The organism is Streptomyces sp. NPDC107528, assembly GCF_055639295.1.
The window spans coordinates 424,708-481,011 of sequence record NZ_JBVKAV010000007.1 but is presented as its reverse complement, the minus strand read 5'-3'; the positions used below and the strand labels follow the sequence as shown (position 1 = coordinate 481,011).

Here is a 56,304-nt window from a genome sequence, read left to right as displayed (position 1 = left end):
GCGACCGGCAGGCTGCGCATTCGCGCGGCCACCGCGACCGCGACCACCTCCATGACCAGCAGCGGCATGCCGTACGGGTCCAGGCGCACGTACGGGGCCAGCAGCACGCCCGTCAGGCCCGCCGTGAACGAGCCGAACGCCCAGCCCGCCGCCGCCACCCGGTCCGCGTCGATACCGCCGAGGACCGCCAGTTGACGGTCGTCGACCACGGCACGCAGTTCCCGGCCGAAGCGCGTCCAGCGGATCACCGCGCCGACCCCGGTCGCCAGCAGCAGCGCCACCGCCAGCTGGCCCCAGGGCTCCGCCGACATCAGCTCCGGCGCGTCGTTCCGCGCACCCTGGCCCCACAGCAGTACCGCGCCGCCCACCAGCAGCACGAAGACGCCGATGGAGGCGACCAGGGTCTGGGCCGGGTCGCTGCCCAGGACCGCCAGCGGACGGAAGACGAACCGTTCCAGCGCCATCCCGATGCCGGGCGCGAGCACCAGCAGGGTCACCGCCGCGCCCGCCCACAGTGGCCAGCCCCACTCCACCACGCACTGCCGCAGCGCATACGCGCACACCATCGCGATCGCCCCGTGCGCGAAGTTCAGCACGCCGGTCGCCCGGTACGTCACGACCAGGCCGATCCCGCTGAGCGCGGCGGCGCTGCCGACCGCCAGACCGGCCAGCGTGAGGTCGTACGTCAGGGAGGACACCGGGGCGGACCTCAGTCGTCCGCTTCGGCTGGCTCACAGATCGGGCACGGGCCCAGTTCGCCGCCGCGCACCAGCTTCGCGTCGACCGGTACGGCCTCCACCTTGCCGGCGACCAGCGGGCAGTCCGCGCGGTGCCAGAGGGTGCCGCCCGGCACCATCAGCAGGTCCCCGCTGACCGCCGTGGGCGCCGTGGCCGTCTGGCCGGACTCATCGGCGTCGGCCGGCTCCACGGCCACCAGAAGGCCGTACAGCTCCTCCACGCGCGCGGCGGCGAGCGCGCCCCGGCCGTGCGTCAGCAGCAGCGACCCTGCGATGATCAGCGCCGCGCCGGGGACCGTGCAGGACGCGAGATACGGCAGCTGCCGCTCGGCGAAGCGCTCGCCGGAGACGCCGTACCAGCCGATGACGCACAGCACCGCGCCGGCCGCCAGCGCGGCCCAGCCGGCCCACAGGGCGGGGTGCACGGTCCGCAGTCGGGCTGTCCGCATCGCTGGCTCCCACGCGTCGGTTCGGGGGCACGCACATCGGGATTCGGCGCATGTGCCTGTCCATGTCAGCCAATGGCTTGCACTATGCCTCCTGCAAGCTGACCCTGAAAGCACCGGGCGCACACGGCCCGGATCGACACCCGGCGGTGAGCCAGATGGTTCTCGGGAGCGACCTCAGGCGGAGCAACGCGGACAGGCGGCACGGCCCACGGGCGACAGGACAGGGCACCGCGGTGGCGGCGGCCCTGCTCCTCTTCCTCGCCCCGGCCCTGGCGGCCTGCAGCGACGACGAGGGAGGCGGCGGCAACGAGACGCCGCCGACACCCACCGTCGAGCAGACCGAGCCGGGCGGGCAGCAGTCGCCGGCCGCGACGGCGCCCGCCGACGCAGGGGCGGCCGAGACCGAGATCAAGCAGAACTGGCAGAAGTTCTTCGACCCGGCGACGCCCACGAAGGAGAAGCAGACCGTCCTGGAGAACGGCGACCGGATGGGCCCGGTCCTGGAGGCGTTCAGCGGTGACGAGCGCGGCGGGCAGGTCGAGGCGAAGGTCTCCAAGGTCGAGTTCACCTCGCCGACCGGCGCGAACGTGACGTACGACCTGACGCTGAAGGGCGCGACGGCCCTGCCCGATGCCTCAGGCACCGCCGTCGAACAGAACGGCACCTGGAAGGTGTCCGCGAAGACACTGTGCGCGCTGGTCCAGTTGAGCGGCAATGGGTCGCCGATCCCGGGGTGCTGAGGCGGCGATCGCCGTGATGGTGCTGGCTCTGAGTACGGCGTGCGGCAGCCGGCTGCCGGAGAGCGACTTCGAGCACCGCGACCGGGGCGGCCCCACGACACCCGCGGGCGACCGTACCCCGATCCGGGTCGGCATCATCGCCGGCGTCACCAGCCCGGTCGGCGGCAGCGCCTTCACCGGCCCCCGCGACGGCGCCAAGGCGTACTTCGACCGCCTCAACGCACGCGGCGGCGTCGACGGCCGCCCCGTCGAGGTGCGCGAGTGCGACGACGGCGGCAGCGGTGTCGGCAACAACGAGTGCGTGCACAAGCTCGTCGACGAGGAGAAGGTCGTCGCCCTGGTCGCCACCACCGCCCTGGACTACGCGGGCGCGTCCCGCGTCTCACGCGCACGCGTGCCCGACATCGGCGGCCAGCCCATCGGAACCGCCTACGACACCTACCCGCACCTGTACGGCATCTACGGCAGCCTCGCGCCCCGCGACGGCACCACCGGCTGGGACGGCAAGCAGTACGGCGGCACCGAGGTCTACCGCTACTTCAAGCGCGAGCACGGCGCCCGTACGGCCGCCGTCGTCTCGTACAACCAGTCCGCGTCCGCCGCCTACGCCCGGCTCGTCGAGCGGGGGCTGAAGGCCGAGGGCTACAAGGTCGTCACCGAGCAGGTCGACTTCGCGCTGCCCAACTTCCGCGCGGTGGCGGCTGATCTGAAAGAGCAGGGCGCCGACCTCGTCTTCGACGCCATCGACACCCACGGCAACGCCCAGCTGTGCAAGGCGATGGACGACGTCGGCGCCGAGGTCACCGCCAAGGTGACGAACGTCCAGAACTGGACGTCCACCGTCGCCGAGGACCACAAGGACTCCCCGCGCTGCCGCAACGCCCTGTGGGCGACCGGATCGTCCCGCAACCACGAGGACACCGGCCAGGCCGCCGTACGGGAGTTCCGGGACGCCACCAAGGGGCTCAGGACACACTCCCAGTGGCAGCTGGAGGGCTGGGCGGCGGCCATGTGGTTCACGGACGCCGCCAAGTCGTGCGCCGGGCAGGGCGTCACGCGTGCGTGCGTCGACGACTTCATGAACCGCAGCCAGGGATACACCGCCGACGGCCTGCTGATCCCGGTCCGGTTCGAGCGGCTGGCCGAGCCGCCGAAGACCCGCCGGAGCTGTCTGTCGGTGGCCCGCTGGAAGGACGGCCGGGGCTGGGTCGCCCAAGGAGACATGAACCACACGTGCTTCGACGTCCCGCAGCTGTCGTACCGGCCGTGACGGGCAACCAAAAGGCGGTGTCGCCGGTCCAACCGACCAAGCCGAGAGCCGAGGGAGGAACCGCAGCGCATGACGCCCGTGTCGCAGGCAGTACCACTGCGCGCCGACTGCATCGCGGATTCGGCGGGCGGGCTGACGTTTGACGTCACCGCGGTCGTGGCCACCGAGGCGGCCCACCTCGTGCTGCGCCACCGCGAGGGCGACGAGGAGGTCACCCTGCCACTGACCCCGGCGACGACGGGCCGACTGCGGGCCGCGCTCCCCAGCAGCGTGGCCCTGCCGGAGGGCCACTGGGACGCGTACGCCAGCGTGACGGAGGAGGAGTCGGACCATCGTCTGGCGCCGGGTGACATGGACGTCCACCCCGCCGCCTCCCGGGTGCCGTACGAGACCCGGCAAGGCAACCTGAGCGTCGAATCCCGGGTGCCGGCAACGCTGTTAGGGGCACTCCCGAGCCCCTGAACGAGGCAAAATCGGATCATGTTGGAGACCTCGGCAAGACTCCTGCGGCTGCTCTCCCTGCTCCAGGCCCACCGCGAGTGGTCCGGCGCCGACCTGGCCGACCGCCTCGGCGTCACCCCGCGCACCATCCGCCGGGACGTCGACCGGCTGCGCGAGCTGGGCTACCCGGTCAACGCCAGCCCCGGCACCGGCGGCGGCTACCAGCTCGGCGCCGGTGCCGAGCTGCCACCCCTGCTGCTGGACGACGACGAGGCGGTCGCCGTGGCCGTAGGGCTGCGCACGGCCGCGGGCCAGGGCATCGAGGGCATCGGCGAGACCTCGGTGCGGGCCCTCGCCAAGCTGGAGCAGGTCCTGCCGAACCGGCTGCGCCGCCGCGTGGGCGCCCTGAACGCCTTCACCGTGCCGATGCTGCGCGGCCCCCAGCCCTCCGCCGTCGACCCGGCCGTACTGACGGAACTCGCCAACCTCTGCCGGGACGCCGAGCGACTGCGCTTCGAGTACCGCGACCACGGCGGCGCCCCCACCCGCCGTACCGTCGAGCCGCACCGCCTGGTGTGCAGCGAACGGCGCTGGTACCTGGTCGCCTGGGATCTCGACCGCGAGGACTGGCGTACGTTCCGCGTCGACCGCATCGCCCCCAGGCCGCCGCACGGCCCGCGCTTCACCCCGCGCACCCCGCCCGCCGAGGACCTCGCCGCGTACGTCTCGCAGGGCGTCTCCACGCGCGCGTACGCCTCGCACGCCGTCGTCCGGCTGCTGGTGCCCCTGGAGGAGGCCGCCGCGAGCATCTCGCCCACCACGGGTCAGCTGGAGGCGGACGGTCCCGACAGCTGCCTCCTGCGCACCGGCGCCGGGAGCCTCGACGTGATGGTGATCCATGTGATGCTGCTGGGCTTCGAGTTCGAGGTCGTGGAGCCGGACGAGCTCGTCGAGGCGATCAGGACGGCTCACGGCCGGCTTGCTCGCTCTTTGGCTCGGGCTGCGGAGCCTCCAACGCGTGCTCAGGGTGGTGCAGGTCGAACGCCGGGGACTCGGAGCGGATCTTCGGCAGCGCGTTGAAGTTGTGCCGCGGGGGCGGGCAGGAGGTCGCCCACTCCAGGGAGCGGCCGTAGCCCCAGGGGTCGTCGACCTCGACCTTCTTGCCGTACTTCGCGGTCTTCCAGACGTTGTAGAGGAACGGCAGCGTCGACATGCCGAGCAGGAACGCGCCGATCGACGAGACCGTGTTCAGCGCCGTGAAGCCGTCGGCGGCGAGATAGTCGGCGTAGCGGCGCGGCATGCCCTCGGCGCCCAGCCAGTGCTGCACCAGGAACGTGGTGTGGAAGCCGACGAACAGCGTCCAGAAGTGGATCTTGCCCAGCCGTTCGTCGAGCATCTTCCCGGTGAACTTGGGCCACCAGAAGTGGAACCCGGCGAAGATCGCGAAGACGACGGTGCCGAAGACGACGTAGTGGAAGTGGGCGACGACGAAGTACGAGTCGGAGACGTGGAAGTCCATCGGCGGCGACGCCAGGATCACCCCGGTCAGCCCGCCGAACAGGAACGTCACCAGGAAGCCCACCGCCCACAGCATCGGCGTCTCGAAGGACAACGAGCCCTTGATCATGGTCCCGGTCCAGTTGAAGAACTTCACGCCCGTCGGCACCGCGATCAGGAAGCTCATGAACGAGAAGTAGGGCAGCAGCACCGCACCGGTGACGAACATGTGGTGCGCCCACACCACGATCGACAGACCGGTGATCGCCATCGTCGCCCCGACCAGCGTCAGGTAGCCGAACATCGGCTTGCGGCTGAAGACCGGGATGATCTCCGTGATGATGCCGAAGAACGGCAGCGCGATGATGTAGACCTCGGGATGCCCGAAGAACCAGAACAGGTGCTGCCACAGCAGCGCCCCGCCGTTGCCCGCGTCGAACACCACCGAGCCGAACCGGCGGTCCGCCTCCAGCACCAGAAGCGCGGCCGCGAGCACCGGGAACGCCATCAGGATCAGGATCGACGTGAACAGCGTGTTCCACACGAAGATCGGCATCCGGAACATCGTCATGCCGGGCGCGCGCATCCCGATGATCGTGGTGATGAAGTTGACCGCGCCGAGAATCGTGCCGAAGCCCGCCAGCGCGAGGCCCATGATCCACAGGTCGGGTCCGATACCGGGGGAGCGCTCCAGGCTGTTGAGCGGCGCGTAGGCGAACCAGCCGAAGGAGGCGGGCCCGTCCGGCACGATCAGTGAGCCCATCACGATCAGCCCGCCGAACAGGAACAGCCAGTACGAGAACATGTTCAGCCGGGGGAACGCCACGTCCGGGGCGCCGATCTGCAGCGGCATCAGCTCGTTGGCGAAGCCCGCGAAGGTCGGGGTCGCGAACAGCAGCAGCATGATCGTGCCGTGCATGGTGAACAGCTGGTTGAACTGCTCGTTGCTCAGGATCTGCATCCCCGGCCGGGCCAGTTCGGCCCGCATCAGCAGGGCCATGACACCGCCGGCCAGGAAGAACCCGAACGACGTGATCAGGTAGAGGTGCCCGATCTTCTTGTGGTCCGTGGTGGTCAGCCAGTCGACGACCACCCGGCCGCCCGGCTGTTTGCCCCGCATGGGCCGTGCCGCCGCCTCTGCGGTGTGCGTCCCCATCGCTCGCTCGCCCCTTCGCTCGTCGCGCCCCGGGCCCGCTGAAGCCCGCGCCGCACGCGCCGACGCGAGCTCACGCCATGATGCTCGCGTGACCGGCGCTCCGACAGAGGGCGTACGGCGATTCTGTGGTGGAACCATGTACTTTCTGTGCGGCACAGACTCTCGCCGGCCCGCGCACCCGCTGCGGCAGCAGCCAATGTCGCTGTGGCGGGAAAAGGAGTCCACGGCAGTTCTCCGGGAACTTTTCCTCCGTCCTATTCGCCATGGCTTCGCGACACGCAGGAATTACGATCTAATGCCTGCGGAAGGCCTACGGAACCGCTCATCCGTGTGACGCGGAGTGTCCGAAACGCGTGTCGTGGTTCTGTGACAAAAGCGTGACCGGAGGGGGACGTGTGGCCTGGATGGCCGCTACAAAGGCCCCCGGTCCGCTCTGGCCCGATCCCGCGCGAAGGCCCTAGCGTGGCGGCATGGCACCCATTCCGAAACCCCCTGCCGAACCACAGGACAGCCCGGACACTTATGTCGGCCTCGACGCCGACCGGGCCGAGCGACTGGCCCGTGACCGAGGGTGGTCGACGGTGCGTTCGCTGCCGCCGGGGGCGATCATCACCATGGAGTACCGGAGTGGCCGGATGAACTTCGAGGTGAAGGACGGCCAGGTGGCTCGGGCCTGGAAGGGCTGACGAACGGCGACGGCCTCGGTTCCTGAATCAGGAACCGAGGCCGTCGCCGTGCAGGGGGGGCTGTGTGTACCGAACCCCGCAGGCAGGGGCCGTCAGCCGCCCGTGAGGGGGCGGGCCGGATGGGCGGGGCGGGGGGTGCTGCGCTCCGTGTGCGGCGGGCGGCGGCTGCCGGCCGGGGTGACCGGTGTGCGCTCTCCGCGGGCCGTGTGCGGGCCGGGGGCCAGGTAGGCGGGCGGGTGCACGGTCGTGCGGGGCGAGCGGGCGGGGGAGGCGGCCTCGCGTGCCGCGGCCTCGTCGTCGACGGTCACGGGGTGTGTCTTGAGCAGCACCGGAGCCTCGACCGGGGCGGTCGGCACCGACACCGTGCCGGCCCGGCGCTCGCGCCAGCGGTCACGCAGGTCGAAGATCCAGGACTCGGACCGGGCGATCAGCGGCTCGAACCACGGCAGGGCGAGCAGGATCAGCAGGCCGGCGGCCCAGCCGAGCAGCACATCGCTCAGCCAGTGCGTACCGAGATACACGGTGGACAGTCCGACGCCCAGTGAGGTCACCGCCGACAGGGCCGACAGCCAGCGGCGCGCTCTCGGGGTCGAGGCCAGATAGGCCAGGATTCCCCAGGTCACCACGGCGTTGGCGGTGTGGCCGCTGGGAAATATATCGCCGCCGAGCCACATCTCGTTGGAGCCGACGGTCGTCGCGTAGTGCGGTCCGAGGCGGCCCATGCCGAGCTTGGCGGCACCCACCGTGACGTTCAGCAGCAGCAGGGAGACGCCGAGCGCGAGCAGCGGGCGCAGCGTGTGCTGCCGCCAGGAACGCCAGCCCAGCCACGCCGCGACCATCACGGCGGTCGGGCCGCGCTGACCGAGCACCACGTAGTAGTCGACGAAGGCGTGGATCTCGGCCCACTGCTGGTACGGGCGGAAGAACATGACCTGCCAGTCGAGCCGGACCAGCCACGAGGTGATGATGATGGCCCACACGATGGCCACGTAGAAGGCCAGGGTCGAGGTGAACAGCACGACCCTGTGCCGCGTCATCCGCGGCACATCGATGTGGGCCGGGCGTTCGGGCTCCCGGTCCAGCCTGGCGAAGACCCGGTCCAGACGGGTCAGCTTTCGTTCGGTACACACCCAATCGACGTTACAGCGAGTGAGCGCAGTTCAACGGCGATTCCACGGCTTTGTGATGACGATGTGATGTGGGATTCCTCTCAGGCGCGGGCTTATTTCCAAGGAATCCGCAATCGACGGACGCTACATCCTTCAATTCCTTTGATCATTCTGTTGGTTCGTTTTTTACTGCTTATGAATTCGTTCACCGAATCATGGTGCGGAATTCCCCCGAAGCTCACCGGTCAGGGGTGGTGGATGTGGCGTACGCCACACGCGTTCGTGTGGAGTCTGAGAGGTCCGCCACTCGGCACCGACGCGGACTCGCGTACTCTGACGAGTCACTCGCCCTTCGTTGCGCGGGCCGGAGACCACCGCTCCTCTCCGGCCGAGTCCACGGGGAGTCCCCACCCCGTGTGCCCCGCCGAGGGCGAGGGAACATCTGGGAGGTACGTACATGTCCGGGACGACCACGGCTGCCGCTGCGCTGCGCCGTCGGGCGGCCGGGGCCGGTGCCAACCGCTGGGTCGTCCTCGTCGTCCTCTGTGTCAGCCTGCTGCTCGTCGCGGTCGACGCGACCGTGCTGCACGTGGCGGTGCCCGCTGTCACCGAGGACCTACGGCCCGGCGCGATAGAGCTGCTCTGGATCGTCGACATCTATCCGCTGGTCTGCGCCTCGCTGCTGATCCTCTTCGGCACACTCGGTGACCGGGTGGGCCGCAGACGGGTCCTGCTGCTGGGGTACACCCTCTTCGGCCTGGCCTCCGGCCTCGCGGCCCTCGCGCACGACCCACAGGTACTGATCCTGGCCCGCGCCCTGCTCGGCGTCGGCGGCGCGATGATCATGCCCGCGACCCTTTCGATCCTGCGCCAGGTCTTCCCCGACCGGCGTGAGCGGGCCCTCGCCATCGGCATCTGGAGCGCCGTCGCCGCCGTCGGCGCGGCGGTCGGACCGCTGCTCGGCGGCTTCCTCCTGGAGCACTTCTGGTGGGGCTCGGTCTTCCTCGTCAACATCCCGCTGATGCTGATCAGCCTTCCGGTGGGACGCCTGCTGCTGCCCGAGTCCAAGGGCGACCACAAGGGTCCCTGGGACGTGGTCGGCGCGCTGCTCGCGGCAGCCGGCCTTTTCGGCATGGTGCTGGGCGTCAAGCGGCTCGGCGGCGGAGAACCGGTGGGCAGCCTGTTCACCGTGGTGCCGCTGGTGGTCGGTGTCGTCCTGATGGTCCTCTTCGTACGACGGCAGCGACGGCGGGCGTATCCCCTGGTCGACCTCGCGATGTTCACGCGGCCCGCCTTCAGTACGTCGGTCGGGTGCATCGTGCTGGCCATGCTCGCCCTCGTGGGGCTAGAGCTGATCGCGGCGCAGTATCTGCAGCTGGTGCTGGGCCTGTCACCACTGGAGACAGGGCTACGACTGCTGCCGCTGACCTTCGCCGCCATGGCGGCCGGGCTGGCCGGCGCGCGGATGCTGCGGCGGTTCGGGCCACGGCGCATGGTGTGCGCCGGATTCTGTGTCACGGCCGTCGCGGTCCTGCTGCTCACGGCGATGGGCGGCGAGGACAACCCGGGCCTGCTGCTGTTCGGCTTCGTGCTGCTGGGCTTCGGGTTGGAGACGACGCTCTTCGGGGCGTACGAGTCGATGCTGAGCGAGGCTCCGCAGGAGCAGGCCGGCGGGGCGGCGGCGATCGGCGAGACGTCGTACCAGCTGGGCGCCGGCATCGGTATCGCGCTGCTCGGCAGCGTGATGAACGCGGCGTACGCCCCCGGACTGACGGCCGTGCCGGGTGTTCCGGCGTCGGCCTCCACCGCCGCTTCGCACTCGCTGGGTGAGGCGTACGAGGTCGCTGCTCAGCTGGGCGGGTCCGCGGGGGTTGCCCTGCGTCATGCCGCACAGAACGCCTTCGTGCACGGGCTGCATGTGACCCTGCTCGTGAGTGCGGGGCTGTTGCTGCTGGGTGCGGTGATGGCGTTGCGGTTGCCGCGGGTCATGCAGTGCGATGCGCCGGCCGTGGAGCTGCCCAAGCCGCGGGAAGTCGCGGAGTCCCGCGTCTCCGCCTGACGAGCCTGCTCCCCTCTGGACCTGCCGCTCCACCCGGGAGTCGTACTGGACGTGCACCGCGCCGCGTCGTAGCGTCAGGCCCGAGCCGTGACTAGCGGCGCTAGTTTTAGTCGTTGCCGGAGGGTGTCCCATGTCCGCGTCCTCGAAGTTGCCCCCGTTCGACCCTGCCGACCCCCTCGGCATCGACGACCTCCTGGAGCCCGAGGATCTGGCGATTCGCGGCACCGTGCGGCAGTGGGCCGCGGACCGGGTGCTGCCGTACGTCGCCGACTGGTACGAGAAGGGCGAGCTGCCGGAGATTCGTGAGCTCGCCCGGGAGCTCGGGGAGATCGGCGCGCTCGGGATGTCCCTGAGCGGCTACGGGTGCGCCGGGGCCTCCGCCGTGCAGTACGGGCTCGCCTGTCTGGAGCTGGAGGCCGCCGACTCCGGGATCCGGTCCCTGGTCTCCGTGCAGGGCTCCCTCGCCATGTACGCCATCCACCGGTTCGGCAGCGAGGAGCAGAAGCAGCAGTGGCTGCCTCGCATGGCCTCCGGCGAGGTCATCGGGTGCTTCGGGCTGACCGAGCCGGACCACGGGTCCGACCCGGCGTCCATGCGGACCTACGCCAAGCGTGACGGGTCCGACTGGGTGCTCACCGGGCGGAAGATGTGGATCACCAACGGGTCCGTCTCCGGCGTCGCCGTCGTGTGGGCGCAGACCGACGAGGGGATCCGCGGGTTCGTCGTGCCGACCGACAGCGCCGGGTTCTCCGCTCCGGAGATCAAGCACAAGTTGTCGCTGCGCGCCTCGGTCACCAGTGAGCTGGTCATGGACGACGTACGGCTGCCCGCCGATGCCGTGCTGCCCGAGGTCGTCGGGCTGAAGGGGCCGCTCAGCTGTCTCTCGCACGCCCGGTACGGGATCGTGTGGGGGGCCATGGGTGCGGCGCGGTCCTGTTTCGAGGCCGCTGTCGACTACTCGAAGTCGCGGGAGCAGTTCGGCCGGCCGATCGGGGGCTTCCAGCTCACCCAGGCCAAGCTCGCCGACATGGCGCTCGAACTGCACAAGGGGATTCTGCTCGCCCATCATCTGGGGCGACGCATGGACACCGGCCGCCTGCGTCCCGAACAGGTCAGCTTCGGCAAACTCAACAACGTCCGCGAGGCCATCGACATCTGCCGTACGTCACGGACCATCCTCGGTGCCAACGGGATCTCGCTCGAGTACCCCGTGATGCGGCACGCGACCAACCTCGAATCGGTGCTCACCTACGAGGGCACCGTCGAGATGCACCAGCTCGTGCTGGGCAAGGCTCTCACCGGGCTCGACGCCTTCCACTGAACCCCACCAGGGGGCAGGGCCGATGAGCGGCCCTGCCTCAGCTCTGGTTGTAGAAGCCGTCCGAACGGTGAGCCGACGCCTCCCCGCTGATGATCTCCGTGTCGGCCGGAGTCAGCAGGAACACGCGGTTGGACACGCGGTCGATCGAACCGCGCAGACCGAAGATGAGCCCCGCCGCGAAGTCGACGACACGCTTGGCGTCGGCCGGCTCCATGGCCGTGAGGTTCATGATGACCGGGACCCCGTCCCGGAACAGCTCGCCGATGGCGCGGGCGTCCCGGAAGCTGTCCGGGGTGACCGTGCCGATCCGGCGGCCCTTCTCCTCGGCGACGTCCGTGGCCACCTTGACCCTCGGGTCGGTGACCCAGGCATCCCCGGACTCGGTCCCTTCGGAGTAGTCGTCGTCGTAGTAACGCTCGTCATCGTTGTCGTCAACGAGGCCCAGCCAGGCACTCGCCTTGCGCACCGATCCCATGGACGCCTCCTCTCACAGCGGTCTTCTTACATTCCGCATCCCTATGGTCATCCATGATGCGGACGTCGCGCCAAGTGGATAGACGCCGCGCGGGGGGTTTGTGACGGTACTGGTGCACAGCGAATACGTCGAGAGCCCGTGTCCCCCAAGGGGCATGCCACGTACGGCTGCTGACTGTGAGTGAAATATGATTCTTCACGGCGTATGGGTGATGCGGGGTGCGTACGGGTGAACGAGTCGGCCATGGCGATCTGTGCCACGGTCGGTACGATGCGGCAGCTCAGCGTCGTTGTGGCGTCGTAAGAACCACGGGGGGACATCGTGTTCGGAATCGTCAGGCCCTGTCGTCATCGGCTCGGAGACCAGCTCACCGGTCAATGGATGGCGCATTTGTGCGGGTTGTGCCTCTCGCTGCGTGGGGACCACGGTCAGTTCGCGCGGATCGTGACGAACTACGACGGTCTCCTTATCTCCGTTCTGACGGAGGCTCAAGCCGAAATGGACAGCGGAATGCGGCGTACGGCCGGACCGTGCCCGCTGCGTGGCATGCGCACCGCGTCCGTGGCGCAGGGTGAGGGTGCCCGGCTCGCCGCCGCCGTCTCGCTGGTGCTCGCCTCGGCCAAGGTGCGTGACCATGTGGCCGACGGGGACGGGCTGCTGGCCCGCCGGCCCCTGGCGCGCGCCGCTCGCCGGGTGGCCACCGGGTGGGGTGCGGCGGGCGCGCGCAGCGGCTCGGCCGTCGGGTTCGACACCGCCGTACTGGTCGACGCCGTGGACCGGCAGGTCGGCATCGAGGCGCTCGCCGGGCCCGGGACGCCGATCCTCGCGGTCACCGAACCGACCGAGACGGCGACCGCCGCCGCCTTCGCCCACACCGCGATCCTGGCCGGACGGCCCGGCAACGCCGAACCGCTCGCCGAGGCCGGACGCCTCTTCGGACGGCTCGCGCATCTCCTGGACGCCGTGGAGGACCAGGCGGCCGACGCCGCGGCCGGTGCGTGGAACCCGCTGACGGCCACGGGGACCTCGCTCGCCGAGGCGCGGCGGCTCGCCGACGACGCCGTGCACGGGGTGCGGCTGGCGCTGCGTGAGGCCGAGTTCTCCGACGCCAAGCTCGCGCACCTGCTGCTCGTGCACGAGCTGCGGCGCTCGGTGGACCGGGCGTTCGGCACGGTGCCGACCTGCGCGTCCCATCAACCCGGGCCGTACGGCCAGCCGCATCAGCATGGGCATGGGCATGGACAGGGGCAGGGGTACGGGCAGGGGCCCGGGCCGTACGGGGCGCCGCAGAACCCGTACGGCGGCCAGAACCCGTACGCGGGCGGGACTCCGTACGCCGGCGGCGGGGGAGTGCCCGGCGGCGGTGGTGGCGGTGGTGGTGACTTCGGTGGGTTCGGGGGCGGGCCGGCGCCTCAGCCCCGTGGGCGGCGTGGGTTCTGGGCCGGCTGCGGGATGTTCTGGCTGCTGTGCTGCACCTGCAAGCTGTGCTGTGCGAAGGAGTACGAGGGCCCGTGGTCCCGTAAGAAGCGTGAGGGCTGCTGCCGTGACTGTGACTGCGGCGACTGCTGCCCTTGCGATGGCTGCTAGGTGACGAGGGCTGCTGGGTCGACTGGGGTCACCCGGGGTCTCCTGGGGTCTCCCGGGGTCTCCTGGGGTCTCCTGGGTCCGATATCGGAAACTTCAGCCCGGTATGGAAGGGTTGACGGCATGACCCCGGACTCGGTTGACGCCTGGCAGCGGTGGCACGAGCAGCGCGCCGCGTCGGTTTCGGCGCCCTACGGGCCGCTCGCGCTGACCGGGACGCACTGGCTGGAGGACTATCCGGAGAGGCGACTTCCGGACATCCCCGGGGCGTGGGCCGCCGACGGTGACGAGGTCGTCCTCACGGCGGCCGAGGCGGACGGGCTGACCTTGGACGGGCGGCCATTCGAGGGTGCGGTCAGGCTGGTGGCCGATCCGGAGCCTGCGAGCGGGGCGCGCGTGGCGTACGGGGAGCGCAGGCTGGTCGTGTTGAGGCGCGACGGGGCGTGGGGCCTACGCGACTTCGACCCCGCTTCCGAGGCGCGCCGGGCGTTCCGGGGCATCGAGGCCACGCCGTACGATCCGCGCTGGTCGGCGCAGGGGCACTTCACGCAGTACGGCGAGGGCCGGACCGTGCGGGTCGACAACGTCGACGGGCGCAGGCGCGGGCTCGGACTAGGCGGGGAACTGGCGTTCGCCCTGGACGGGCAGGAGTTCACGCTGCAGGTCACCGTCGAGGGCGACGGTTCGCTGTGGGCCGTCTTCGCCGACGCGACCAGCGGCGACAGCAGTTATCGCTTCCGGTTCCTGCGGCCCGCCGCGCCCGACGCCGACGGCCGGACGACGGTCGACTTCAACCGTGCCCTGCTGCCGCCGTGCGCCTTCGCCGACCATTTCGTGTGCCCCTTCCCGCCACCGGGGAACACCCTCGCAGTCGCGATCCCGGCGGGGGAGCGCACCCTGCGCTGAGGTGCCGAGAGGCGGGCTGACCGGGACAGGGACGGTCAACTCGCACAGATCGTTCAAAGATTGACGGCCGAAAGGCGCTCTTGCGGCTACCCACCGTTCGGCCGAATACTCCCCCTCAGCGCTTGTCAGGGGCACGGCATGTTCGGAATCCGGACATCCTGGCTTTTTTGACTGCGCCTCACGGGCCCCGACCCCACGCGGGCCCCCGACTTCCCTTGGAGGGAACGAAACGTGAGGATCGAGCGCACCACCCCCCGCAGTGGCATTGCGAGACGGACCCGGCTGATCGCCGTATCCACCGGCCTCGTGGCTGCAGCCGCGATCGCGATCCCCAACGCGACCGCCGCGGAGACCCCCGACACCTTCAGCGCCGCCCAGCTCAAGAGCGCCAGTGGCTCCGTGCTGAAGGCCGACATCCCGGGCACCGCCTGGGCCGTCGACAGCAAGACCAACCGCGTCACGGTGACCGTGGACTCCACGGTCTCCCAGGCGGAGATCGCGAAGATCAAGGAGCAGGCCGGCACCAACGCCGACGCGCTCACGATCAAGCGCACCGCCGGCAAGTTCAGCAAGTTCATCCAGGGCGGCGACGCCATCTATGCGAGTAGCTGGCGCTGCTCGCTCGGCTTCAACGTCCAGGACAGCAGCGGCAACCAGTACTTCCTGACCGCCGGCCACTGCACCGACGGTGCGGGCACCTGGTACTCCAACTCCGGCCGCACCACGGTCATCGGCTCGACCGCCGGCTCCAGCTTCCCGGGCAACGACTACGGCATCGTGCGCTACTCCGGTTCCGTCAGCAGGCCCGGCACCGCGAACGGCGTGGACATCACCCGCGCGGCCACGCCCAGCGTGGGCACCACCGTCATCCGTGACGGCTCCACCACCGGTACGCACAGCGGCCGGGTCACCGCCCTGAACGCGACCGTCAACTACGGCGGCGGCGACATCGTCTCCGGTCTCATCCAGACCACCGTCTGCGCCGAGCCCGGCGACTCCGGCGGTTCGCTCTACGGCAGCAACGGCACCGCGTACGGTCTGACCTCCGGCGGCAGCGGCAACTGCAGCTCCGGCGGCACGACCTTCTTCCAGCCGGTGACCGAGGCCCTCAGCGCGTACGGCGTCAGCGTCTACTGACACCTCGGTTCTGCCTGAGCAGCAGCCGGCAGCATGTGAGCCCCCGCACGCAACTGTCGTGCGGGGGCTCGCCCTTGTTCTCATGCCGGGGTTACCGTCGATGTGCAGGCAGTACTCCCCTGTAGTGCGCCCACGTCGGACCCTGGGGGTCGGTGATGGTCGAGGAGCTGGTGGCGGCGGGAGTGACGCTCGCGTCCGCCGGTGTGGTCTATGTGGCGGCGGCCGCGCGGGTCGTCAAGCAGTACGAACGGGGCGTGGTCTTCCGCCTCGGGAAGCTCCGGCCCCAAGTGCGCGGTCCCGGCTTCACGTTGATCGTTCCGGGCGTCGACAAGCTGCGCAAAGTGAACATGCAGATCGTGACCATGCCCGTGCCCGCGCAGGAGGGCATCACGCGGGACAACGTCACCGTGCGGGTCGACGCCGTCGTCTACTTCAAGGTGACCGCGCCGGCCGAGGCGGTCGTACGGGTGGAGGACTACCGGTTCGCGGTCTCGCAGATGGCGCAGACGTCGCTGCGGTCGATCATCGGCAAGAGCGAGCTGGACGATCTGCTGTCCAACCGCGAAAAGCTCAACCAGGGGCTGGAGTTGATGATCGACAGCCCGGCGGTGGAGTGGGGCGTGACGATCGACCGGGTGGACATCAAGGATGTCTCGCTGCCCGAGACCATGAAGCGGTCGATGGCCCGGCAGGCGGAGGCCGACCGGGAGCGGCGGGCGCGGGTGATCAACGCCGACGCGGAGCTCCAGGCCTCCAAGAAGCTGGCGGAGGCAGCACATCAGATGTCCGACGCGCCCGCGGCTCTTCAGCTGCGCCTGCTCCAGACGGTGATGGCGGTGGCGGCCGAGAAGAACTCCACGCTGGTTCTTCCGATTCCGGTGGAGTTGTTGCGGTTTCTGGAGAAGGGGACGCAGGTGTCTGCGGAGGCCGCCGGTGCGCAGCGGGCGCCGTCCGTCGGGCCGCGGGCCGTGCAGGAGGAACTTCCGCCTCTCGAACCACGCTTGGAGTCGGGCCTCGAAGGGTCGATTTCGAGACAGGAGTAGACCTTACGCGCTGCGTATGGTTCCCTCGCTTGCAGTGTTTGCTGTGCGAATAGGCCCCGCGTGACTGTGCACGGTCAAGGTGGCGGGGGCGTGCAACCGTGTTCTACGCGCGTCCTGAAGTCGACCTTGTGCGCTCCCTGTGGGCCTAGGAATAGTGAGCGTTGTTCAACCGGCACGGGTGTGGCTTTTGTTGTGAGTCGCCTTCGTAGCCGTACGCCTTCCGGTTCGTGAGGTCCCCACAACCTCTCGGTCCGACCCCCCACAGGAGGACGTAAGTTGAAGCACCGACGCATACCCAAGCGGCGTGCAGCCGTGGCAGGTGCGGGCATCGCCGCACTGGTTGCCGCGGGAGTGACCTTGCAGAGTGCGAACGCGAGTGAGTCGCCTGACGCGTCCGCGCCGAAGACCCTTTCGGTCGGCGCGGCCGGAAAGCTCGCATCGACGCTCGCCAAGGACCTCGGCGCCGACGCCGCCGGTACCTACTACGATGCGCAGACCAAGAGCCTTGTCGTGAACGTCCTCGACGAGGTCGCCGCCGACGCCGTCGAGGCCGCCGGCGCCAAGGCCAGAGTCGTCGAGAACTCGCTCGCCGAGCTGAAGAGCGCCCGTACGACGCTCAAGCAGGACGCGACCATCCCCGGCACCGCCTGGGTGACGGACCCGGCCACCAACAAGGTCGTCGTCACCGCCGACCGCACGGTCTCCAAGGCCGAGTGGACCAAGCTCGGCAAGGTCGTCGACGGGCTGGGTGCCACGGTCGAACTCAAGCGGTCGAAGGGGGAGTTCAAGCCCTTCATCGCCGGTGGTGACGCCATCACCGGTGGCAGTGGCCGTTGCTCGCTCGGCTTCAACGTCGTCAAGGGCGGCGAGCCGTTCTTCCTGACCGCCGGGCACTGCACCGAGGGCATCACGGACTGGTCGGACGCGGACGGCAACGCGATCGGCAGCAACGAGACGTCCAGCTTCCCGGACAACGACTACGGCCTGGTGAAGTACACCGCCGAGGTCGACCACCCGAGCGAGGTCAACCTCTACAACGGCTCCACGCAGGCCATCAGCGGTGCCGCCGAGGCCACCGTCGGCATGGAGGTCACCCGCAGCGGGTCGACCACCCAGGTGCACGACGGCAAGGTCACCGGGCTGGACGCCACCGTGAACTACGGCAACGGTGACATCGTCAACGGGCTGATCCAGACCGACGTCTGCGCCGAGCCCGGCGACAGTGGTGGGTCGCTGTTCTCCGGTGACAAGGCGATCGGGCTCACCTCCGGGGGCAGCGGTGACTGCACCTCCGGTGGGGAGACGTTCTTCCAGCCGGTGACTGAGGCGCTGTCGGCCACGGGTACTGAGATCGGCTGACGGTTCGTCGCTTTTGTGGAGTCCCGTCCCTCTTGTGAGGGGCGGGACTCTTCGTCGTGTCAGCGTGACGGGTGAGCGCCGGGATGCCTGCGGCGGCCCGTTGCTCTCCGGCGGGGGTTCGCGTAGCGCCTGCGGGTGTGGTGTGGGTCGGGGCCGTGCCGGGGGGTGTGTCTCGAGAGGTGCTATTTGTTGACGCCCGCCGCTGCGGGCGGACACCCCCTGGCACGGCCCCCGGCACGTCCCCTTTCCGCCGTACGCGGGTGCGGGTGCGTTCGCCCCTATGTCTCTACGGCCTTCTGGTGCCGCCTGTTCGCAGTTTCGCCGCCAGGAGTGTGATCGCGGTTCCTGCTGCTGCCCATGCCGAGAGGACCAGTAGGGACGCGGTGGTGTCGTTGCCCTTGAAGTAGGCGATCGAGCGGGTGGCCCAGGTGCCTGCGCCGGGGGGCAGGGCCGGGCCGATGTCTTTCCAGAACGGTGGGAGCAGGGGGAGGGGGAGGGCGCCGCCTGCGCTCGGGTTGCCCAGGATCACCACGATCAGGATGACCAGGCCGATGCCGGCCATGCCGAAGATGGCCTGGAAGGCGAGGGTGGCCGCGCCCACGGCGAAGGTGATCAGGGCGCCCACGCCCCAGAGGGCGGCCAGGCTGCCCGGCAGTGCGCCCAGGATGGGGCCGATGATCAGGGCGCCGCCCAGGCCGGCGGCGATCGCCACGAGGGCCATGACGATGAGGCGGATCACCGAGCGTCTCGGGGTGGGGCGGCCGGCGCCCGAGCTGATCGTCATGATCGACGCGCACAGGTAGCCGCCCACGCACCAGCCCACGGTCGCGTAGAAGGACGTGAGCCCGTTGGCGTCGTGCCGGTCGGCCGGGGCCACGTCGATGGTGCGCAGGGTGCGTGCCTCGGATCTCTCCAGGGTGGCGACCAGGGACTCCAGGGTGGCGGCCAGCACCCTGCCGCCTCCGGTGGCGACCAGGAGGGTGTCGGTGGTGCTGTTCGGGTCGACCAGTAGGGCGCCGTCGATTTCGCGGTTCAGGATCTGCTTCCTGGCCGTCGCCGCGTCGGCCACCGTGCGCGGGTCCAGGGGGTCGTCGGGCAGGTTCTCCAGCCGGTCCACCGTCTGCTGGGCGGCGACCCCGGGTGCCACGACTCCCAGTGGGACGTTCTTGGGTCTCGGGTCGTGCAGCGCCCCCACGTAGGAGGCGATGAAGAGCAGAGCGAGGCCGACGGCGCCGGTCACGAGCATCGTGGCCCGCGGGGTGACGGCGTCCTTCACTTCGGCGAGGAAGGGGCTGCGGGGAGTGTCGGCGCCCGGGGTCTGCGTCATGCCCCCCACAGTCCTGCTGGTCAGGCGTTTGTGCAGGTGGGAGGCGGCCGAACGGATGTCGCACGAGTGTTCGAGAAACGGTCCGGAAATGGTCTATGGTGGGGGTGGGAGAGTTGGGAACTGATGTTCGAGCGGCTCATGAGTGCGGGAGGTGCGTGTGCCAGGGTTCACGCATCTGCACACCGTCTCCGGGTTCTCCCTGAGGTACGGGGCCTCGCACCCGGAGCGGCTGGCCGAGCGTGCCTCCGAGCGGGGGATGGACGCCCTGGCTCTCACCGATCGCGACACGCTCGGGGGCGCTGTTCGATTCGCCAAGGCCTGTGCGAAGGCCGGCGTGCGTCCGCTGTTCGGCGTGGAGCTGGCCGTGGAGGACTTCGGGCTCTCGGAGGCGGGCGAGTCCGCGGGGCGGCGGCGCCGGGTTCCGGTGCGGGGCGGTGCCTTTGTCGACGACTCGACGCCTCGTGTCACCTTTCTCGCCCGGGACGGGGCCCGTGGGTGGGGTGATCTGTGCCGGATCGTTTCGGCTGCGCATGGTGGGGAGGGGCCGCCGATGCTGCCCCGCGAGGACAACCGGGGGGACGGTCTGATCGTTCTGCTCGGGCCCGACTCCGATGTCGGGCGCGCGCTCGCCGCCGGTCGTCCCGATCGGGCGGCCAGGCTGCTCGGGCCCTGGCGGGAGGTCTACGGCGACTCCCTGCGGCTGGAGGCCGTATGGCACGGGCGCAAGGGCACCGGCCCGGGGTCGTTGCGGCTGGCCGCCCGGACCGTCGGCTTCGCCGCCGAGCAGCGGGTGCGGCCTGTGTTGAGCAATGCCGTCCGGTACGCGGATTCCGGTTTGGGGCCGGTCGCCGATGTGCTGGACGCCGCGCGGCGGCTCGTGCCCATCGACTCCACCAAGGAGCTGGACTCCGGCGAAGCCTGGCTCAAGGGTGCGGGGGAGATGGCGCAGGTTGCCGAGCGGGTCGTCGAGGCCGCGGGCTTCCGGCGCGATACCGCGCACCGGCTGCTGGAGCAGACCCGGGCGACCGCTTCCGAGTGTCTCGTCGATCCCGAGGACGACCTCGGGATCGGTAGCGTCCACTTTCCCGAGCCGTATCTCGTCGGCGCCGGGCAGCGTACCGCCCAGCGGGCGCTTGCCTCGCGGGCGGTGGCGGGCATGGTGCAGCGCGGCCATGACGGGCGGCGGGCGTACTGGGAGCGGATGCACCAGGAGCTGGACATCATCGCCCACCACGGGTTCGCTTCTTATTTTCTGACGGTCGCCCAAGTCGTCGATGACGTACGGAGGATGGGGATCCGGGTGGCCGCGCGTGGCTCCGGTGCGGGGTCACTCGTCAATCATCTGCTCGGCATCGCGCACGCCGACCCCGTGGAGCACGGGCTGTTGATGGAGCGCTTCCTGTCCAAGCGCCGGCTGGTGCTCCCCGACATCGACATCGACGTGGAGTCCGCGCGCCGGCTGGATGTCTACCGCGCGATCATCGACCGGTTCGGGACCGAGCGGGTCGCCACCGTGTCGATGCCGGAGACCTATCGGGTGCGGCATGCGATCCGGGATGTGGGTGCCGCCCTGTCCATGGACCCCGCCGACATCGACCGAATCGCCAAGTCCTTCCCGCACATCCGGGCGCGCGATGCCCGGGCGGCGCTGGAGGAACTGCCCGAGCTGCGGCAACTGGCCGGGGAGCGGGACAGGTACGGCAGGTTGTGGGAACTGGTGGAGGGACTGGACGCCCTTCCGCGTGGCATCGCCATGCATCCGTGCGGGGTGCTTCTGTCCGACGCTTCCTTGCTCTCCCGTACGCCCGTCATGCCGACCAGCGGCGAGGGCTTCCCCATGTCGCAGTTCGACAAGGAGGACGTCGAGGACCTGGGGCTGCTCAAGCTCGACGTGCTGGGCGTGCGGATGCAGTCGGCGATGGCGCACGCGGTCGCGGAGGTGAAGCGGGTCACGGGGGAGCGGGTCGATCTGGACGCGCTCGACTTCGAGCGGGGGGACGGCGATCCGGCGACGTATCAGCTGATCCGGTCCGCCGAGACGCTGGGCTGCTTCCAGATCGAGTCGCCGGGGCAGCGGGACCTGGTCGGACGGCTTCAGCCGGCCACCTTCCACGATCTTGTCGTCGACATCTCGCTCTTCCGGCCCGGGCCGGTCGCCGCCGACATGGTGCGGCCGTTCATCGAGGCGCGGCACGGGCGGGCGCCGGTGCGATATCCGCATCCGGATCTGGAGGAGCCGCTGCGGGAGACGTACGGGGTCGTCGTCTTCCATGAGCAGATCATCGACATCGTGCACATCATGACCGGGTGCGGGCGGGACGAGGCGGACCGGGTGCGGCGCGGGCTGTCCGATCCGGAGTCGCAGGGGCGGATCCGGGTGTGGTTCGCACAGCATGCGGCGGCCAAGGGGTATGACACGGAGACCATCCGGCGGACCTGGGAGATCGTCGAGGCCTTCGGGTCGTACGGCTTCTGCAAGGCGCACGCCGTCGCCTTCGCCGTACCGACCTATCAGTCGGCCTGGCTGAAGGCCCATCACCCCGCCGCTTTCTATGCGGGGCTGCTCACCCACGACCCCGGGATGTATCCGAAGCGGCTGCTGCTGGCGGACGCGCGGCGGCGTGGGGTGCCGATCCTGCCGTTGGACGTGAATGTGTCGGGGGTCGCACACGGGATCGAACTGGTGTCTGAATCCGAGAAAGGTGGGGGGACTTGGGGACTGCGGCTCGCGCTCTCCGACGTGCATGGCATCAGCGAGGCCGAGGCGGCACGGATCGCGCAGGGGCAGCCGTATGCCTCGCTGCTCGACTTCTGGGAGCGGGGGCGGCCGAGCCGACCGCTCGCTCAACGGCTCGCGCAGGTGGGCGCGTTGGACGCCTTCGGGGCCAACCGGCGTGATCTGCAACTGCATCTGACCGAGCTGCACCGGGGCGCCCGGGGTGGCGGCGGGGGACAGCTCCCGCTGGCCGGCGGGCGGAACACGGCCGCGGCGGGGCTGCCCGACCTCAGCTCGTCGGAGCGGCTCAGCGCCGAACTGGGTGTGCTGTCGATGGACGCCTCGCGCAATCTGATGGACGACCACCGGGCGTTCCTCGACGAGCTGGGTGTCGTCTCGGCGCGGCGGCTGCGCGATGCCCGGCACGGCGAGACGGTGCTGGTCGCGGGTGCCAAGGCGGCCACCCAGACGCCGCCGATCCGGTCCGGCAAGCGGGTCATCTTCAGCACGCTGGACGACGGGACGGGGCTGGTGGACCTCGCCTTCTTCGACGACTCGCACGACGCGTGTGCCCACACCGTCTTCCACTCCTGGCTGCTGCTGGTGCGCGGGGTGGTGCAGCGGCGCGGGCCGCGCAGTCTGAGCGTGGTGGGTTCCGCCGCCTGGAACCTCGCCGAGCTGGTCGAGCTGCGCGCCGAGGGAGGCCTGGACGTGGTGGCGGCGCGGCTGGCGGAGCCCATGGCGGAGGGGGACGGAGACGATCCGACGCACGGCCGGCGCATCCAGATGCCGACCGGATACGAAATGCACCCGTGGGCCGATCTGCGACCGGCGGGTCAAGAGCCCTCACAGGTAAGGAAGTTGTGGCACCAGAGTCCGGGGAGTGCGGGATGACCATCCTCTGCGTACGTTTCCAGCTGCCGCCGGCGGGCGAGGCGGCCCTGCCCGGGCTGCTCGGACTGCTGGAGGACTTCACGCCGGTCGTTCAGGCGCTGCCACCGGACGGAGCACTGGCCGATCTGCGGGGCGCCGAGCGGTACTTCGGGCGCGACGCCGTCGAGCTGGCGTCGGTGATCCGGGTGCGCGCCCTCGCCCACCACGGGGTCGACTGCGTGATCGGCGCAGGGCCGGGCCCGATGCTGGCCCGCATGGCACTGGGGGACGCCCGGCCCGGGGTGACGTGCGCCGTTCCCGAGGAGCCGGACGCCATCGCGCAGTTCCTCGCCGGCAAGCCCGTCGCCGCGCTGCCCGGCGTCGGCGCCGCGAGCGCCCGCACCCTGGGCGAGTACGGCCTCGACACCCTCGGCCTGGTCGCCGCCGCACCCCTGTCCACGCTCCAGCGCCTGATCGGCGCGAAGGCCGGCCGCGAGCTGCGCGAGAAGGCGCGCGGAATCGACCGGGGCCGGGTGGTGCCGAACTCCGTGTCGCGCTCGCTGGCCACCGAACGCCCCTTCACCCGCGACGAGCTGGACCCCGACCGGCACCGCCGCGCCCTGCTCTCGGCCGCCGAGGAACTGGGCTCCCGACTGCGCGCCCTGGACAAGGTCTGCCGCACCCTGACCCTCACCGTCCGCTACGCCGACCGCTCCTCGACGACCCGCAGCCGTACCTTGAAGGAGCCGACGGCCCACTCGCCGGCGCTGACCAGGGCGGCGTACGACATGTACGAGGTTCTGGGCCTCCAGCGCGCCCGCGTCCGCGCCCTCGCCCTGCGTGCCGAGGGCCTCGACCCCGCCGAGCAGGCCTCCTACCAGCTCACCTTCGACCCGCTCGACGAGAAGGCCCGCCGCATCGAGGAGGTCGCGGACCGCGCGCGGGCGAAGTTCGGGCCGCATGCGGTGATGCCGGGGTCGCTGGCCGCCTGACTCCCCTCATGCGGAGGTCAGTTGGCCCAGGGCGGCGTGATGCGCGTGCCGTCGGCCAGCTCCGCCGTCAGGCCGATGGAGGTGGTGACCCAGGTGACGGCGGTCCGCTCGGTCGGGTTCTCGACGGTCAGCGTCGCGCCCGGGTTGATGATCAGGGTGTCGCCCGCCGCGATCCGGTCCGTGCGGTCGTCGAGCGTGATCAGCAGCTCTCCGTCGAGCAGGTGGAGGATCTCCTCCCGGTTGACGGTGTGCGCGGGCGCCTTGGTCCCGGCCGGGATCTCCCCGCGCCAGGCGCACAGTTCTTTGCTGCCGCGGGCGGGCGTGGCGTACGAGACGAAACGGGCGCCGTGGATTTCGTGGGTGACGGCTTCGGACGCGCGGATCACGGGCATGGGTGTCTCCTGGGCGTAGATGGTCAAGAAACTTGACTATATGTGTCTATGGTCAAGCGGCTTGACCAACACGTCAAGGGTGTTTCAATGCCTGCGTGCAGAACTCCGAAGCCATGGCCCTGTCCGCCGCCCTGCTCGCCGTCGCCGGTGAGCTCACGCAACGCATCAACGACGGCGTGGTGGCCCGGGGCTTCGAGGGGGTGCGGCCCGCGCACGGATTCGCGTTCGCGCGGCTCGCCCCGGACGGTGCGACGGCCACCGATCTCGCCGCCCACCTCGGCGTGACCAAGCAGGCGGCGAGTCAGCTCGTCGACGAGATCGTGCGCAAGGGGTACGCCGAGCGTCGACCGCATCCCGATGACGCGCGCGCCCGGCTGGTCGTGTTGACCGAGCGGGGGTGGGCCTGCACCCGTGCGGCCGAGGAGGCGGCCGCGGAGGCCGTCCGGGCGTGGGTGGGTGTGCTCGGTGAGAGCGAAGTGCAAGCGCTGTCGCGCCAGTTGGGACGCATCGCACCCCATGGCCCCATCAGGCCCACTTGGTGATGGTTCATCAGTGGATGCAACCGGCCACTGGTTATCACTGGAAGTTTTTACTGACGCGTAACTTCACACGTCTACTACTCGCCCGTAACTTGACGGGTGAACAGCATCCTCGTGATCCGGATCACAGGGCGTAAGGCCGTCGCAACTCCCTTGAGCCGCAAGGAGATCACACGATGCTGCCCTGGAAACGAGCGCTCAGACCCCTGGCCGCGCTGCTGCTTACCGCCGCGGTCGCCGTCGTCCCCGCCACCACGGCCCAGGCGGCCGAAGCGGCGGCGACCACGCACAGTGGCTGGAACGACTACTCCTGCAAGCCCTCCGCCGCCCATCCCCGCCCCGTCGTCCTCGTGCACGGCACCTTCGCGAACTCCGTGGACAACTGGCTGGGCCTGGCGCCCTACCTGAAGAACCGCGATTACTGCGTCTTCTCCCTCGACTACGGCCAGCTGCCCGGCGTGCCGTTCTTCCACGCCCTCGGCCCCATCGACAAGTCGGCGGAGCAACTGTCCGCCCATGTCGACAAGGTGCTCGCCGCCACCGGCGCCGCCGAGGCCGACCTCGTCGGCCACTCGCAGGGCGGCATGATGCCCCGCTACTACGTCAAGTTCCTCGGCGGGGCCGCCAAGGTGAACGCCCTCGTCGGCATCGCGCCCAACAACCACGGCACCACCCTCGGAGGCCTCGCCAACCTGCTGCCGTACTTCCCCGGCGCGGAGGACCTGCTCAGCGCCGCCACTCCCGCCCTGGCCCAGCAGATGGCCGGATCCGCCTTCATGACCAAACTCAACGAGGGCGGCGACACCGTCCCCGGCGTCCGCTACACGGTCATCGCCACCAAGTACGACGAGGTGGTCACGCCGTACCGGACTCAGTTCCTCAACGGCCCCGACGTGAAGAACGTCCTGATCCAGGACCGATGCGCGCTCGACCTGTCCGAGCACGCGCTCCTCGGGCTGACCGACCGGATCGCCTTCCACGAGGTGGTCAACGCGCTCGACCCGGCCCGTGCCACGCCCACCACCTGTGCGTCCGTGATCGGCTGAGCACTCCGCCGGAGCCTGACCGGCCTGAGCCGCCGGTCAGGCCCCGGAGTTGTGGGGCGGTGTGAGCCGCGGGTCAGCGCCTGTGGCGAGCGCCGGCCGCGCGGCGGCGCACCGACGCGAACAGGACCGCCGAGCCGAGCGCGAGGGTCGCCGCGCCGCCCATCGCGAGATACGCCGTGCTGCTGTCCCCGCCGGTCTCGGCGAGGTTCTCGGTCGCGCCGGCGGCCTTCGGCTGGTTGGCCGGGGCTGACTCCTCCCGCGCGGCAGCGGCGGCCGGCTCCGCCGACGTACTGGCGTCCTGGTCGCCGTGGCCGTTGTGCTCGATCGTCGACTCGTCGGCACCGTCCTCGATCTGCTCCTCGGAGGGCGCGGAGGCGCTCGGCGCGGGCGCGGCCCCGCCGCCGGTGCTGTCACTGCCGCCGCCGCCCGAGTTGTCGGTGCTGCCTCCGCCGCTGCCGCTGCCCGAACCGCCCCCGCTGGCCCCGCCGAAGCTGACGTCCGAGCAGGAGTAGAACGCCTCCGGGCTGTCCGAGCGCTGCCAGACCGCGTACAGCAGCTGGTTGCCGGAGCGCTGCGGCAGGGTGCCGGAGAAGGTGTAGAAGCCGCCCGAGGCCGCCGGGTCGGTGGACGTCGCCACCGGGTTCGCCAGGTCCAGGTCGTCCCAGGCCAACGGCTTCGACGGGTCGTACCCCTGCTTCGTGATGTAGACCTTGAAGGTGCCCTTGTGCGGCGCGGTCACGCGGTACTTGAACGTGTACGACCCGCTGCTCACGCTCGTCGCCGGCCAGTCAACGCGGGCCAGGTCGAGGCCCTTGAACGCCTCGCTGTTCGCGCTGCACAGCTTGCCGTCCGGGATCAGCTCCCGGTGCCGGCCGTCCGCGTTGCCGATGCGTATGCCGTTCCAGTCGTAGAGGGCCTGCGTACCGCCTGCCGCGACCGCGGCCTTGCACGCGTCGGACTTCGGGCTCTCCGGGCCTTCCGCGTAACACTGCGAGACCCGGCTGACCGGGTCGCCCATCGAGCCGTGCGCCGAGGCGGGCGCGGTGGCGAGAGCGGTGAGGGCGAGCGGGGTCAGGCCCAGGGCGGCGACGGTGGCGGCCCTGCGGTGTGCGGGCATGGGGGGTCTCCTCGGAAACGGAACTGATGGGTGCCGGATCCAAGAAACCGCGAAAACGCCTGTCGCAGGGGGTTCGCGGCGATCTTTAGGGTCGCCTTAAGGTGCGGCTAACCAGGGGCTCAGGATGGGTGGTTGAAGCGCCCTGTCCCACCTGTGAGCGAGCTTCGGAGCTGTTCGCGGTCGTTCGCGTCCGTCCGCCCTGAGACGCTTCGGTTGGCTCCCCGAATGGCTCCGGCTCCCGCCGTTGCTTACCGTCTGGTCTCGTCACGCAGTACGGGCAGCTCTGGGCGCCGTGGCTCGGCTTCTGCCGGCAGGGAAGGCGCGCGTCGGATCTGCCTGGTGCACGCTGGCGCATGTCGACGCCATCGGCTTGGGAAGCTGCGGACACGTGAACGGGGCTGAATGGGACGGAAACTGAGACGGGCGTCGGCCGGGTCGTCCGGCGAAGCCGGAGCTGATGATGACCTGGCGTATGCCGTCTCCGGCCGAGTCCGGACTCACTCACGCCTCCTGCGTGGCGTCGATCTCGGCGATCAGGGCCTCGATGCGCTTGTGGATCTCGTCGCGGATGGGGCGGACAGCTTGGACGCCCTTGCCCGCCGGGTCTTCCAGGGTCCAGTCGAGGTACTTCTTGCCGGGGAAGATCGGGCAGGCGTCGCCGCAGCCCATGGTGATGACGTAGTCGGACGCCTGGACGGCCTCGGTGGTGAGGACCTTCGGCTCGGCCGCGGAGATGTCGATGCCGACCTCGTGCATGGCCTCGACGGCGGCCGGGTTGACCTGGTCGCCGGGGATGGAGCCGGCGGAGCGGACCTCGATCCGGTCGCCCGCGAGGTGGCTGAGGAATCCGGCGGCCATCTGGGAGCGCCCGGCGTTGTGGACGCAGACGAACAGCACGGAGGCGAGCGGGCTGGAGGACATCGGTTCTTCCTTCGTGAATGGGTCAAGCGGGTTGTGCAGAGGGTGGGTTCAGGTGCTCGGCAGGGAGACGAGGAGTTCGGTGATGCGGGCGTCGATCTCGTCGCGGATGCCGCGGACGACGGCGATCGGGGCGCCCTCGGGGTCGGTGACCGGCCAGTCCAGGTAGCGACGGCCCGGCAGTACTGGGCAGGCGTCCCCGCATCCCATCGTGATGACGATGTCGGCCGCCTGCACGACCTCGTCGGTCAGCGGCTTGGGGAACACGTCCGCAAGGTCCACACCGGCCTCGGTGAGCGCCTGGGCGACAACCGGTTCGACCTCGGCCGCAGGGTCTGTGCCCGCGGAGGAGACGACCACGTGTCCGCCCGCGCGGTGGGCGAGGAGGGCGGCGGCCATCTGGGAGCGGCCGGCGTTGTGGCTGCACACGAACAGCACCCGTGGCAGGCCGCACCCCGGGGCCCCCTCGATGTGAGCGAGGGCGTTCAGACGCTCGGTTGCCAGGTGCTCGGCCAGCACCACCAGGTGAGTACGGACCCGCGCGTGCTCGGCCAGCCGCTCGTAGGAGTCGATGACCAGGCGCTGGATCGTCTCGGCGGAGAAGCGTCCGCGGTAGTGCAGGGCCAGGCGGGCTGTGCCGGACGCAAGGCGGTCGTCGGGCAGGACGGGGGGCGGGGATGCGGTCACGGGAACCCCCTTCGGGGCATGGGCCCCCACGGGTGCGGGGATACGGGTCCCAAAGATCAGCTCAGGCTGGTATCAGCCTGGAGTGATGTGAGATTATCAGTCCATGCTGACGTCAGTCGACACTGATCTGTTGCGGGTTCTCGCAGACCCGCTCCGCCTCCGGATCGTCACCCTGCTCGCCAAGGAGACGCTCTGCACCACGCACCTGATCGAGGAGACGGGAGCCAGACAGACCAATCTCTCCAACCACCTGAAGGTGCTGCGCGAGGCCGGGGTCGTGGAGACCGAGCCGTGCGGCCGGTTCACCTACTACCGGCTCAAGCCCGACGTCATCACCTCTCTCGCGGGCCAGTTCGCCGACCTGGCGGAGACCGCGCGCACCACCGCCGAGAACAACGTCAAGCGGTCCTGCCCCTGATCCCCGCCCCTGCGGCGACCTGCACCGAGGAGTCCAGTTGACCGCCACCGAGGCTGCCGAGCACGACAGAGCCGAGGAATCCCCGACAGCCCCGGACGTGGTCGTGGCCGACCCGCAGCCCGCCCCGGGCGCCACCCCGCCCCGGACGCCGCCGCTGCTCGCCAGGGCCGCGGCCGAACTGGTCGGCACCGCGGGACTCGTGGCGGTGGTGGTCGGCTCCGGCATCCAGGCCACCGAACTCACCGAGGACGTGGGCCTGCAACTCCTCGCGAACTCCACGGCCACGGTCTTCGGCCTGGGGGTGCTGATCCTGCTGTTCGGCCCGGTGTCCGGCGCGCACTTCAACCCCGCCGTCACCCTCGCCGAGTGGTGGACCGCTCGCCGCGGCGGCCCCGGCGTGACGTTGCAGGAGGCTGCTGTCTACGTCCCCGCCCAGATCGTCGGCGCCATCGCGGGCGCGATCCTGGCCGATGCGATGTTCGGCGAACCGCTGGTGAAGTGGTCCACTCACGATCGCTCAGCCGGGCACCTGCTGCTGGGCGAGGTAGTCGCGACGGCCGGGCTGATCCTGCTGATCTTCGGCCTGGCCCACACCGACCGCCTCCGCTACGCCCCGGTCGCGGTCGCCTCCTACATCGGCGCCGCGTACTGGTTCACCTCGTCCACGTCCTTCGCCAACCCGGCCGTGACGATCGGCCGTGCCTTCACCGACACCTTCGCCGGCATTGCTCCGGGCTCGGTCGTGGGCTTCATCGGCATGCAACTCGTCGGCGCCGTGGTCGGCTTGGCGCTCGTGGCCCTGATCTTCCTTCCCGACCGGACAACCGCCGAGTGACGCGTACGTCGCAGCGGCAACTGGCGGCGCATCCTTCATGATCGCGAGGAGATGACGACATGGACTCGGCACTGATCGCACCAGTCGTCTTCGCCGCCGCCCTGGCGATCGGCACCGCGGTTACCGAACTCCGGTCTCCTGGCTCAGCCCGCGTCACATGGGGCCTCATCCGCGACCGGACGGCGGTCGCCGCGGGTGCCGTAGTGATGATGGTCGTCACGGTGAAGGGCGCAGGTTGGTCGGGCCTGGCCTGGGGCGTGCTGGCCGGGGTGCTGACCGGGCACCTCGTTCATCGGGCACACCCCCGCGACCAGTAGCGCCGGGCTGCGGTCGCCTTCGGGCGGCTGAACGCTGTGGGGCCGCTGTCCCGTACCGCAACCACCGGCATGGCGGTACCGATATACGCGCCGCGCGGCAATTGAGTAACCCCGACACGGCGAGCGTGGCGGCCCACGGCTATGGCGATCAGGCTGCGGTCGGCCCGGCCTTGATCAGCAGCTGCCCCATCGCCGCGAGGACCGTCGGCTCGACTCGGTAGTAGACCCAGGTGCCGCGCCGCTCGGACGTAAGCAGCCCGGCTTCCTTGAGCTTCTTCAGGTGGTGGGAGACGGTCGGCTGGGAAACGCCCACGTCGGAGATGTCGCACACACAAGCCTCGCCGCCCTCGTGCGAGGCCACAGCCGAGAACAGCCGAAGCCGCACCGGGTCGCCGAGCGCCTTGAACATCCGCGCGGCCGTCTCGGCCTCCTCCGCCGTGAAAGGGCGCTCGGTGACCGGTGGGCAGCACGGCGCCGCAGCCTCGCCGGGGGCGGGTTCCAGCAGCGGTAGCACCTTCGTATTCGACATGCATCTATGTTGACACATGTCGAACCAGCGATGCGAGGGTCGGACGGTCTCAGGTCTTGGAGGGGTGGCGTGTCCCGGGCGCCGCTACACCTGTCCGCCCCATGTTGATCTTTATATTCGATGATTGTCTATGTTGACGCTCGTCGATACAGGTGTGATGCTTGGCAGCGCAAGAGATCGACGGATGTCGAAACAAAGGGGAATCCCGTGAACGCGCTCACCACTGACCAGCTGCCCGTCGTGGTCGTCGGCGCCGGTCCTATCGGCCTGGCTGCCGCTGCACATCTCGTCGAGCGCGGCATTGAACCCCTGGTCCTGGAGGCCGGCCCGACGGCTGGCAGCGCTGTGCGCGAGTGGTCGCACGTTCGGTTGTTCTCGACCTGGGGCGAACTCATCGACCCGGCCGCGGAGAAGCTCTTGGCCCCGACCGGCTGGGTCCGCCCCGACGCCTCCACCTACCCGACCGGCGGCGACTGGGCCGAGCGCTACCTCCAGCCGCTCGCCGAAATCCTCGGCGACAAGGTCCGATACGGCGCCACAGTGACCGGCGTCGCCCGCGCCGGCCGCGACCGCATCGTCGACTCCGGCCGCGACGAGCAGCCGTTCACCGTGCACATCCAGTCCACCGACGGCGCCGAGGAACGGCTCACCGCACGCGCAGTCATCGACGCCTCCGGCACCTGGTCCGTCCCGAGCCCGATGGGCGCCGACGGACTGCCCGCCCTCGGCGAGAAGAAGGCCGCCGACCGCATCACCTACCGCGTCCCCAACCTGAGCGACCCTGCCGTTCGCGCCCGATACACGGGCAAGCGCACCGCCGTCGTCGGCTCCGGCGCCTCCGCCTTCACCGCCCTCGCCCCCCTCGCCGACCTCGCCAAGGAGAACGACGGCACACACGCGGTGTGGATCCTGCGCCGCGGAATCAGCGACAACACCTACGGCGGCGGCGAGGCCGACCAGCTCCCCGCCCGCGGCGCACTCGGCCTGCGCGCCAAAGCCGCTGTTGAGGCCGGCCAGGCGAGCGCCGTCACCGGCTTCCGTGCACAGGCCCTGGAACGCGACGGCGATCAGCTTGTCCTTGTCGCGGAGGACGGCCGCCGCCTCGACCCGGTCGACGAGGTCATCGTCCTGACCGGCTTCCGCCCCGACCTGTCCTTCCTCTCAGAGCTCCGACTCGGCCTCGACGAGCGCCTCCAGGCCCCGACCGCGCTCGCCCCGCTCATCGATCCCAACGTCCACTCCTGCGGCACGGTCTACCCGCACGGCGTCAACGAGCTCTCCCACCCGGAACAGGGCGTCTACCTGGTCGGCATGAAGTCCTACGGCCGCGCGCCGACGTTCCTCGCCATGACCGGCTACGAGCAGGTCCGCTCCATCACCGCCTCGCTCGCAGGCGACCAGGAGGCCGCCGAGCGCGTCGAACTCACCCTCCCGGAAACGGGCGTATGCGGCGGCGCGGGCCTGTTCGACGAGCCGGAGAACGCCGAGGAGTCCGGCGGTGGATGCTGCGCCGCCCCCACCACCCTCCAGATCGGAGTCGGCGCCCCGGCACCCACGTCCGGCCGCTGCTGACCCCACACCTGCACAAGGAGGATCAACATGTCCCGCGTACAGCTGGCCCTGTGAGTCCCGGACCTAGACGCGTCCATCGCCTTCTACAGCCGACTCTTCGGCGCCGAGCCCGCCAAACTCCGCGATGGTCACGCCAACTTCGCCATCACCGAGCTCCCGCGCAAGCTCGTCCTGATCGAAGGCACCCGGACGAGGACACCCGCCTGGAGAGCTCCAGCAGGTACCACGGCCTCGACCGTGACGGCAGCCGAGTACTCCCCGGCCCGGTGACCATCGAATACATGCCCACCGTCCACACTCCCCGAGAAGAATTCCCCTGCTGATCACCCGCATACCACCCGACGCGCAGCAGGTGCAGGGCTGCACCCAGACCAGGCCGCAGCTCTGCGGGTCTGAGCCGGGCGACCTGAGCCCGGGCTGGATGCGCGTATGCGGGGCGCCCACGGCGCTCATAAGCTGTTGTTGCTCGGGGTCTCCACGGAGGACAGTCATGCCCCGATCGATCTGGTCCGGAGCCATCTCGTTCGGCCTGGTCACGGTGCCGGTCAACGTGGCCGGCGCCACGGAGAACCACAGCATCAGCTTCCACCAGTACCACCTGGAGGATCAGGGCCGGATCCGCTACCGGAAGATCTGCGAGATCGAGGACCGCCAGGTCGAAGAGAGCGAGATCGGCAAGGGCTACGAGCTGGCCAGGGGCCACATCATCCCGATCAGCGACGCCGACCTCGAAAATCTGCCGCTGCCCACCGCGAAGGCCGTGGAGATCGAGGCGTTCGTGCCGCTGGAGTCCATCGACCCGATTCGCATCAGCGCCGGCTACTACCTCACCCCCAAGGGGCAGGTCGCGGCGAAACCGTACAAGTTGCTGCGTGAGGCCCTCGGCAGATCGTCCCGGGTTGCCATCGCCAAGTGGGCGTGGCACGGGCGCGAGCGCCTGGGCATGCTGCGCGTGCGGGACGAAGCGCTCGTGCTGCACGTCATGTACTGGCCCGACGAGATCCGTGACCCCAGCGAGCTGCTGCCGCCGCCCGTGGAACTGACCGAGAGCGAGATCGACGGTGCGCTCGCACTCATCGACAGCATGACCCGCGAAGCCCTGGAGGGCCCGGAGTTCCACGACGCGTACACCGATGCCCTGGCGCAGATCATCGAAGCCAAGCGCGAGGACAAGCCCCTGCCCGAGGCGCCCGAGCCCGCGGACACAGACGGCAAGGTGTTCGACCTGATGGCCGCCCTCAACGAGTCCGTGGCCAAGGCGAAAGCCTCCCGCGGCGAAGGCACCGCCGAGGTACACGAGCTACCGAAGAAGGCGGCCACGGCCAAGAAGACACCGTCGAAGAAGCAGCCCGCCAAGAAGACGGCCGCAAAGAAGAGCACTGCGAAGAAGACCGCCGGGCGCCGGCCCCGCAGCGCCTAGGCGAGGCCCAGCATGGACATCGAGCTGACGTACAGCAAGGGGCTGCTTCGGAGCATCGGCGACGTGGAGATCTCCTACGGGCGACGGGAGTGGCTGGACAGCACACCGCGCGCCCTGGGTTCATGGCCGCTTCCGCGTTCGCGGCATCGGCCCGCTCGAAGTCTTCTACGACCGACTCGGCTCTCGTCCCATTCGCGTGCGGCTGCACGACGGCAGCGAGCGGCTGTCCGAGGACCATGTCCTGGCGCTCTTTCTTGTGCTGTTCTGGCAGGAGCAGGCCTGGGAGGCATCCCGGCGGCGAGCCAGGAGCTGACAGCCCACCGGCCGGGTGCGAACAGTGCCGCACGCAATCCTGCACATCGCAGTCCACAAAGCCGAGCGCGGTGTCCCGACGGCAGTGCGGACACGGATCCACCCGACCCGCCAGCGCCCGCAACGCCTGCTCCCGCTTGACACCCCACGAGATGAGAAGCCGCACATGGACGTGCGGCCCTGAGGGACTGCTCAGGCGGAGATCAGGTAGGTACCGTTCCCGGCATGACCGATGAGGGGATCCGGCCCGCCGTCACCGCCGACGTGCCCGCCGTCAGAGCCGTGACCGACGCCGCCTACCACCACTACATCGAGCGGATCGGCAGGGTCCCGCAGCCCATGGAGCGTGACCACGCGGCCAACGTGGCCGAGGGGAAGGTGTTCGTCGCGGAGCAGCCCGGCACGGGGCGCGTGGTCGGGCTCGTCGTGGTCGAGGCGTACGAAGACCACCTGTACCTCGACAACATCGCCGTCCACCCCGACGCCCAAGGGCAGGGCGTGGGGCGACGGCTGCTTCACTTCGTGGACGCACACGCGCGTGCGCTGGGTCTGCCCGAGGTCAGGCTCTACACGCACGCGTTGATGTGGGAGAACCAGAAGATCTACCCGAAGTACGGCTACGAGATCGTCGAGCGTCGCGTGGACGGGCCGTACGACCGCATCCACTACCGCAAGCGGCTCGACTGACGTGTCTGAGAGGGCCGTCGGGGCGTTTCAGCCGTCCGGCCACCAGGTGCGCGCGATGTCCTTGCGGACCTCGGGTCGTCCCGAGGGGCGCTCGTCGGCCTCCTCACGGATCCGGCGGGCGTCCGTCGTCCTCTTCAGGGGCTTCTGCACGGTCACACGGCGCATGGCTGCCTCCTTCAGGGTCCACCGAGTTCCTCGTTCTCAAGGGGGTAGACCCGTGCGGGGAGAGTTCCTCATCGCCGCTGGTCCTGTCAGTGGCCGCTGTCACGATTCGACTGTCAGTGGCGGGTGTCACTCTTGGCCGTATGACCGACATGACGAACGGTGAACAGGCCATCACAGGGGCGGACCCGGACAGGGACACGGACTGGGACGCAGCAGCCGCCTCCTTCGACGACGAGCCGGACCACGGCCTGCGCGACCCCGAGGTGCGCCGGGCCTGGGCCTTCCGGCTGGGATCCTGGCTGCCCGAGCGGGCGTCCGACGTCCTCGACCTCGGCTGCGGCACCGGCAGCCTGTCGCTCCTCGCCGCCGAACAGGGACACCGGGTCACTGGGGTGGACCGGTCACCGGTGATGGTGGACCTGGCCCGCGCCAAGCTGGCCGGGCGTGACGCGGTGTTCCTCGTCGGTGACGCCGCGGCGCCGCCGGTGGGTGAGGAGCGGTTCGACGTCGTGCTCGTACGGCACCTCCTGTGGGCGCTGCCCGACCCGGGCCGGGACCTGCGGCACTGGCGCGGACTGCTGCGCCCGGGAGGGCGGTTCGTACTGGTCGAGGGCGTGTGGGGGACCGTCGACGCCGTGGGCCTGACGGCGGACCGGCTCACCGCGCTGCTCGCCCCGTTCGTCGGCCACGTGCGCGTGGAGCGTCTGTCGGACGACGAGCTGCTGTGGGGAAAGCCCGTGGACGACGAGCGGTACGCCGTGGTGGCGACGGCCTAGGCCAGCAGGGACTCCAGACCGCCCTCGACGGTGGCGAACGCCTCCAGTTCGTCCAGGGCCGCCACGGCCGCCGCTGCCGCCTCGGGGTCCGTCTGCGCCAGACCGCTCTCGGCGAACTCGTCCTCGTCCAGGCGGCGTACGTCCGTGCCGTCCGCGGACCGCCACAGGTCCAGGTCGAGGTCCTCGACGACCAGCTCGGTGCCGGACAGCGTGGCCGGGCGGGTGATGTCGCAGTACCAGCCCTTGAGGGCACCCGAGGCGTCCCGGACCTCCTTCACGGCGTACCAGCGGTCGCGCCAGTAGTACTCCGTGAAGACGTCGCCCGGCTCGAAGCGGACGAAGCCGAAGTCGCGGACCCCGACGCCGGCCCAGGGAGCCCGGACCGCGATGCGGGTGCCGTCGTCGGCGACCAGCTCGGCCTCGTAACGGATCTTCGTACGGCCGCCCTTGACGAGGACCACGTCCAGCGGGCGTCCCTGCTCAGCCGAGTTCACGGACATGGCGCACCTCCGTCGCGCAGACCTCGTAACCGAACCACTTGTTGATCGCGAGCATCGCGCCGTTGCCGGCGTCGTTGCCCGTGAACGCCTCCGTGTACCCGGCGGCGCGGGCGCGATGCAGCGAGTCGTTCTTGGCCAGCTTGGCCAGGCCACGGCCGCGGAAGGCGCGGGCGCTGCCGGTCATGGTGGTGCCGTAGCGGGTGGCGCCGTCCGTGCGGGCGGCGCTGAAGGCGGCGGGCCGGCCGTCGACGAGGACCACCGAGGTCAGCTCGTGGCTGTTCAGCGGATGCCGCCAGGTCTCCTCCAGCCAGGCCTCGTAGTCCGTGAACTCGGTGTCGACGTCACCGGGTTCGTCCAGCGTCGTCTCCGCGTCCAGTTCGAACAGCGGACGCGGGTCGTCCGCGAAGTCGGCGGCCGTGCGCAGTTCGACGCCGGGTGGGAGCGCCTGGAGCGGGGGCAGCGTGCCGTTCGCCAGGTCGAGGCGCAGGAAGTGCGCGCAGCGGCTCGCGCGATAGCCGTGCCGTTCGGCGAAGGCGCGGTTGTCCGGCTCGTCGAGCACCCAGGCGAACAGGGCGGTCGCACCCACGGCGGCCAGGTGTTCCTCGGCGGTGCGCAGCAGGAGCGCGCCGGCGCCGCGGCGCGTGCGCTCCGGGTGCACGTACACGTTGACGAAGCCCTGCCCGGGCTCCGGGCTGTCGTGGGCGATGCCCACCTGGGCCGTACCGATGATCTCGCCGTTCTCCTCGGCGAGGAGAGGCCGCGCATGGGCGTCGGGGTGGGCACGGGTGGCGCCGTGGACGACGGCCTCCGGGGTCACTACGAGATACGGGAGAGCGCGGTGCCAGACATTGACGAATCCCTCGACGTCGGCACGGACTTCGGGACGCAGATCGCGGACGGAGACGGTCATGTGGCCGCACGCTACGCGGGCGATGTGCCGGAGTGCCTCTCATTTTCCGGCGGGTACGGGACAATCGGCCTGTGACATTGAAGATCCACATCGACGACAGTGCCGCGCCGTACGAGCAGGTGCGGGCGCAGATCTCGGAGCAGGCGCGCTCGGGGGTGCTGCCGGTGGGGTACCGGCTGCCGACCGTGCGGGGGCTGGCGGAGTCCCTTGGCCTGGCGGCCAACACGGTCGCCAAGGCCTACCGCGCCCTGGAGAGCGACGGGGTGATCGAGACGCGGGGGCGCAACGGCACGTTCGTGGCCGCGGCGGGCTCCGCCGCGGAACGGGAGCTTGCGACGGCCGCCCAGGCGTACGTCGAGCGTGCTCGTCGGCTTGGGCTGACGGAGGCGGATGCGCTGGCCGCGGTGCGGGATGCCCTGCGGGCGGCCTACAGGGGCTGAGCGCTCCGCCGGAGGTGCCGAGGCGGGCGGGTGGTCGGCTGCGGCGCCGTCGTGGCTGGTCGCGCCCACGCGGCGGAGCCGCACATCGAGCACCGCCCCGCGCCTCTTCCCGCCCCGCTGGTCAGCGACGTGCCGCGAACTCCGGCGTTCGCGTCACCGTCAGCCCCGCCCGCGTCGCCGCGCGCCCGAAGGCCACCGCGTCCGCCACCGCCGCCGCGCCGGGGTCGTTGTTGAAGTACGCGTACATGTCCTCGGCGTCGGACCAGGTGGTAGCGATGCGGTCGACCCAGGTCTCCAGGGAGCGCCGGCCATAGCGGGGCCAGGGGTGGGCCCGGCCCTCGTGGAAGCGGACGTAGCCCCAGTCGGCGGTGCGCCACAGGGGGGTGACCGGGCGGGCCTGTACGTCGGCCCAGCACAGGGCGGCACCCCGGGACTCCAGCACCTTGCGGGTGCCGGCGGTCCACCAGGACTCGTGGCGGGGCTCGACCGCGATCCGGGTCCCGGACGGGAAGCAGGCCAGGCAGGCGTCGAGGAGGCCGGGGTCGGCGCGCAGGGTCGGCGGGAGTTGGAGGAGGACCGGTCCCAGGCGGTCGCCCAGGCCCGCCGCATGGGACATCAGGCGGTGGACCGGCTCCTCGGGATCCCTGAGGCGCTTGATGTGGGTGAGATAGCGGCTCGCCTTCACCCCGACCACGAAGTCCCCCGGCACCCGGTCACGCCAGACCTCGAAGTTCTCCCGCGTGGGCAGCCGGTAGAAGGCGTTGTTGATCTCCACCGTGGCGAAGTGCCGCGTGTACTCCTCCAGCCACAGCCGCATGGGCACATCGGCGGGGTAGAGGGCACCCCGCCAGTCCCGGTACTGCCACCCCGACGTCCCGACGAACAGGGTCATACGTCCATCAAAGCACCGGAAGGCTAGAGGTACAGCCCCGCGTCCGCCCCGTCCCGCGGGTCCGGCAGCGACGTCGGGGACGTGCCCCGCTTCAGCGCGTACAGCTCCGCCAGCGTGGCGCCCTCACGGCCGACGCCCTCCTCCGTGCCCAGCCAGGTGGTCGCCTCACCGCGCGTCAGCGGACCCACCTCGATGCGGGCGAGACAGCGGCCGGGGCGGACGACGGCGGGGTGCAGGCGCTCCAGGTCCTCGTTGGTGGTGACCCCGACCAGGACGTTACGGCCCTGGCCCAGCAGGCCGTCCGTCAGGTTCAGCAGCCGCGACAGCGCCTGGCCCGCCGTGTGCTTCGCCTCGCCGCGGATCAGCTCGTCGCAGTCCTCCAGGAGCAGCAGCCGCCAGCGGCCCTTGCCGGTCGAGTCGTCCTCGCCGATCGCGATGTCCATCAGATAGCCGACGTCACTGAACAGCCGCTCCGGGTCCAGGACGCAGTCGACCTGGCACCAGTCCCGCCAGGAGCGGGCCAGCGTCCGCAGCGCCGACGTCTTGCCCGTGCCCGGCGGGCCGTGCAGCAGGAGCAGCCGGCCGGCGATGTCCTCCGGGGTCGTCTTCATCAGGCGGTCCATCGCGTCCGCCACCGGCGCGGTGTAGTTGGGCCGCACCTCGTCCCACGTGCCCGCCGAGATCTGCCGGGTCGTGCGGTGCGGGCCGCGCCTGGGGGAGACGTACCAGAAGCCCATGGTGACGTTCTCCGGCTGCGGTTCGGGCTCGTCCGCCGCGCCGTCCGTCGCCTCGCCCAGGACGCGCTCCGCCAGTTCCTCGCTGGTCGCCGTCACGGTGACGTCGGCGCCCCGGTTCCAGCGGGAGATCAGCACGGTCCAGCCGTCGCCCTCCGCCAGCGTCGCGCTGCGGTCGTCGTCGCGGGCGGTGCGCAGCACACGGGCGCCCGGCGGCAGGAGCGTCACCCCGGACCGTACGCGGTCGATGTTCGCCGCGTGCGAGTACGGCTGCTCGCCCGTCGCGAAGCGGCCGAGGAACAGCGCGTCGACGACGTCGGACGGCGAGTCGCTGTCGTCGACGTTGAGCCGGATCGGCAGAGCGTCGTGTGGGTTCGCAGACATGCGGCCATGATCCGTCAAGCGGCGGGCCCGTGCACCCGGTTTCCGCGCCACACCCCGCCAACGGACGATGCCCGCCACCCGTGCCGACGCTCCCGGCGCACCCTCTCCACCCTGTTACAGGACCGTGCACTGCCGAAACCTGCCCGCGCGGATGCCGCCGCCGTTACCGTTGTCCTTGATGGGACGTCATGGGTGGAATTCGGGGGCAGGGCGGTGGCGGCTCACCGCGCTGCTAGGGGTGGGCGCGGCGGCTCTGGCACTGGTGGTGACGCTCCTCAACACGCTCCCGGGCAACGGTGTGAACACCGACGGCACCTCACGCGACGGCGACAAGGTGCACGGCAACCCGACCGCCACGCCGGACGCCACGAACCCGGAGGTGGGCTGGGGGTTCACGCACACCCAGTACAGCGCCGACGAAGGCGACTCCGCCGCCGTCAAGCGCGTCGAGGGACGGCTGGCCGACGCCGGGGGACTGCCGCAGATCCAGCACATCATGGGCTGGGGCTCCGACAATCCCGAGCCGGTCGAGGGGCGTTACGACTTCGAGGCGATGGACCGCCGTATCGACTTCATCCGCGCCTCCGGCAGCACCCCCGTGGTCACCCTGTGCTGCGCCCCCGACTGGATGAAGGGCGGCAAGGCCGGCGTCGACAACACGAACTGGAGCCAGGCCGCCCTGGAGACGCCGCCCGAGCCCGGGCACTTCGAGGACTTCGCCGCGCTCGCGGTGACCGTCGCCAAGCGCTATCCGGACGTACGGCACTTCATCGTGTGGAACGAGTTCAAGGGCTTCTGGAACGATGCCGAGGCCCGCTGGGACTACGAGGGCTACACCCGGCTCTACAACCTGGTCTACAAGGCGCTGAAGAAGGTCAACCCCGACATCATGGTCGGCGGGCCGTACCTCGTGATGGACAGCGTCGACCCGCGCGCGCAGGAGGCGTCGACGGAGCTGAAGGGCTCCTGGGGCGCCATGGACCAGCGCACGATCGACGCCTTCGAGTACTGGAACCGGCACAAGACCGGCGCCGACTTCGTCGTCGTGGACGGCTCCAGCTACACCCGGGACGACGAGCTGCTGCCCGACGAGTTCACGGCCACGGACAAGTTCACGGCCGTCAGCCAGTGGGTGCGCCGGCAGACCGGCGATCTGCCGCTGTGGTGGGCCGAGTACTACGTCGAGCCCGCCGACGGCAACGACGACCGCAAGGACTGGTCCGAGGCCCGCCGGGTCGCCGTACAGGCCACCGGGATGATCGCGCTGGCCAAGGGCGGCGCCTCCTCCGCCTTCTACTGGAACCCACAGGAGGAGCGCGGCACCGAATGCGCCGGCTGCCTGTGGACGCCGACCGACACCGCGGGCGGCGGTGCGAAGCTGCCCATGTACGACCTGGTGGCCCGCTTCGGCAAGGAGTTCCGGCCGGGCACCGAGTACCAGAAGGTATCCGTGGACAAGCCCGATGTGCGGGTCCTGGCCACGGACAGGACGGCCCTCGTCGTGAACACCCTCGACCGGCAGACCAGCGCGAAGATCGACGGCGAGAAGGTCGAGCTGCAGGCGTACGAGGTCAAGTGGCTCAAGCGCTGAGCCACTTGACCGTCACGCTCCTCACTTGATCGTCAGGAACCGCTGCACCAGCGAGGCCAGCAGCACCGCCAGCAGCGGCAGCGAGAACCAGAAGCTGCTCTGCAGCCAGCGCAATTGCCGCACGCTCGGCGCCATCGCCACCCGGACGATCTCGCGGGCCATCAGCAGCACGATCAGCGCGAGCGCCGCGAGCCCTCCGACCACCGACCACGGCGTCCAGGTCACCTGCGGCCCGATCGGACCGGGATCGGCCTTCGGGGCCTCGCCGGCCGGCTGCTTGCGCAGCGCGTACATCGTCACGTCTGTGTTGGCGAAGACCTTCTTCAGCTCCTGCCGCTTGTCCAGGTTCTGGATCAGCCGTGGCTCCCAGGTCGCCGAATAGCCCACGTCCATCCGCAGATAGGTGACCTGACCCCGGTTGATCATCAGATACGAGTTCGGACCCGCATCCTTGAGGGCCTTGACCAGTCCCGACACCAGTACCGGGTCGGTCGGCGCCAGCGTGGGCAGGTACTCCACCTTCTCCATGTCCTGGGAGCCCCACGGCATCGACGGAGTCACGACGTTGACCGGGTCGTTGCTCAGCCACAGCAACCGCACCGTCGGATCGTCATGGGCGTACACGTACTCCATGGCGGCGACCTCGCCGGGCAGGATCCGCTCGAACGGCTCGTTGCCCCAGCGGGCCACCAGGAAGCCGCCCATGAGCACCAGGCCCGCCATGAGCGCGGCCAGCGGCGCGAGGCTCACCCGGTCCTTGTCGCGCTCCTTCGTGGTGATGCCGGTGCGCGGGAACAGGGCGAGTCCGGCCAGCAGGGCCGCGCCGGGCAGGGCGAACATGAAGACGCGCAGCGCCATCTCGCCGCCGTACGACTGCATGCCGAAGCCCAGGAACGGCACGAAGGTGAGGACGAGCAGCGAACGCTCCCGGTAGTTGTGGAAGCGCCGCCGCCACCAGCCCCAGCAGGCGAAGGCCATCACACCGCCGGCCAGCAGCACACGCGTGTAGAGGACGAGCTTGTGCGTCGAACTGCCGCCCTCGATGCGGCCGGAGACGGAGGACGACACATTGCTGCCCACACCGCCGACCCCGCCGAAGAGCTCGTCGAAGTGCCCGGACCAGTACGGCTCGGCCAGGAAGCCGATCCAGACCGTCACCATGACGCCGAACAGGATCGGCAGACCGCGCAGTTCCGACTTGCCGATCAGGACGAGTGCCGTCAGCACGCCCAGCATCACGAACGGCGTGAGCTGGTGGGCCGGCACGCTCGCCGCGAACAGTCCGATCACGACCATCAGCAGCACGGCCCGCTGCCGCCGGCCCGTCGGCTCGACCTCGACCTCGCCGGGCCGCCGCTTCGTCCAGATCACGCGGGGCGCGCGGAACCAGACCAGCAGGATCGCCGCGAACACCAGGTACAGCAGATACGTGAAGCCCTGCGGCGAGAAGTAGTCCTGGCCCACCCAGCCGCTGAGCACGAAGATCCAGATGCCGGTCCACTTGGCGCGCCAGCTCGCCCGCATCGAGCGCACGAGCAGGAACATCGGAACCAGGTACAGCAGTTGGACGGCCAGCGGCCACCAGCGGATGACCTCGCTCAGATCGCTGACCCCGCAGGCCTTCGCGGCGAACGCGGCCACCGCGAAGAAGCCCGGCCAGCTCCAGCGCGCGTCCAGGTCGGGCACCGCCGACCCGGTGCGGTCGATGTAGTCGAGGAAGCCGAGGTGCTGCCAGGCCGTCGCGAACCGCGGCTCGGTCTCGATCAGAGCGGGCAGGGCGTGCAGCGACACGACCGTCGCGAGCAGCGTGATCAGCAGCAGCGCCCGGTGCTCGCGGCCCAGCCACAGCAGCGAGGCGAACACCACCGTCAGCAGCGCCGCCCCGACCAGGGTGGGCAGCGGCAGCACGGAGATCAGCCCGAGCCCGCCCATCTTGTCCAGGTCGCTCTCGCCGAGCCGCAGCGCCGGCACCCAGTACAGCAGCAGTGCGGCGACCAGCAGACAGCCGAGGACGACCCCGAGGCGCGTGGGCAGCAGCCGCTCACGCCAGGTGAGCGCGGGCGCCGCGGGCTGTCGTACGGCCTCTTCGTGCATGGGCGGCTCTTCCCGTACGGCTGACTCCCGCCGTACGACGGCCTCCTCCCGTACGGCAGCCTCCTCGCGCTCCTCCGGTACGGCACCGTCGCTCGCGTCCGCGTCGCTCGCGTCCAGGTCGAACTCGGTCTCGGCGAACGGCGCGTCCACCTCGGCCGGCCCCAGCGATGCCTCCGAGCCGGGCTCCCGCTCCTCGACCGGCAACCCCACTTCCGGCTTGCGTGCCCAGGTCGGGCGGTGGTCCGGGCGTACCGGCGGGGTGCCCGTGGGCGGCGTACCGGGCCCCGGGCGGACGTCGGGCCGGCGTTCCAGGTGGTCGAAGTCGACGTGGATGCCGAGGGCGAGCGTGTCGGTGTCGAGCGCCCAGCCCGGCCCCCGCTTGCGCGCCCCGTCGGCCACCTCGCGCGCCCCCAGGTCGGCGAGATCACCGTCGGGCGCCGCACCCGCGGGCACCTCGGCCGAGGTCGCCCGCACCGTCTTGTACAGCTTGGGCGCCGCGATCGTGACGATCACCGCGAGGGACACGATCTCGGCGACACCGGCGCCGGTCAGGCCCATGCGGGGGAGCAGCAGCAGTGTCAGACCGAGCACCAGGGCGCACAGCAGGCCCTGCAGCCAGGCCAGTCCGGCGGTGCGGCTCTGCGCGCGCAGGACGGCGAAGTACGTCTCCATCACGACCCGCAGCAGCGCGCCGGCCGCGAACCAGCGCAGCAGCGGCGTGGCCGCGTCCGCGTAACCCTGGCCGAAGACGCCCAGGATCCAGGGCGCCCCGAAGAACAGGATCGCGGCGACCGGCACCATGATCCGCGCCATGCGCTTCAGCGCGGCCCGGGTGTTGGCGGCCAGCCGCCCCGGGTCGTGCGAGCCCTCGACCGTGAGGGAGGCGCCCATGTTGATGGCGAGCAGATTGACCGTGCCGCCGATGGTGGCCGTGATGTAGAAGTACGCGTTGTCCTCGGCGGAGACCTGCGCGGCCACGATCACCGGGATCAGATAGACCACGGCGAGGGAGAACAGGGAGCCGGTGTAGTCGCCGGCCAGGAACTTCCCGATCTCCTTCAGGGACGGGGGACTGATGCGGTCCTCGGTGGCCTGCACATGGCGCGGCACCAGACGCCGGAACACCAGCCAGCCCAGCGGCAGTACGGACACCGCGATCGCCGCGACCCACGACACGAAGACACCGGCGGTCGGGATGGCCACCGCGAAGGCCACCAGCAGAGCCAGTTTCACCGCGGAGAACACGGTGTTGCCGACCGGCACCCACACCGCGCTGCGCAGCCCGGTCAGCACGCCGTCCTGGAGCGTGAGCAGGTTCCAGGCGATGACGGCCACGACGAAGAACAGCCCGTTGACCGGCCCGCCCAGGAACCGGTACGACGGCCCCCACAGGTCCAGCGTCAGCAGGAAGACCCCCGCGGCCAGGGCCACGACCACGCAACTGCCCGCGTACGTCCGGAAGATCAGGCGACCGCACTTACGTCCCGCGACCGGGATGAACCGGGCCAGCGCGCCCGTCAGCGTCACCGCGGTCAGACCCGCGAGGAACTTCATCGCGGCGATCGCGGCGGAACCCTGGCCGACCGCGGACTCGGAGTAGTAGCGGGCGGCGGCCAGCCAGAAGCCGAGCCCCAGCACCGCGGAGACACCGGTGTTGATCATCAGGGCGTAGGCGTTGCGGAACAGCTGGCTGCCCCCTGAGGACCCGCCCATGCCGGGCAGGCGAAGGCGGCGCCCCGACTGCTCGGGCGCCGGCGCGTCGGTCGATGCGGGCTCGGTGGTGGTCGTCGTGTCAGACACGGGAACGGATGGCCTTCCGGCGGACCTGTCGGGCTCTGCGGACGACGGCGTACCCCTTGGTGAGGGCACGGTCCCTGGCGAAGCTGCGGGCGATCGCACGGCCTTCGACCATCCGCCCGAACTCCTCGATCGAGGTGGTGCGGCGCACGGTCAGGCGGGTGAGCGCGTACGGCCCCTGCCGGCGCCGCGCCAGACCGTTGTTGACGGCGAGCGCCTGTTCGTACCCCGTCTCGCGCACCGCCTCGCGCACCCGGCGGCTGGAGTAGCCGTACGGGTAGGCGAACGAGGCCGGGACGCTGCCCAGCCGGTCCGAGATGATCTCCTTGCACAGGATCAGCTCGGAGCGCAGCTGATCGTCCGGGAGCTGGTCGAGCTGGGGGTGCGTATGGCTGTGGCCGCCGATCTCGACGTCCGCCCCGGCGAGTTCGCGGACCTGGTCCCAGTCGAGCATGGTGTCCAGGCCGCCGCCCATGTCGTGCGGGCCCTTCAGCCAGCCCGTGGAGACGAACACCGTGGCCGCGAAGCCGTGCTTGGCGAGCACGGGCAGGGCGTGCCGGTGCACGCCCTCGTAGCCGTCGTCGAAGGTGATCAGCACCGGCCGCTCGGGCAAGGGCCTGCCCGAGCGCCAGCGCGCGGCGAGGTCGGCGGTCCTGACGGGCGTGAGGCCCAGGTCGCCGATCAGCGCCATCTGCTCCGCGAACGCCTCCGGCGCCACCGACAGTTCGCGGGTGGCGTCGTTCGGCGAGGTGGAGACGGCGTGGTACATCAGGATCGGCACGCGCGTGTCGGTCATCTGCTGCCCCCCTCTGCGCCGGCTGCCCCCTCGCCGCCGGCTCCCGCTCCGGTCCCCGCCACCGAGTACGTAACGCCGCCCCGGCGGACCCGGACACTCCCCACCACGTACCCACCGGCGGCCGTGAGCACCCCGGCGACGATCGCGCCGGCCCGCCCCGCACCGCCCGGTCGGGCCAGCACGGCGTCCCGCAGCCCGCGCGCGACTCCGGCCGGCAGGACCCGGGTGGCGTACCGGCGCTCCGACTCAAGTCCCTTGTCGGCGCCGACACTTCGAGCCACCAGGGCCTTGGACAGCCCCTCGGCATAGGTACGCGTGCGGAAGTACCGGAAGTGCTCCCGCGGCCCCGGCACCCGGTGATGGATCACCGCCCGGTCGTCGATCAGCAGGACCGCGTCGGGCTTGGCCCGGGTCAGGCGGATGCACAGCTCCGTCTCCTCGCAGCCCAGCGGCAGCCGGTCGCCGTCGCGTCCGATGCCGCTGGCGAAGCCGCCCGCGAAGTCGAACGCCGTACGCCGGAAGGAGGCGTTGCCACCGAGGACGTTGCGCACCTTCACGAGCCCGCGTGGCAGGCCGCGGTAGGTGCAGCCGACCACCCAGTCGAACTCCTCCGGAAACCAGGCCGGGCGTCGCCCCGACGCCCAGATCGGCTCGGTGCGCCCGCCGACGGCCATGACACGCGGGTCCGCGTACCCGGCCGCGAAGTGCTTCAGCCAGTCCCGCTCGGCCACCGCGTCGTCGTCGAGGAACGCGATGACCTCGCCGTACGAGGCGGCGATGCCGGTGTTGCGGCCCGCCGACAGGCCACGGGGGCCCGCGTTGGCGAACACCCGCACATCGGTCGCTTCCTTGTACTCCTTGGTCAGCCGGTCCAGGAGCGCCTCGTTGTGGTCGACGACCAGCAGCGTCTCCAGGGCCGGATACGACTGCGCCCGCACCGAGGAGACCGCCGCGAGGATGTCCTCCCAGCGGTCCTCGGTGTACACGCAGATCACGACGGAGATGTCGGGACCGCTCAAGACGCCTCTCCCCGGACCGAGTGAACCGGGTGCGCCGGCTGAACCGACGGCACCGAGCCGAGCGTCGGGGAGTGCGCCGCGGCGGTGCGGCGGCGCAGAGCACGCCGGTTGGAGCGCTCCTTGAGGATCACCTTGAGCACCCGCAGCCCGTCGCGAACGGCCCGCAGATTGCTCGTGCCGTGGATGCGGAGGTACTCGTGGCTCGGTATCTCCTGCACTTTCAGGCCCGCCTTGACGACCCGGATGTTCATCAGGGTCTCCACCTCGAAGCCGGTGCAGTCGAGGTCGATCTTGTCCAGGCAGTGCCGCCAGAACGCGTTGTAGCCGTAGCAGAGGTCGGTGTAGCGGGCGCCGAACTTGCGGTTGACCGCCGTGCACAGTGCCCAGTTGCCGAGCTTGCGGATCGGCGTCATGTCGTCGGTGCCGCCGCCGTTGGCGAAGCGGGACCCCTTGGCGAAGTCCGCGCCCGAGACCAGGGCGGAGACGTACGACAGGATCTCGTTGCCGTCGGCCGAGCCGTCCGCGTCGACCATCACGATGATGTCGCCGGTGGCCGCCTCGAACCCGGTGATCAGGGCATCCCCCTTGCCCTTGCCCCGCTGCCGCACGACCTTGACGTCAGGCCACAGCTCGCGGGCCACCTCGACGGTGTTGTCGGTGGAGTTGCCGTCGACCAGGACCACTTCGTGTATCCAGTCCGGCAGTGTCTTGAAGACGTACGGAAGGTTCTCCGCCTCGTTCATGGCCGGGATCACCACGCTGACCGGTGGTGCGATGGCCAGATGCGTGGAGACGGGCCGGTACTTGCCGACAGTTGACGGACCTTGGTCCGCGACCGCCGGGCGCAGAAAAGAACTCATGAGTCTGGTCCCTCTCGTCCGGTGGACCGCCCGCCCCTGGGCGGCCCGGCATTGTGTCCGGTTCGAAAGGGGGGTTCTCACGTACGGCACGGACGAATGGATCTCCGGGCACGCATGGTGAGCTGGCATATCTGGCCGACCACCGATAATCGGCAGCCGGTCGCGCGGCACGACTCGGTCACAAGTGCGGACACCGTCACCGAGCACCCCCCTACCGCGCCTCGCGCCGGGACTGTCGCGGGTCTTGAGCCCTCCCCTAGAACCGCTTGGTGACAGTCCGATGCGAGTGAGATGTACGACGGTATTGATGATTGAGACTGTATGGCAAGAGCTGGAACGAGCTCTCACGTTTTTGTTGGTTTGACCGTAACCGGCCGGGTTGTCTTGACCGTCACCGACGTCCCGAGCGGATCTTCCCCATGCTCTTCAGCAGCCGGTCGGCCGGTTCGAACAGCTCCGGCCGGGTCTGCACGGTGTTGCGCAGCGCCCGGACCGGGGCACGGCGTGCCCGGTGTCCGAACGCGACCGGGTGACGCCGGGTCACCCACCCCTCCGACACCTGCAGCTCACGTGTCTTCAGGGAGTCCTTGTACTCCTTCTGGCCCCGGCCGAGGTCGAGATGGGCGATGCCGTCGGCGGCGGCCGCCTCGGCCATGCGCAGATGCAGGACCAGCCCCGGGGAGTACTTCGAGAACGCCGGATCGTACGCCGGGAACCAGCAGGCCAGCACCCTCTCGGTGCGCAGCCCGAAGTGCGCCGCGATCGGCTTGCCGCCCGCGTAGAGCACCGACAGGATCCCCGCGAACGGCTCGGAACGGGTGTGGAACAGCTGATCCACCAGCCCGGTGATCCACTCGTGCGCGAACCGGTCGCTGCGCCCGGTCCTGCGGTACTGCGCGGACTTCCAGGCCATCAGCGTGCGCAGGGCCGCGGGATCGCGCTCGTCGTGCACATAGCGCACGCCGTCGTGATCCCGGCCCAGCTTGCGCTCCTTGGCGAGCGTCGACTTCGTGAACTTCGGTGACCGCTCGCGCAGTTGGCTCAGATACGCCTCGTACCCCTGGTCGATGTCCATGACCGGTGACGGGAACGTGCCGGACGCCGCCTCCTCGAACGCCGCCTGGCCCCCCACCAGGTGGTCGAACTCGAATACGGCGAGCCCGCACGCCTTCAGCAGCTCCCGGGCGTCCCAGGTGAACCCGGGCCGGTGCACCACCCCCTGCGCGTCCGAGACGCCGAGCCCGATGGCCCGGCCGACTCCGGTCGCCGTTCGCTGGAACGGGAAGAACGCCGCCGGCTCGCCGCCCTCCCGCACGACCGCGATCCGCACCCCGCGCCGGCAGCGGCCGACCGCGAGGGCGAACTCGGGCGAGAGGAAGGGGTTGGCCAGTTCGGGCGACCCCTGAAGATGGGCCTTGGACTGCATCGATGTCCACGCCGCCCGGTCGGCGGAGCTGAGCTCGCCGGGGCGGTACACGCTGATGTCCACGTCAGTCAGTCCGCCTTCGCGTCGTACGGCCGCGCAGTCGCCGCACCAGAACCAGCAGGAGAATGAAGGCGCTGATCGCGGTCACGGCCACGATCCCGCCGCGGACCGACCACCGGTGCACGGCCAGCATGCCCTGGGCCACCAGCATGTTGACGACGACCGCGCCCGCAACCGCGGCCACGGTCCTGCCGAAGGGTTCCAGTCCGCGCAGCGCCGCGGCGATCGCCACGGCCGGTGCCGCGAGCAGGAAGAACAGCGTGAACGGGCCGCGCAGCGGTGACTGCGAGCCGACGAGCGCGAGAACCGCGCCGAGTCCCCCCACGGCCGTCGCGGCGCCCGCGAGCAGCGGTGTCAGGTCCCTCCCCGGTCCTGACCGCTCCCGCTCGGCGTCCTGAGACGCACCTGTCTTGCTACTTAAGGTCTGCATTGGCGACTTTGCCCCCCGAAGCGCCGGATGCCGGGCTTCAATGTCGCTCAGCTCCGTGGGGGCCGTCAAGACGTTCCCCGGAGACGGTGGGCGTCTCCGGGGAACGGGTGGTTCTGGTCGTACGGGTGTGCTGTTACGGGACGAGCTTCAGCAGCCGGTTGGGCGAGCCGGCGCCCGGGCCGGTGACCACGTTGGTGGTGGCGCCGCCCGTCAGGGCAGAGGCGACCGAGGCCGGGGTGGCCGAGGTGTGGTTCGCCAGGTAGACCGCCGCCGCGCCCGCGACGTGCGGGGTCGCCATGGACGTACCGGAGATGGTGTTCGTCGCGGTGTCGCTGGTGTACCAGCCGGCCGTGATGGAGGAGCCGGGGGCGAAGATGTCCAGCACCGAGCCGTAGTTGGAGTAGCCGGCCCGGGCGTCCGAGCTGGTGGTGGCGCCGACGGTGATCGCCTCGGTCACGCGGGCCGGGGAGTACGAGGAGGCGTTGGCGTTGCTGTTGCCGGCCGCGACGGCGTAGGTCACTCCGCCGGCGATGGAGTTGCGCACGGCCGTGTCCAGCGTGGTGGAGGCGCCGCCGCCGAGCGAGAGGTTGGCGACCGAGGGGCCGGAGTGGTTGTTGGTCACCCAGTCGATGCCCGCGATGACGCCGGCGGTGGTGCCGGAGCCCGCGTTGTCGAGCACGCGCACCGCCACGATCTTCGCCTTCTTGGCGACGCCGTAGGTCGAGCCCGCGATCGTGGTCGCCACATGGGTGCCGTGGCCGTTGCCGTCGGAGGCGGTGGTGTCGCCGTCGACCGCGTCGTAGCCGTAAGTGGCACGGCCGCTGATCTGCTGGTGGGTGATGCGCACACCGGTGTCGATGACGTACGCCGTCACGCCGCTGCCCGCGCTGTCCGGGTAGGTGTAGGTGCCGGAGAGCGGAAGCGCGGACTGGTCGATGCGGTCCAGGCCCCAGGGGGCGCCGGTCTGCGTGGTGTCGGCCACCTGGACGCGCTGGTTCTGCTCGACGGACGCCACGGCCGGGTCGGCGGCGAGTTGTCTGGCCTCGGTTGCGGAGAGGCCGGCGGTGTAGCCGTTCAGCGCCTTGGTGAACGTTTTGCTCACCGAGCCGCCGTACTCCTTCACCAGGTCCTTGCCGGCGGCCGAGGAGGCCTTGAGGCCGGCGCTCTTCTTCAGCGTGACGATGTAGCTGTCCTTGATCGCCGTGGGGGAGCCGGCGGCCAGGACGTTCCCCTCGGCCGGGGCGGCCTGGGCGGGGAGGGAGGTGAGCCCGCCGACGAGGGCGGCGGTCGCCAGGCCGGTTATCGCGGCGAACCGGATTTTGTCGCTACGCAGTTGTGCCATTACGAGGGAGTCCTCCTCAAGGCGGTGCGCAGGTGGTGCGCGCACATGTGGGGGGTGCGTGCGCTGTCGCACGCACGGCCCTGGGACGTTGCGTTCCCGTTCCCGAGCCGAGGTAAAGGATCTGTGGTCCCGAGGTGGCGGACAAGGGAGTTGACGACCTGTCAACAATGCTGTCATGCACACGAAATGCACCACATGGCGAACGCACAGGGAGGAAGTCGTGATGTCCGGGAAAGTCTTGGCATGGACACTTCCCGTCAACACGCGTAGTTGGTACGACGGTTAAAGCAGAGATCCTGCTATAGGGAGGTTCCATGAGACGTTCCCGACTTTCCGTATACGTCGCCTCACTCCTCCTCGCCGTCGGCACCGCCCTCACCGGGGCTGCGACGGCGCAGGCCGCAGACAGCGCCGCCGCAGGCGGCTATGTGGCCCTCGGCGACTCCTACTCCTCGGGCCTCGGCGCGGGGAGCTACATCGGCTCCAGCGGCGACTGCAAGCGCAGCACGAAGGCGTACCCGTACCTCTGGGCCGCCGCGAACTCACCCTCGTCGTTCGACTTCACGGCGTGCTCGGGCGCTCAAACGGGTGATGTCACGGCCAGTCAGCTCGGCCCCCTCAGCTCCGCCACCGCACTCGTGTCCATCTCCATCGGCGGCAACGACGCAGGCTTCGCGGACATCATGACGACCTGTGTGCTGCAGGGTGACAGCGCCTGTGTCTCACGCATCAACACCGCGAAGGCGTTCGTCGACTCGACGCTGCCCGGCAGGCTCGACAACGTCTACACGGCCATCCGGACCAAGGCCCCGTCCGCCCATGTGGTCGTGCTCGGCTACCCCCGCTTCTACAAGCTGAGCGCGTCGGGCTGCATCGGCCTCTCCGAGACCAAGCGCAAGGCGCTCAACGGCGCCGCCGACTACATCAACGCCGCCACCGAGAAGCGCGCCCTGGACCACGGGTTCACCTTCGGCGACGTACGGCCCACCTTCACCGGGCACGAGCTCTGCTCCGGCAGTTCATGGATGCACTCCGTGAACTGGCTCAACATCCCGGAGTCGTACCACCCGACGGCCGCGGGCCAGTCGGGTGGTTATCTGCCGGTTCTGAACGCCGCGGCCTGAACTAGGAGCCGGGCGATCCGGTAGGCGTCTGCGAGACCCCGTCCGTCGGGGTCTCCGTCTCACAGGTCACCGAGAACGGCACCGAGTTGGACTTCGTCTCCACCGGGTCGCGGACCTCGACACTGATCTCGTTCTCGAATGTTCCGCTGTCGTCGTACGTCGTCACGAAGGCCCTGTCCTGCTTGGTCCGCCCCCCGCCCTCCGGGAAGGACAGGGTCTTCCAGCCCTGGTCCATGACCTCGCCGTCCCGCGACACCCAGCGATAGCTGACCTGCGCGGGCAGCCGCCCCACCGTGAACGTCGCCGTGAAGGCGGGCGCCCGGCCGTCCGGCGGCGGACAGGACCCGGAGTACTCGGTGTTGGCGCCCGCCAGCGTCACCTTCACGGACTGCGGCGCCGGAGTCGTACGACTGCTGCTCGGACTGGGCGTCGGGCTCTGGCCCCCGTCGGTCGCGTTCTCGTCGTCCGTCTCGGTCGGCGTAGTCCCCTCGCCCGTCTGGGTGGTGGTCTCCTGCCCGCCCGCGTCCCCGCCGCCGTCGCCCCCGCGGTTGAGAAGGGCGTACGTCAGCCCTGCCACGGCCAGTGCGACGGCGGCGATGCCCGCGATCAGCACGAGAGCGGCGCGGCGACGCCGCTCGGGGCGGACGGGAGCGGTGTCGTGAGCGGAAGCGGCGGCCGGTGTGGGCCGGGTGGGTCCGGGCGGTGGGACGGGGGCCGTGGGTCCGGTCCGCGGCGGAGTCCGGTGGGCCGCGATGGGCGGGCTGTAAGGAACCCCCTGGACGGCGTCCGCGCGCGGCGTCCCTCCCGCGCCGATGACCCGCAGGTCCTGTTCGGCCCGGTCGGCCGGCAGCCGCTCGGCCGGGTCCTTGCGCAGCAGTCCCTCGATGACGGGGGCGAGCGGTCCGGCCCGGCGGGGCGGGGGCAGCTCCTCGTCGACGATCGCGCGCAGGGTGCTGAGCGGGGTGGTCTGGCGGAACGGGGAGTTGCCCTCCACGGCCGCGTAGAGCAGGACGCCGAGGGACCACAGGTCCGACTCAGGGCCGGGCGTGCGGCCCAGCGCCCGCTCCGGGGCGAGGAACTCGGGGGAGCCGATGACCTCGCCGGTCATCGTCAGCGCGGAGCTGCCCTCGACCATGGCGATACCGAAGTCGGTCAGGACGACCCGGCCGTCGTTCGACAGCAGCACGTTCGCCGGCTTCACGTCCCGGTGCAGCACCCCGGCCTCGTGCGCGGCCCGCAGCGCGGACAGCACCTCGGCGCCGATGTGCGCCACACGCTGGGGGCTCAGCGGGCCCTCGGCGTCCAGCAGCTCGGCCAGCGAGATGCCGCGGACCAGCTCCATCACGATCCAGGGCCGGCCGTCCTGCGTGGCCACGTCGTACACCGTGACGACATTGCGATTGGCGACCCGCGCCGCGGCCCACGCCTCGCGCTCCAGCCGGGCGTACATCCGCTCGACCTCCGGGCCCGCCAGCCCGTGCGGCGCACGCACCTCCTTGACCGCGACCTCGCGGTGCAGCAGTTCGTCGCGGGCCCGCCACACGGTGCCCATGCCGCCCTCGCCGAGCGGGGAGAGGAGGCGGTAGCGGCCCGCGATCAGACGTTCACTGCCCGGTTCTTCGGACACGGGCGTCCCCCATTCGCATCCGAGCGAAATCTGCACTCCGCGTGATTTCTCCACAAAAGTAGCTCAGCCGAGTGCGGATGCCGCCCCCTGGAGAACCAATCCGGCCCCGATCAGCACGACGAGCACCGCGGATCCCAGTGGAGCGGTCCTGCGGACGAAGACCGTCAGGGGGTGCGCCATCCAGCGGGGCTGCCTGTCCAGCACCCGCGTCACTCCCGTACCCAGCCTCACGACGGCGAACCCGGCCGCGGTGAGGGTGAGCGCGAGCCCGACGCCGTACGCGATGACGAGCAGCAGCCCGAACCAGGCCTTCCCGAGCGCGGCCGCGCCGACGAGCACCACCACCGCGGAGGGGCTGGGCACGAGCCCGCCGGCGAATCCGAGCAGGATCGTGCCGCGGAGGGTGGGGGCGGTGGAGTGGGTGTGGGTGAAGCCGCCGTGGGTGTGGGTGAGGAGGCCGCGGGCGCGGGGGTGCCCGTGCGTGTGGGAGTGGTCGTGTCCGTGGTCGTGGTCGTGTCCGTGCTGGTGGGAGTGGCCGGCGGGGGCGTGCGCATGGGCGTGGCCGTGCGTGGGGGTGGATGTCGCTGGAGCGGTGTGGGCGTTGGCGGCGACCAGGACCGGTTGGCGCTTGTGGGTGTGGCCGGCCTCATGGGTGTGCTCGTGTCCGTCGGTGTGATCGTGCGGGTGGGTGTGGTCGTCGTGCTCGTGCCCGTGGGGATGGCCATGGCCAGGGTCGTGCGTGTGTTCGTGCCCGTGCGTGTCGGGGCGGCCGTGGCCGCGGAAGTGCCAGGCCCGGCGTACGAGTGTCGCGCCCGCCGCGATCACCAGGGCGCCGCTCGCGATGCCCAGCCAGGTGATGACCGAGGGGGCCGCCGCCGAACCGGCGGTGACCAGGAGGCCGAGGGCGACCACGCCCAGGGTGTGCGTGACCGTCACCGAGGCGGCCAGCGGCAGGACGTCCTTCATCCGGGCCCGGCCGCCGCGGGCCGCCGCCACCGCTGCCATCAGGGTCTTGCCGTGGCCCGGCGCGAGCGCGTGCATCGCGCCGAGGAAGATCGCGAGGAGCAGGGCGAGGGCGGCGAAGCCGACGGTCAGGTCCTGGCGGGAGACCAGGCCGTCCAGGGCGCGCGTCCAGCGGTCGGCGCCGCGCGGCAGGACGGAGGCTGCGGGGGCGTTCTGCTCCGCCTCGGCGAGGGCCGGTCCGCCGGGGCGCACCCGCAGGGACGCGGCCTTGGTGTCGGCCGGGGAGGAGAGCAACTCCTGTGGGTACGCGGTCAGTTCACGGGAGATCGACTCCTTCGGCACGTCCGAGGCGGTGAGCGTCATACGGTCGCCGCGCGCCGTGACCTCCCGCCAGCCGGGGCCGGATCCCGTGCCCGCGCCGCGGAAGCCGAGGTCGATCGCGGCATCGCCGGCGTTCTCGGGGAGCGGCGCCGTCAGCCGGCACTCGACGCGCAGGGTGTCGAGCCCCGCCTGACCGGGCCGCACGCGCGCGTGGCTGCCGTTCAGCGCGAGTCCGACCGAACGGCCGTCCACGGTGACCGCGCTGCCCCGCGCGGCGTCCAAGCACCGCTGCCGGGCCCATGCCGACATGCCCGCTTTCTCGATGTCCGGCTCGGCCTGCGTCGCCGGGATCTCGGCGAGGTCCTCGACGTGATGGACGCGCAGTTCGCCGGGGGCGGCGACGAGACCGTCGTAGCGGTTGACGGTGAAGTTGCCGAGGGGGTGCGCGCTCGCGGGAGGGGCGGAGAACAGCGCGAGCGCGCAGGCCGCCATGAGGACGGCGGCGCAGGAGGCGAGCGGACGACGGAGGGTCACTTGGCCGCCTCCGGGTCCTTGAGGGCCGTACGGGCTTCCTTGGCGCCCAGCGGCGAGAAGCCGGGGTTCAGCTTCAGCGCGGCCCGGAGGTGCTCGCGGGCGTTGTCCGCGTTGCCCGTGGCGTGCTCGATGATCCCGCGGTGGTACAGGAACGCGGCGCTGCGGTAGCCGGTGGCCGTGGCCCTGCGGGCGTAGGGCAGGGCTTCCTCGTCCTTGCCGTTGACGTGCAGTGCCCAGGCGAGGGCGTCCGCGGTGTGCACGGTGTGGCGGCGGTTCCATTCGGCGCGGGCGGCGCGCAGGGCGGACGCCTTGTCGCCGTGGTCGGCCGCCGCGAGGGCGGTGTCGAGGTCGGCGTTCACGCCGTTGGCGCGGGCGAGGGCCGTCCAGGCGTCGACGAGGGCGTACTGGTCGTCGGCCTCGGTCCGGTCGCCGGCCGCCTCGTACAGCTCGCCGAGTTCGACGAGCGGGCCCGGGAGCGGGTACCGGGACACGACGTCCTTCAGTCCCTTGATCGCGCCGGCCCTGTCACCGCTCGCGGCCTGTGCGCGGGCGCGTCCTTCGAGCGCGGGGACGTAGTTCTCGTCGGCGGCGAGGGCGCGGGCGAAGTGGGTGAGGGCGGTGTCGTAGTCGCCCTGGTTCCAGGCGAGTTGGCCGAGCTGGGTGGCGACGAAGGCGATGTCGCCGGGGGCCACCGCGGAGGCGAGTGCCTGCCGCAGCACGCGCTGGGCCGTGGTGACGTCGCCGCGCAGTTCGTGCACGTACGCGTACCGCGTGAAGACCGGGACGCCCGGGCGGCGGTCGTCGGCGGTGTTGGCCGCCTCGGCGGCGTCGGTGTAGCGGCCGAGTTCGACGA

Annotated in this window: 51 protein-coding genes and 2 pseudogenes (2 of these 53 cut by a window edge); 27 read left to right on the top strand and 26 right to left on the bottom strand. The window is 70.6% G+C overall.

The genetic code is table 11. The features are described from left to right. Together ACZ7L5_RS24620 and ACZ7L5_RS24615 are read right to left on the bottom strand one after the other, a co-directional pair. Window positions 1-698, bottom strand: partial view of an ABC transporter permease subunit gene (locus ACZ7L5_RS24620; RefSeq protein ID WP_471518775.1) — the 5' portion only. The gene continues 1,984 nt to the left of window position 1, outside the view; the window shows 698 of its 2,682 coding nt (coding positions 1-698); the start codon lies at window positions 696-698; its stop codon lies off the left edge, out of view. 11 nt (window positions 699-709) lie between these two features. Next, on the bottom strand, window positions 710-1,186 hold the full coding sequence (locus ACZ7L5_RS24615; RefSeq protein ID WP_471518773.1) for a hypothetical protein: 477 nt from the start codon (window positions 1,184-1,186) through the stop codon (window positions 710-712). A 155-nt stretch (window positions 1,187-1,341) separates the two neighbouring features. On the opposite strand from ACZ7L5_RS24615, the gene ACZ7L5_RS24610 reads away from it, so the two are divergent. From ACZ7L5_RS24610 to ACZ7L5_RS24595, 4 genes are all read left to right on the top strand, one after another. After that, window positions 1,342-1,926 carry an MTB12 C-terminal domain-containing protein gene (locus ACZ7L5_RS24610; protein WP_471518771.1) on the top strand — a complete coding sequence of 195 codons (585 nt, stop codon included), beginning with the start codon at window positions 1,342-1,344 and terminating at the stop codon, window positions 1,924-1,926. Continuing rightward, entirely contained in the window at window positions 1,901-3,196 is a 1,296-nt protein-coding gene (locus tag ACZ7L5_RS24605) for an ABC transporter substrate-binding protein (RefSeq protein ID WP_471518769.1), read from the top strand. Before ACZ7L5_RS24610 ends, ACZ7L5_RS24605 begins: the two co-directional genes overlap by 26 nt. Window positions 3,197-3,265: 69 nt before the next feature. Further along, window positions 3,266-3,658, top strand: a complete 393-nt coding sequence (locus tag ACZ7L5_RS24600) for a hypothetical protein (protein ID WP_471518766.1) — start codon at window positions 3,266-3,268, stop codon at window positions 3,656-3,658. An 18-nt stretch (window positions 3,659-3,676) separates the two neighbouring features. After that, window positions 3,677-4,717, top strand: coding sequence for a helix-turn-helix transcriptional regulator (locus ACZ7L5_RS24595; protein WP_471518764.1), 1,041 nt, complete (start codon window positions 3,677-3,679; stop codon window positions 4,715-4,717). Here the strand turns inward: ACZ7L5_RS24595 and ctaD are convergent. Then, window positions 4,716-6,254 (bottom strand): annotated as a pseudogene (gene ctaD / locus ACZ7L5_RS24590) (aa3-type cytochrome oxidase subunit I); the annotation flags it as partial. The gene ACZ7L5_RS24595 and the pseudogene ctaD overlap by 2 nt on opposite strands. A 506-nt stretch (window positions 6,255-6,760) precedes the next feature. Between ctaD and ACZ7L5_RS24585 the strand changes: the two are divergent. Further along, window positions 6,761-6,976, top strand: a complete 216-nt coding sequence (locus ACZ7L5_RS24585; RefSeq protein WP_362380911.1) for an I78 family peptidase inhibitor — start codon at window positions 6,761-6,763, stop codon at window positions 6,974-6,976. A 92-nt stretch (window positions 6,977-7,068) separates the two neighbouring features. Here the strand turns inward: ACZ7L5_RS24585 and ACZ7L5_RS24580 are convergent, their stop codons facing one another. Continuing rightward, a complete protein-coding gene (locus tag ACZ7L5_RS24580; protein WP_471518762.1) occupies window positions 7,069-8,106 on the bottom strand; it encodes a phosphatase PAP2 family protein in 1,038 nt (345 codons plus the stop codon). 436 nt (window positions 8,107-8,542) lie between these two features. Here ACZ7L5_RS24580 and ACZ7L5_RS24575 point away from each other — a divergent pair, with 436 nt between their 5' ends. Together ACZ7L5_RS24575 and ACZ7L5_RS24570 are read left to right on the top strand one after the other, a co-directional pair. Beyond that, window positions 8,543-10,144 (top strand): MFS transporter, encoded by a 1,602-nt coding sequence (locus tag ACZ7L5_RS24575; RefSeq protein WP_471518760.1) that lies wholly within the window; start codon window positions 8,543-8,545, stop codon window positions 10,142-10,144. 130 nt (window positions 10,145-10,274) lie between these two features. After that, a complete protein-coding gene (locus ACZ7L5_RS24570) occupies window positions 10,275-11,465 on the top strand; it encodes an acyl-CoA dehydrogenase family protein (protein ID WP_471518758.1) in 1,191 nt (396 codons plus the stop codon). Window positions 11,466-11,502: 37 nt separating this feature from the next. On the opposite strand, the gene ACZ7L5_RS24565 is transcribed toward ACZ7L5_RS24570, so the two are convergent. After that, window positions 11,503-11,940 carry a cell division protein SepF gene (locus tag ACZ7L5_RS24565; protein WP_471518756.1) on the bottom strand — a complete coding sequence of 146 codons (438 nt, stop codon included), beginning with the start codon at window positions 11,938-11,940 and terminating at the stop codon, window positions 11,503-11,505. A 321-nt stretch (window positions 11,941-12,261) separates the two neighbouring features. Between ACZ7L5_RS24565 and ACZ7L5_RS24560 the strand changes: the two genes are divergently transcribed. The 5 genes from ACZ7L5_RS24560 (at window position 12,262) to ACZ7L5_RS24540 (ending at window position 17,969) form a co-directional block, all read left to right on the top strand. Beyond that, complete coding sequence (locus tag ACZ7L5_RS24560; protein ID WP_471518754.1) at window positions 12,262-13,527, top strand: DUF5685 family protein; 1,266 nt, start codon at window positions 12,262-12,264, stop codon at window positions 13,525-13,527. A 120-nt stretch (window positions 13,528-13,647) separates the two neighbouring features. Then, the gene (locus ACZ7L5_RS24555) at window positions 13,648-14,430 is read left to right on the top strand and encodes a DUF1684 domain-containing protein (RefSeq protein ID WP_471518752.1); all 783 of its coding nucleotides are present in this window, start codon (window positions 13,648-13,650) and stop codon (window positions 14,428-14,430) included. Window positions 14,431-14,661: 231 nt separating this feature from the next. Further along, window positions 14,662-15,567 carry a S1 family peptidase gene (locus ACZ7L5_RS24550; RefSeq protein ID WP_328882626.1) on the top strand — a complete coding sequence of 302 codons (906 nt, stop codon included), beginning with the start codon at window positions 14,662-14,664 and terminating at the stop codon, window positions 15,565-15,567. A gap of 155 nt (window positions 15,568-15,722) precedes the next feature. Next, entirely contained in the window at window positions 15,723-16,610 is an 888-nt protein-coding gene (locus ACZ7L5_RS24545) for a slipin family protein (RefSeq protein WP_471518865.1), read from the top strand. A 276-nt stretch (window positions 16,611-16,886) separates the two neighbouring features. After that, a complete protein-coding gene (locus tag ACZ7L5_RS24540) occupies window positions 16,887-17,969 on the top strand; it encodes a S1 family peptidase (RefSeq protein WP_406205151.1) in 1,083 nt (360 codons plus the stop codon). A gap of 286 nt (window positions 17,970-18,255) precedes the next feature. Here the strand turns inward: ACZ7L5_RS24540 and ACZ7L5_RS24535 are convergent, their stop codons facing one another. Then, window positions 18,256-19,296, bottom strand: a complete 1,041-nt coding sequence (locus tag ACZ7L5_RS24535; protein WP_471518750.1) for an ABC transporter permease — start codon at window positions 19,294-19,296, stop codon at window positions 18,256-18,258. A 157-nt stretch (window positions 19,297-19,453) separates the two neighbouring features. On the opposite strand from ACZ7L5_RS24535, the gene ACZ7L5_RS24530 reads away from it, so the two are divergent. Beyond that, window positions 19,454-22,906 (top strand): DNA polymerase III subunit alpha, encoded by a 3,453-nt coding sequence (locus ACZ7L5_RS24530; protein ID WP_471518748.1) that lies wholly within the window; start codon window positions 19,454-19,456, stop codon window positions 22,904-22,906. Continuing rightward, window positions 22,903-23,877 (top strand): DNA polymerase Y family protein, encoded by a 975-nt coding sequence (locus tag ACZ7L5_RS24525; RefSeq protein ID WP_471518746.1) that lies wholly within the window; start codon window positions 22,903-22,905, stop codon window positions 23,875-23,877. The genes ACZ7L5_RS24530 and ACZ7L5_RS24525 overlap by 4 nt, the downstream gene beginning before the upstream one ends. A gap of 17 nt (window positions 23,878-23,894) precedes the next feature. Here the strand turns inward: ACZ7L5_RS24525 and ACZ7L5_RS24520 are convergent, their stop codons facing one another. Next, window positions 23,895-24,269: a cupin domain-containing protein gene (locus ACZ7L5_RS24520; protein ID WP_471518863.1), complete on the bottom strand. Its 375-nt coding sequence runs from the start codon at window positions 24,267-24,269 to the stop codon at window positions 23,895-23,897. Between the two features lie 95 nt (window positions 24,270-24,364). On the opposite strand from ACZ7L5_RS24520, the gene ACZ7L5_RS24515 reads away from it, so the two are divergent. Together ACZ7L5_RS24515 and ACZ7L5_RS24510 are read left to right on the top strand one after the other, a co-directional pair. Then, entirely contained in the window at window positions 24,365-24,811 is a 447-nt protein-coding gene (locus ACZ7L5_RS24515) for a MarR family winged helix-turn-helix transcriptional regulator (RefSeq protein WP_471518744.1), read from the top strand. Between the two features lie 173 nt (window positions 24,812-24,984). Continuing rightward, window positions 24,985-25,854 (top strand): esterase/lipase family protein, encoded by an 870-nt coding sequence (locus tag ACZ7L5_RS24510; RefSeq protein ID WP_471518742.1) that lies wholly within the window; start codon window positions 24,985-24,987, stop codon window positions 25,852-25,854. 73 nt (window positions 25,855-25,927) lie between these two features. Here ACZ7L5_RS24510 and ACZ7L5_RS24505 read toward each other — a convergent pair whose 3' ends face one another. From ACZ7L5_RS24505 to ACZ7L5_RS24495, 3 genes are all read right to left on the bottom strand, one after another. Further along, the gene (locus ACZ7L5_RS24505; protein WP_471518740.1) at window positions 25,928-26,971 is read right to left on the bottom strand and encodes a lytic polysaccharide monooxygenase auxiliary activity family 9 protein; all 1,044 of its coding nucleotides are present in this window, start codon (window positions 26,969-26,971) and stop codon (window positions 25,928-25,930) included. A gap of 501 nt (window positions 26,972-27,472) precedes the next feature. After that, window positions 27,473-27,892, bottom strand: a complete 420-nt coding sequence (locus ACZ7L5_RS24500; protein ID WP_471518738.1) for an arsenate reductase ArsC — start codon at window positions 27,890-27,892, stop codon at window positions 27,473-27,475. 48 nt (window positions 27,893-27,940) lie between these two features. Then, entirely contained in the window at window positions 27,941-28,576 is a 636-nt protein-coding gene (locus ACZ7L5_RS24495) for an arsenate-mycothiol transferase ArsC (protein ID WP_471518736.1), read from the bottom strand. Between the two features lie 103 nt (window positions 28,577-28,679). On the opposite strand from ACZ7L5_RS24495, the gene ACZ7L5_RS24490 reads away from it, so the two are divergent. The 3 genes from ACZ7L5_RS24490 to ACZ7L5_RS24480 are packed head-to-tail and all read left to right on the top strand — an operon-like array spanning window position 28,680 to window position 30,146. Further along, window positions 28,680-28,994, top strand: a complete 315-nt coding sequence (locus ACZ7L5_RS24490) for an ArsR/SmtB family transcription factor (RefSeq protein ID WP_328424080.1) — start codon at window positions 28,680-28,682, stop codon at window positions 28,992-28,994. A gap of 37 nt (window positions 28,995-29,031) precedes the next feature. Further along, window positions 29,032-29,829: an aquaporin gene (locus ACZ7L5_RS24485; protein ID WP_471518734.1), complete on the top strand. Its 798-nt coding sequence runs from the start codon at window positions 29,032-29,034 to the stop codon at window positions 29,827-29,829. Between the two features lie 59 nt (window positions 29,830-29,888). Further along, a complete protein-coding gene (locus ACZ7L5_RS24480) occupies window positions 29,889-30,146 on the top strand; it encodes a hypothetical protein (protein WP_471518732.1) in 258 nt (85 codons plus the stop codon). Window positions 30,147-30,294: 148 nt separating this feature from the next. Here ACZ7L5_RS24480 and ACZ7L5_RS24475 read toward each other — a convergent pair whose 3' ends face one another. Beyond that, window positions 30,295-30,675 carry an ArsR/SmtB family transcription factor gene (locus ACZ7L5_RS24475; protein ID WP_048580678.1) on the bottom strand — a complete coding sequence of 127 codons (381 nt, stop codon included), beginning with the start codon at window positions 30,673-30,675 and terminating at the stop codon, window positions 30,295-30,297. Window positions 30,676-30,882: 207 nt separating this feature from the next. Here ACZ7L5_RS24475 and ACZ7L5_RS24470 point away from each other — a divergent pair, with 207 nt between their 5' ends. From ACZ7L5_RS24470 to ACZ7L5_RS24455, 4 genes and pseudogenes are all read left to right on the top strand, one after another. Continuing rightward, window positions 30,883-32,247, top strand: coding sequence for an NAD(P)-binding domain-containing protein (locus tag ACZ7L5_RS24470; protein WP_471518730.1), 1,365 nt, complete (start codon window positions 30,883-30,885; stop codon window positions 32,245-32,247). 75 nt (window positions 32,248-32,322) lie between these two features. Continuing rightward, window positions 32,323-32,430 (top strand): annotated as a pseudogene (locus ACZ7L5_RS24465) (glyoxalase/bleomycin resistance/dioxygenase family protein); the annotation flags it as partial. A gap of 307 nt (window positions 32,431-32,737) precedes the next feature. Continuing rightward, window positions 32,738-33,667 carry a non-homologous end joining protein Ku gene (gene ku, locus ACZ7L5_RS24460; RefSeq protein ID WP_471518729.1) on the top strand — a complete coding sequence of 310 codons (930 nt, stop codon included), beginning with the start codon at window positions 32,738-32,740 and terminating at the stop codon, window positions 33,665-33,667. A gap of 537 nt (window positions 33,668-34,204) precedes the next feature. Further along, window positions 34,205-34,666, top strand: a complete 462-nt coding sequence (locus ACZ7L5_RS24455) for a GNAT family N-acetyltransferase (protein WP_471518728.1) — start codon at window positions 34,205-34,207, stop codon at window positions 34,664-34,666. 27 nt (window positions 34,667-34,693) lie between these two features. On the opposite strand, the gene ACZ7L5_RS24450 is transcribed toward ACZ7L5_RS24455, so the two are convergent. Further along, a complete protein-coding gene (locus tag ACZ7L5_RS24450; protein WP_328882644.1) occupies window positions 34,694-34,831 on the bottom strand; it encodes a hypothetical protein in 138 nt (45 codons plus the stop codon). A 149-nt stretch (window positions 34,832-34,980) separates the two neighbouring features. Between ACZ7L5_RS24450 and ACZ7L5_RS24445 the strand changes: the two genes are divergently transcribed. Next, window positions 34,981-35,607, top strand: a complete 627-nt coding sequence (locus ACZ7L5_RS24445) for a class I SAM-dependent methyltransferase (RefSeq protein ID WP_471518862.1) — start codon at window positions 34,981-34,983, stop codon at window positions 35,605-35,607. Here the strand turns inward: ACZ7L5_RS24445 and ACZ7L5_RS24440 are convergent. Next, a complete protein-coding gene (locus tag ACZ7L5_RS24440; protein ID WP_471518727.1) occupies window positions 35,604-36,107 on the bottom strand; it encodes a ribonuclease FAU-1 family protein in 504 nt (167 codons plus the stop codon). The genes ACZ7L5_RS24445 and ACZ7L5_RS24440 overlap by 4 nt on opposite strands. Continuing rightward, complete coding sequence (locus ACZ7L5_RS24435; protein ID WP_471518726.1) at window positions 36,088-37,017, bottom strand: GNAT family N-acetyltransferase; 930 nt, start codon at window positions 37,015-37,017, stop codon at window positions 36,088-36,090. The genes ACZ7L5_RS24440 and ACZ7L5_RS24435 overlap by 20 nt, the downstream gene beginning before the upstream one ends. A 71-nt stretch (window positions 37,018-37,088) precedes the next feature. On the opposite strand from ACZ7L5_RS24435, the gene ACZ7L5_RS24430 reads away from it, so the two are divergent. Then, window positions 37,089-37,457 carry a GntR family transcriptional regulator gene (locus tag ACZ7L5_RS24430; RefSeq protein WP_471518725.1) on the top strand — a complete coding sequence of 123 codons (369 nt, stop codon included), beginning with the start codon at window positions 37,089-37,091 and terminating at the stop codon, window positions 37,455-37,457. 121 nt (window positions 37,458-37,578) lie between these two features. Here ACZ7L5_RS24430 and ACZ7L5_RS24425 read toward each other — a convergent pair whose 3' ends face one another. Both ACZ7L5_RS24425 and ACZ7L5_RS24420 read right to left on the bottom strand, forming a co-directional pair. Then, window positions 37,579-38,349, bottom strand: coding sequence for a DUF72 domain-containing protein (locus tag ACZ7L5_RS24425; protein ID WP_363038930.1), 771 nt, complete (start codon window positions 38,347-38,349; stop codon window positions 37,579-37,581). A 23-nt stretch (window positions 38,350-38,372) separates the two neighbouring features. Further along, a complete protein-coding gene (locus tag ACZ7L5_RS24420) occupies window positions 38,373-39,467 on the bottom strand; it encodes a DUF5925 domain-containing protein (RefSeq protein ID WP_363038928.1) in 1,095 nt (364 codons plus the stop codon). Between the two features lie 178 nt (window positions 39,468-39,645). Here ACZ7L5_RS24420 and ACZ7L5_RS24415 point away from each other — a divergent pair, with 178 nt between their 5' ends. Then, complete coding sequence (locus tag ACZ7L5_RS24415; protein ID WP_471518724.1) at window positions 39,646-41,058, top strand: GH39 family glycosyl hydrolase; 1,413 nt, start codon at window positions 39,646-39,648, stop codon at window positions 41,056-41,058. Window positions 41,059-41,079: 21 nt separating this feature from the next. Here the strand turns inward: ACZ7L5_RS24415 and ACZ7L5_RS24410 are convergent, their stop codons facing one another. From ACZ7L5_RS24410 to ACZ7L5_RS24380, 7 genes are all read right to left on the bottom strand, one after another. Continuing rightward, window positions 41,080-44,952: a lipopolysaccharide biosynthesis protein gene (locus tag ACZ7L5_RS24410; RefSeq protein WP_471518723.1), complete on the bottom strand. Its 3,873-nt coding sequence runs from the start codon at window positions 44,950-44,952 to the stop codon at window positions 41,080-41,082. Beyond that, window positions 44,945-45,745, bottom strand: coding sequence for a polysaccharide deacetylase family protein (locus tag ACZ7L5_RS24405; protein ID WP_471518722.1), 801 nt, complete (start codon window positions 45,743-45,745; stop codon window positions 44,945-44,947). Before ACZ7L5_RS24405 ends, ACZ7L5_RS24410 begins: the two co-directional genes overlap by 8 nt. After that, window positions 45,742-46,764, bottom strand: coding sequence for a glycosyltransferase family 2 protein (locus ACZ7L5_RS24400; protein ID WP_467478636.1), 1,023 nt, complete (start codon window positions 46,762-46,764; stop codon window positions 45,742-45,744). Before ACZ7L5_RS24400 ends, ACZ7L5_RS24405 begins: the two co-directional genes overlap by 4 nt. Next, on the bottom strand, window positions 46,761-47,624 hold the full coding sequence (locus ACZ7L5_RS24395) for a glycosyltransferase family 2 protein (protein ID WP_471518721.1): 864 nt from the start codon (window positions 47,622-47,624) through the stop codon (window positions 46,761-46,763). Before ACZ7L5_RS24395 ends, ACZ7L5_RS24400 begins: the two co-directional genes overlap by 4 nt. 391 nt (window positions 47,625-48,015) lie before the next feature. Further along, window positions 48,016-49,113, bottom strand: a complete 1,098-nt coding sequence (locus tag ACZ7L5_RS24390) for a GNAT family N-acetyltransferase (protein ID WP_471019148.1) — start codon at window positions 49,111-49,113, stop codon at window positions 48,016-48,018. 1 nt (window position 49,114) lies between these two features. Next, window positions 49,115-49,540 (bottom strand): hypothetical protein, encoded by a 426-nt coding sequence (locus ACZ7L5_RS24385; protein WP_362380938.1) that lies wholly within the window; start codon window positions 49,538-49,540, stop codon window positions 49,115-49,117. Between the two features lie 133 nt (window positions 49,541-49,673). Next, on the bottom strand, window positions 49,674-50,882 hold the full coding sequence (locus tag ACZ7L5_RS24380) for a S8 family peptidase (protein ID WP_471518720.1): 1,209 nt from the start codon (window positions 50,880-50,882) through the stop codon (window positions 49,674-49,676). A 314-nt stretch (window positions 50,883-51,196) separates the two neighbouring features. Between ACZ7L5_RS24380 and ACZ7L5_RS24375 the strand changes: the two genes are divergently transcribed. Further along, window positions 51,197-52,006, top strand: a complete 810-nt coding sequence (locus tag ACZ7L5_RS24375) for an SGNH/GDSL hydrolase family protein (protein ID WP_471518719.1) — start codon at window positions 51,197-51,199, stop codon at window positions 52,004-52,006. Between the two features lies 1 nt (window position 52,007). On the opposite strand, the gene ACZ7L5_RS24370 is transcribed toward ACZ7L5_RS24375, so the two are convergent. The 3 genes from ACZ7L5_RS24370 to ACZ7L5_RS24360 all read right to left on the bottom strand — a co-directional run. After that, window positions 52,008-53,633 (bottom strand): serine/threonine-protein kinase, encoded by a 1,626-nt coding sequence (locus tag ACZ7L5_RS24370; RefSeq protein WP_471518718.1) that lies wholly within the window; start codon window positions 53,631-53,633, stop codon window positions 52,008-52,010. Between the two features lie 63 nt (window positions 53,634-53,696). Continuing rightward, the gene (locus tag ACZ7L5_RS24365) at window positions 53,697-55,451 is read right to left on the bottom strand and encodes a nickel transporter (RefSeq protein ID WP_471518717.1); all 1,755 of its coding nucleotides are present in this window, start codon (window positions 55,449-55,451) and stop codon (window positions 53,697-53,699) included. Then, window positions 55,448-56,304: the 3' portion of a tetratricopeptide repeat protein gene (locus ACZ7L5_RS24360; protein WP_471518716.1), read on the bottom strand. It continues 661 nt past the right edge of the window; 857 of the gene's 1,518 nt are visible here — the last part of the coding sequence; its start codon lies off the right edge, out of view; it ends in the stop codon at window positions 55,448-55,450. Before ACZ7L5_RS24360 ends, ACZ7L5_RS24365 begins: the two co-directional genes overlap by 4 nt.

Coding starts and splice junctions, on each gene's coding strand:
- ACZ7L5_RS24615 (WP_471518773.1), bottom strand. CDS start 1,186: ATGCGGACAGCCCGACTGCGGACCGTGCACCCCGCCCTGTGGGCCGGC.
- ACZ7L5_RS24610 (WP_471518771.1), top strand. CDS start 1,342: ATGGTTCTCGGGAGCGACCTCAGGCGGAGCAACGCGGACAGGCGGCAC.
- ACZ7L5_RS24605 (WP_471518769.1), top strand. CDS start 1,901: ATGGGTCGCCGATCCCGGGGTGCTGAGGCGGCGATCGCCGTGATGGTG.
- ACZ7L5_RS24600 (WP_471518766.1), top strand. CDS start 3,266: ATGACGCCCGTGTCGCAGGCAGTACCACTGCGCGCCGACTGCATCGCG.
- ACZ7L5_RS24595 (WP_471518764.1), top strand. CDS start 3,677: ATGTTGGAGACCTCGGCAAGACTCCTGCGGCTGCTCTCCCTGCTCCAG.
- ACZ7L5_RS24585 (WP_362380911.1), top strand. CDS start 6,761: ATGGCACCCATTCCGAAACCCCCTGCCGAACCACAGGACAGCCCGGAC.
- ACZ7L5_RS24575 (WP_471518760.1), top strand. CDS start 8,543: ATGTCCGGGACGACCACGGCTGCCGCTGCGCTGCGCCGTCGGGCGGCC.
- ACZ7L5_RS24570 (WP_471518758.1), top strand. CDS start 10,275: ATGTCCGCGTCCTCGAAGTTGCCCCCGTTCGACCCTGCCGACCCCCTC.
- ACZ7L5_RS24565 (WP_471518756.1), bottom strand. CDS start 11,940: ATGGGATCGGTGCGCAAGGCGAGTGCCTGGCTGGGCCTCGTTGACGAC.
- ACZ7L5_RS24555 (WP_471518752.1), top strand. CDS start 13,648: ATGACCCCGGACTCGGTTGACGCCTGGCAGCGGTGGCACGAGCAGCGC.
- ACZ7L5_RS24545 (WP_471518865.1), top strand. CDS start 15,723: ATGGTCGAGGAGCTGGTGGCGGCGGGAGTGACGCTCGCGTCCGCCGGT.
- ACZ7L5_RS24535 (WP_471518750.1), bottom strand. CDS start 19,296: ATGACGCAGACCCCGGGCGCCGACACTCCCCGCAGCCCCTTCCTCGCC.
- ACZ7L5_RS24525 (WP_471518746.1), top strand. CDS start 22,903: ATGACCATCCTCTGCGTACGTTTCCAGCTGCCGCCGGCGGGCGAGGCG.
- ACZ7L5_RS24520 (WP_471518863.1), bottom strand. CDS start 24,269: ATGCCCGTGATCCGCGCGTCCGAAGCCGTCACCCACGAAATCCACGGC.
- ACZ7L5_RS24510 (WP_471518742.1), top strand. CDS start 24,985: ATGCTGCCCTGGAAACGAGCGCTCAGACCCCTGGCCGCGCTGCTGCTT.
- ACZ7L5_RS24505 (WP_471518740.1), bottom strand. CDS start 26,971: ATGCCCGCACACCGCAGGGCCGCCACCGTCGCCGCCCTGGGCCTGACC.
- ACZ7L5_RS24500 (WP_471518738.1), bottom strand. CDS start 27,892: ATGTCCTCCAGCCCGCTCGCCTCCGTGCTGTTCGTCTGCGTCCACAAC.
- ACZ7L5_RS24490 (WP_328424080.1), top strand. CDS start 28,680: ATGCTGACGTCAGTCGACACTGATCTGTTGCGGGTTCTCGCAGACCCG.
- ACZ7L5_RS24480 (WP_471518732.1), top strand. CDS start 29,889: ATGGACTCGGCACTGATCGCACCAGTCGTCTTCGCCGCCGCCCTGGCG.
- ACZ7L5_RS24475 (WP_048580678.1), bottom strand. CDS start 30,675: ATGTCGAATACGAAGGTGCTACCGCTGCTGGAACCCGCCCCCGGCGAG.
- ku (WP_471518729.1), top strand. CDS start 32,738: ATGCCCCGATCGATCTGGTCCGGAGCCATCTCGTTCGGCCTGGTCACG.
- ACZ7L5_RS24455 (WP_471518728.1), top strand. CDS start 34,205: ATGACCGATGAGGGGATCCGGCCCGCCGTCACCGCCGACGTGCCCGCC.
- ACZ7L5_RS24450 (WP_328882644.1), bottom strand. CDS start 34,831: ATGCGCCGTGTGACCGTGCAGAAGCCCCTGAAGAGGACGACGGACGCC.
- ACZ7L5_RS24445 (WP_471518862.1), top strand. CDS start 34,981: ATGACGAACGGTGAACAGGCCATCACAGGGGCGGACCCGGACAGGGAC.
- ACZ7L5_RS24440 (WP_471518727.1), bottom strand. CDS start 36,107: ATGTCCGTGAACTCGGCTGAGCAGGGACGCCCGCTGGACGTGGTCCTC.
- ACZ7L5_RS24435 (WP_471518726.1), bottom strand. CDS start 37,017: ATGACCGTCTCCGTCCGCGATCTGCGTCCCGAAGTCCGTGCCGACGTC.
- ACZ7L5_RS24425 (WP_363038930.1), bottom strand. CDS start 38,349: ATGACCCTGTTCGTCGGGACGTCGGGGTGGCAGTACCGGGACTGGCGG.
- ACZ7L5_RS24420 (WP_363038928.1), bottom strand. CDS start 39,467: ATGTCTGCGAACCCACACGACGCTCTGCCGATCCGGCTCAACGTCGAC.
- ACZ7L5_RS24415 (WP_471518724.1), top strand. CDS start 39,646: ATGGGACGTCATGGGTGGAATTCGGGGGCAGGGCGGTGGCGGCTCACC.
- ACZ7L5_RS24405 (WP_471518722.1), bottom strand. CDS start 45,745: ATGACCGACACGCGCGTGCCGATCCTGATGTACCACGCCGTCTCCACC.
- ACZ7L5_RS24395 (WP_471518721.1), bottom strand. CDS start 47,624: ATGAGTTCTTTTCTGCGCCCGGCGGTCGCGGACCAAGGTCCGTCAACT.
- ACZ7L5_RS24385 (WP_362380938.1), bottom strand. CDS start 49,540: ATGCAGACCTTAAGTAGCAAGACAGGTGCGTCTCAGGACGCCGAGCGG.
- ACZ7L5_RS24380 (WP_471518720.1), bottom strand. CDS start 50,882: ATGGCACAACTGCGTAGCGACAAAATCCGGTTCGCCGCGATAACCGGC.
- ACZ7L5_RS24375 (WP_471518719.1), top strand. CDS start 51,197: ATGAGACGTTCCCGACTTTCCGTATACGTCGCCTCACTCCTCCTCGCC.